The organism is Acidiferrobacterales bacterium (genome assembly GCA_028820695.1).
In the GTDB taxonomy this organism is placed as follows: domain Bacteria; phylum Pseudomonadota; class Gammaproteobacteria; order Arenicellales; family JAJDZL01; genus JAJDZL01.
The window spans coordinates 57,672-115,342 of record JAPPIB010000049.1; the positions used below are offsets into that span (position 1 = coordinate 57,672).

The following is a 57,671-nucleotide window of genomic DNA, read 5'->3' on the forward strand; positions in this document are numbered from 1 at the left end:
ATTCTTGGAAAACGGGTATTTCGATTTGTGTAACCGATGGAGCGGTGCCTTCAAATTCAACCATACAGACAACTTTTTGCTGCCCGGCTTCTCCAAACCCCATTGGCAGAGGTGAGCCGCAGTAACGAATGGTTTCTTGTTGCCCGACCCGCTGTGGGATATGAAGATGACCCAGTGCAACGTAGTCGAAGCATTTTGGGAATATCCCGCCTGACACATGAGCCAGTGAACCAACGTACAGTTCACGGACACCATCACCATCTTCGACCTTCCCGCCCGCTGCGAACAAGTGTCCCATACCGACAATGGGCACATCAACATTCAATGTACGTCGTTTTTCTTCGGCGACTTGTCCGACTCGCTGGTAGTGGCGCCGAATTCCCTCAATCAAATTTTTCCCTTTATCTTTAATGCTTTCACCAGGTATTGCAGTACGAATATCCCTGTCTCTCAAATACGGCACAGCGCATACGATCGCTTCGGGCAGATTTTGTTCATCGGAAAGAACCAGCACTTCGTCTTCCGGCGTGTCTGGTGTGATGCTGCCCACCACGTGAACATTGAGCGACTTTAGCAAGCTCTTCGGTGCATCCAGAAACGTCGGTGAATCGTGATTGCCGCCGATAATGACGATGTGGCGGCATTTCGATGCGGCCGCTTGATGCAATAAGTCGTAATAGATTTCCTGAGCTCGGTTGCTCGGCGTGGCGTTATCGAATATGTCACCCGCGACAAGCAGCACATCGATGCTGTTCTCTTTCACCGTCTCTACCAGCCAGGCAAAGAAATTCTCAAATTCTGCGAAGCGCCTTTTCCCGTATAGAGTGCGCCCAATATGCCAGTCAGAAGTATGGAGAAATTTTATGGACATATTCTTTACCTTGAATCGGGCCGCCGACCTTGAAAAACTGGCCGGCTGCCAATACACAGCGCGCACATAGTGCCGCAAATAATTTCGATTGGATATTTAGAATTCATTGTCTATTGCGTAACTTTATCCGTAATCCGTCTTGTTCTCAAACTTCCTGGCAGTCTGTGAGAGTCTGGTGCGTCACAAGATGAAAATCAGTGTTTGGTTGACACCAAAAATCGCTGAACTAACAGGTTCACCGTGCTGCATTCGTTTCAGCCAGCCAAACATGCCAGGCACCGCCTGTCTCGTAACTTGATTACCTGGCATACCCAGCAAGACTGAAATGTCACTAACCCCTGATCTGTCGAGCACCAGTATTGAGACCGCTGTCCCGTATCGCATAGTTCATATTATTTCCGTTGATCAGTCCGATAATTCTTAACAATTCCAGCAATACCGCGTCAAGCGGGAGTGGGAAAGTATAGACGGCTTCAATATTTCGGTTTTCAAGACTTTCATAAATCTGGGTTACCGCGACTTCCGACATCAGTCCCCGCAGTTTTGCCTGAAAATCGACAGATTCAAGAATACACTCCTCCCCAGATGAAGGGTGTTCAACTTGTCCATTGCCAACGTGTTCCTGTGCGTTTTCGGATCACTGTCAGCAATCCGTTTGCGGAAAACAGGTGTCAATCGACCTCTGACCGGATGAGAATCATCGAACTTTCGCTAGTCTTGCCATGAGCCTGATGTTACTGATCGGAAGCAATGCATTCCTGTGGATTGCAGAATTTGAATGACGTGCAATTGGGTGAGAGATACAAAACATTCTGTAAAATACTTCAGGGTTCTAACCAATGAGTCTTTCTGTGAACAATCGCCCTGTAAGTTCTGTCGAGTTGGCAAGTCCACCGCGTTTTGATTCGCCTCGGGACCGTTACGACTTCAACAAAATTCGCAAGAGATTACAGCGAGAAGTCGGAAACGCGATCAGGGACTTCGGCATGATCTCGGACCAGGACCGAATCATGGTCTGTCTGTCCGGCGGCAAGGATTCCTACACCCTGCTGGATATCCTGAAAGATCTTCAGCAGCGCGCACCGGTGAATTTTCAAGTTGAGGCGGTGAATCTGGATCAGAAGCAACCAGGATTTCCACCCGATGTGCTGCCTCAATATCTCGAGTCACTGAATATTCCCTATCACATCATTGAAGCGGATACGTACAGTATCGTGCGTGATGTTATTGAAGAGGGTAAGACGATGTGTGGCCTATGCTCACGTCTCCGAAGGGGAATACTCTACAATTTTGCGGATGAGCACGGATTCAACAAGATTGCGCTTGGCCATCATCGGGATGACATCGTCGAGACGTTGTTTCTGAACATGTTCCACGGTGGCAGGATCAAGGCGATGCCGCCCAAGCTGCGAAGTGACGACGGAAGGAATATCGTGATCAGACCTTTGGCCTATTGCAAGGAATCTGACATTCAGAAGTATGCCGCGAAACGACAGTTCCCGATCATCCCCTGTAACCTGTGCGGGTCGCAGGAGAAACTGGAGCGTGTGAGAATCAAGAAAATGCTCAGTGAGTGGCACAAGGAATACCCCGGTCGGGTCGAGAATATATTCCGAAGCCTGCAAAATATCTCGCCCTCACAACTGGTTGATCGGAATCTGTTTGATTTCGCATCGGTCGATTCCCTCGGGAGCCGGTCTGATGAAAAGGAGTGATATGGCAACAGTTTCGACTGCCGAGTCACCGCAGTTATACGGCGACTCAATCGCTGATTTCATCCATCGCTCACCGTCTCCTTACCATGCGTCAAGCAGTCTGGCTGATCTTCTTGAGAGTGCTGGATTCATACGCCTGTCAGAACAGGACAAGTGGAGTCTCGAATCCGGAGGTAAATACTACGTCACCAGGAACGACACCTCCCTCATCGCATTTCGTTGTGGACGGAATCCCGCTGATTCCGCAGGTATACGGGCCATCGGTGCGCATCTCGACAGCCCCTGTCTGAAACTCGCACCCGATCCGGTTCTGAAACGACATGGTTACCGACAGCTGAACGTGGAGGTCTACGGCTCGCCGCTTTTGAGGACCTGGTTTGATCGCGACCTCTCGATTGCTGGTCGTATTTTTTTCGACGATGGGGCGAGCGGAATCAGAAAGTGCCTGATTCACAAGGCCGACCCGCTCGCAGTCATACCAAGCATCGCGATTCATCTGGAACGGGATGCGAATGTCCGCCAGGAAGTCGATAGTCAAGCTCATCTGAATCCGGTTATAGCCGACGACGTCGATTCCCTAGAGGCGTTCCTTTCGGTTGGGGAAGACCTCACCGAGTCCGGATATGACAGTCAGAGATTGCTCGGTCACGACCTGAGCCTGTACGATGTGAATCCACCGGAGCGACTGGGAACGGACGGTTTGCTGATTTCCAGTGCGAGAATTGACAACCTGCTGAGTTGTCACGCAGGTGCCATTGCAATCGCCGAGGCGCAGACAGACAACTTCTGCCTGTTGGTCTGCAGCGATCACGAAGAGGTTGGAAGCATGTCTGATTCCGGGGCGGACGGACCGTTTCTGGCGTCTGTACTGCAAAGGACAGTCGGACTGGATCCGACAGTGATCGGTCGGTCACTGCTTGTATCGGCTGACGGTGCACACGGTATTCATCCGAACTATCCGCACAAGCATGATGAGCAGCACGCGCCGGCAATCGGCGGCGGACCGGTGATCAAGGTCAATGCCAACCAAAACTACGCATCGTCCGGCGAATCGATTGCCTGCATACGGAAACTGTGTGAAAGCATCAACGTTCCGCATCAGGTCTTTATCTCAAGAAACGATATCCGGTGCGGGACAACGATCGGCCCGATTGTCGCATCTGAGATTGGAATACCGACCGTGGACATCGGTGTTGCCCAGTTTGCGATGCACTCCATTCGGGAACTCGCCAGTGTCGTTGATGCGTTGGGTTTCAGGAAGTTGCTGCAAGCGGTTCTGGAATCCGAAAAAGTCAATCAAGCGCAATGGACGGGGACTTGAGCGCCACCTTACCGCGGCTTTGCATCAAGTTGACGGGCAATTTTCTTCAGTTCGATAAATCCGTCCATCAGTCGCGGTGACGGCCGGCCAAGATGTGCTTCGGAAATTCGGAATACATTCTGATTTCTGACAAAACTGGTTTCCTGCCATAGAGGATTGCGATACACCACTTTCGGTCGGTATTTGTCAAACTGCACACCGCACCAGGAGATTACGACAGCATCTGGGTTGAGATCCCTGACTTCCTCATCGGTCAGAGGCGTGCTCTTCACATCTCTTTGTGCGAGAGGGTTGATGAGCCCGGCCGCATCCATGAGATACTGTACCCAGGAATTCTTTCCCGGGGCAATGACCGGTTTGGGCCACCATTGAACGATGAGACTCGGCGCGGATTGTGCGGTCGCGTTGCCTTGGATGGTCTCACGCATATCATTGATCACATTGTCTGCGCGGGTAGGGACATCCAGCAGCTCCCCGATCGTACGAATGTTGTGATAAACGTCCTCAAGGTTCAATGGTTCAGGCGCAATAAACGGCAGTCCGGCCGATTCCAGTCCTGCAACGACCTTTTCGTGCCCTGGCACGGTCAGCGATGCCAGCACCAAGTCAGGTTTGAGGGCTGCTACTGCGTCGATATCGATATTCAGGTCAGGTCCCACCCGAGGCAGTCTCAAGACAATCTCCTCGGGATAGTCGGAGTGGTTGTCGACACCGACGATCTGGTCACCACACCCAAGAGCGCAGACGATTTCAGTATTGGAGCAGGTGAGGGAAACGAGCCGCAAGAAACTTCTCCGCTAGAGTTGGATTTGGAAGGTCCGGTCTGGAATAATAACGTAATTCCAGTTCGATACCAATAGAATAATGTGCACTGATCGCAATTACTTTCCGAAGCGGCGTAAACGCTTTCAATGGTCATGAGAAATCACTATCGAGCGGTTGTCATTGGCGGGGGCGTCGTTGGTGCCAGTGTTCTATATCATCTTGCCAAACTAGGTTGGTCCGATATCGCCCTGATCGAGCGAAAGGAGCTGACTGCAGGTTCTACCTGGCACGCTGCCGGCGGGTTTCACCCGCTGAACAACGATCTCAATATCTCAAGTCTTCAGACCTACACGATCAATCTCTACGAGGAAATTCAGCGTGAGAGTGGTCAGGATATCGGCGCGGTCAGAAGCGGCGGCATCATGCTTGCGGCAAGCGCTGCGCGCTGGGAGCATCTGAAGTATATGCGGACAATCTTTCAGACCATGGAAATTGAGCCTGAACTGATCACCCCGTCACAGATCAAGGACATGTTTCCGCTTATGGACACCTCTGATCTGCATGGCGGACTGTTGCACGAATATGAAGGACACCTTGATCCTCATAGTACCACGATGGCTTATGCCAAAGCGGCGCAGCTGCGCGGTGCCGAAATCATTGTGCGAAACCAGGTATTGGAACTGAACTATCGCCCGCAAGGCGCGTGGGATGTTATCACCGAACACGGTGCGATCGTCGCTGAACACGTCGTGAACGCCGGCGGACTATGGGCACGAAAAGTAGGAAGGATGGCCGGTGTCGATCTGCCCGTCACGCCGATGCAGCATCATTATCTTGTGACCGAAGACATACCGGAGATTGTGGCACGGGATGAGGGCCTTATATCGATACTTGATCTCGATGGATTTACCTATCTTCGACAGGAGCGCAATGGCCTGCTGATGGGGGTATATGAGTTGAATCCGAAAATCTGGAATCTTGAAGGCGCACCGTGGGACTACGGCATGGAACTCATTCCGGAGGAGATTGATCGGATCGCACCGCAACTGAGCAAGGGTTTTGCCCGCTATCCGATGCTGGAAAAAGTCGGGATCAAACGCTGGGTGAACGGTGCGTTCACCTTCACTCCGGACGGAAACCCGCTTGTCGGGCCCGTACCGGACTTGCACAACTACTGGGTCGCCTGCGGGGTCATGGCCGGCTTCAGCCAAGGCGGCGGTGTTGGCTTGTCGCTGGCACAATGGATGGTGCACGGGGAGCCGGGAGCGGATGTCTTCGGAATGGATGTCGCACGTTATGGACAATTTGCGAGCGAACCCGGATATCTGGCTGATACTGCGCGGCAGTTTTATGCCAGACGGTTTGTATTGACCTATCCGAACGAGGAACTTCCAGCAGGACGACCGCTTGTCACGTCCCCGATTTATGACAATCTCAAACAGCAAGATGCAGTTTTCGGTTGTCTGTGGGATCTCGAAGTTCCTTTATTCTTTGCTCCGGGTCAACCCGATTTTCAGGAGACGCCCACACTGAAACGGTCAAACGCCTTCGACCTGATTGGTCAGGAGGTGGCAGCAGTTCGACGTGCTGTCGGTATTGTCGACATCACAGGCTTTTCTCGCTATGAGGTCACCGGAACCGGGAGCGAGAAGTGGCTGAACAATATCCTTGCGTGCCGTCTGCCAAGTGTGGGAAGGATACGACTTGCACCGATGCTCGCGCCCAGTGGTCGTCTGATGGGTGACTTGACAGTCATGCGTCTTGGTCAAGACCGCTTCTGGCTTTTGGGTTCATACTATCTTCAGTCTTGGCACATGCGCTGGTTTCTTCATCACCTGCCAGAAAACGGCGTGAAGATCAGAAACTTGTGCCGCGAGATCAGCGGAATTTCGATCGCCGGTCCGAACTCCAGAAAGTTGCTTGAGGATTTGTTGCAAAGCAAGCTCTCGAATGCGGATTTTTCTTTTCTAAGGTGTGGAGAGTTTGAATTTGACGGAGTCAAGGCCGTAATCGGACGTATTTCGGTAACCGGGGAACTCGGCTATGAAATCAGTGTACCGGCCGAACATCAAGAGTTGCTGTATCGCAGACTGGTTGAATCAGGTGCGGATCATGACTTGAAACCGTTCGGGTTTCGCGCGATGACGAGTTTACGCTTTGAGAAAGGCTATGGTGCCTGGTCAAGGGAATTCACCTGCGCCTACACACCTGCCATGGCTGGACTGGATCGATTCGTCGACTTCGATAAACCCACCTTCATCGGGCGGCAGGCGGCGATGGATCAGCGCGAAACCAAACCCGAACAGAGGCTGGTTCTGCTGGAAGTTGACTCAACCGACGCTGACGTGACGCAGTTCGAGCCTGTTTGGGGCGAAGGTTGTCGTGTTGGATTCATTACATCTGGCTGTTACGGCCACTGGGTGAACAAGAGTCTGGGAATGGCATACATTGACATTGCGTCGCTGAATGAGACAACGCAATACTCGGTAGACGTAGTCGGAAAGCGGGTATCAGCACGAGTATTGCCGGAAGTACCGTACGATTCGTCCGGTGTTGTGTTGCGGAACTGAAAGGGCGGTCGGGTTCGATGAAAGAATATTTTGAGAAAAAGACAATTTCCTGGGCGATGTATGACTGGGCGAATTCCGCATTCGCCACTACAGTCATTGCAGGGTTTTTCCCGATATTCTTCAGGGAGTTCTGGTCAGTCGATGCCGAAAGTGTCGAGACTACATTCAGACTCGGTGTTGCGTCCTCAATTTCCAGTCTGATCATTGTCATACTTGCCCCCATTATTGGTGCGATCGCCGACCGTGCAGGTGCCAAGAAGAAATTATTGGTTGCTTTCGCGTTCGTCGGAATTCTTTCCACCTTTTGCCTGTATCTGGTCAGTTATGGATATTGGCAGCTTGCGATCGTGCTCTATGTAGTCGGTTCGCTTGGCTTTTCCGGGGCGAACGTGTTGTACGATGCCCTGTTGCTTGAAGTCGCTTCGGGTAACGACAGAATCCATTCGGTGTCGGGGTTCGGATTTGCACTTGGTTATCTCGGCGGTGGAATTCTATTCGCCATCAACGTATTCATGGTGCTTAAGCCGGAATTTTTCGGTCTCGCGGACGCCGGTGAAGCTGTGCGTTACAGCTTTGTCAGCGTCGCGGTCTGGTGGGCGATATTTTCCATTCCTCTCATTGTATTCGTTAAGGAAACTCCGTCAAAACAGTCACAAGGTGCGTTGAATTCGGTTTCAGTCGGCCTGCGACAGCTGAGAGACACTGTTCGGGATATTCGCACCAAGCGTACCATTGTGATTTTTCTTTTTGCCTACTGGTTTTACATTGATGGTGTCGATACGGTGTTCAGAATGTCGGTTGACTATGGATTGTCGATCGGACTAGATGCCAATGATCTGATCTCAGCGTTGCTGATGGTTCAATTTGTTGGGTTTCCCGCCGCCATCATATTCGGCAAACTGGGCCAGCGAGTCGGTCCGCGAACCGGTATCTATATCGGCATACTGGTCTATGTGGTTGCGACAATCTGGGCGTATTTCATCCAGAGCGGTGCGGAGTTTTTCGTGCTCGCGGCGATGATCGGAATGGTGCAGGGCGGAATTCAGGCGTTGAGCCGGTCACTATACGGACAGATGATTCCACCCGAGAGAGCTGGAGAATATTACGGATTCTATAACATGATCAGCAAATCTGCTGCGGTGATCGGGCCGTTTCTGGTGGGCTGGACCGCGGCAATGTTCGGGGCCAGAAACTCGATTCTTTCGGTGATCGTGCTTTTTGGCTTGGGCGCAATACTGTTGTATTACGTCAAGTCCCCACAAAGCGCCTCAGAATAGAATTTGCGCCGAATTCAAGTCCGGCCGGATGAAGTGTGTCACTCGCAATCCGGTTCTTCGTCGTCGGCCGCAGCAAGATCGGGGTCGGTGAGTTGAATTACAGTAGATTGTCCACTGCTTGCGTTTGCAAGTTCTGTAACCTCGTCGTTCGCGTTTTCGATAGTGCTGGCTGTTTCCTGGGCTGCGGAAACGGAAACCAGTAACGCAGACGCAAACAACGATAGGACCAATGAGTTGATCAATCTGAACATCATCAAGTCTATTCGCCTCCGTACGAATATGTTCCAATACAATAATACACCAAGTTTTGATGCTGAACCGCAGTGTTCTCACAACCATATAGACTCTGACTTCCAGTTTACAAGGTAAAACCAGGACGAAATTGCCAAAGCAAAGAAAGTCAAGACGCAGGCTGCCGACTGGTGCTGGTCAAAAAGTCGAGCAGCAGCCCCGACGGCGGGTCAGCAATAGATTTCCGCCAATCTGCGCGCTGTCGGAAGACGAAATCGAATTCATCCACGAATCCTCGCTGAAGGTGCTGGAACAGGTTGGAGTGGAAGTGATGTCTGCGGAGGGTCGCGAGTTGCTGTTGCGCGGGGGCGCGACACGAGGAAAGGCGGACGATCTGATCCTGATCGACAGGGGCCTGGTAGAGTCGTGCCTGAAGACCACACGCAGCAGTTTCAAGCTGCACGCCAGAAATCCCGACAATACGATTGAGTTCGGGACCGATCAAATCTGTTTCGCTCCGGTCGGCAGCGCACCTCACTCATCGGACCTGGACCGCGGGCGGCGGGCCGGAAATCACCGTGACTACCGTGATTTTGTGCGCCTCTCCCAGCAGCTGAATATCATTCATCTTGTCAGCGGCTATCCGGTTGAGCCGACTGACATTCATCCTTCGATTCGCCACATTGAGTGTCTGACTGATTTTGCGGTGATGACGGACAAGGTATTTCATGCTTATTCACTCGGCCGGCAAAGAAACCTGGATGCCTTCGAAATCGTCAAGATTGCCCGTGGGGTGGACGACGAGCAGCTCTGTCAGGAACCGAGTCTGCATACCATCATCAACTCAAATTCACCTTTGCGTCTGGACGCGAACATGGTCACTGGCATCATCGAGATGTCGCTGCGCAATCAAGTCGTTGTACTCACCCCGTTCACGTTGTCCGGTGCAATGGCGCCGGTGACGTTGTGTGGTGCCCTGACTCAGCAGAACGCGGAGGTTCTTTCAGGACTGGTCATTTCGCAACTGACAAAACCGGGCGCACCTTTTGTTTATGGCGGATTTACATCAAATGTGGACATGCGCTCCGGCGCGCCTGCATTCGGAACACCTGAGTACATGAAAGCGGCGTTGGCAAGCGGTCAATTAGCCCGACGCTATCAGCTGCCGTTTCGCTCTTCAAACACCAATGCGGCGAACTCGGTTGATGCACAATCAGCTTACGAATCGGTTTTCTCACTCTGGGGTGCCATCAACGGCCACGCTCACCTAATACTCCATTCAGCGGGCTGGATGGAGGGTGGACTCACCGCTTCATTCGAAAAGTTCGTACTTGACGCTGAGCTGCTGCAGATGATCTCGGAGTATCTTTTACCAATACCGATCAACGAAGCGGAAGTCGGTATCGATGCGATGGTTCAGGCCGGCCACGGTGGACATTTTTTCGGGACTGATCACACGCAGGAGCGTTATCGTGACGCGTTTCACACGCCGATGATTTCGGATTGGAGGAACTTTGAAACCTGGAGTGAAGCTGGGTCGCCACAGGCGGTGGAGCACGCGAATTCTTTGTACAAGGCTTTGCTTGCGCAATACGAGGAACCGCCGATTGATCCGGCAATACGGGAACAACTGGAAGATTTTCGGAAACGGAGAATTGAGGAAGGCGGTGTCAAGACCGACTTCTGAAAGGTCATCGCTTCAGTTGTTGGTTCTGCGGTCGGTCATTCCGGCAAGCCTTTGGCAAATTCCGTTCGAATGAGTTGTTTGCCCATGTTTTCTGAATGCAGAAGTTTGAGAAAGGCAGCGGGCATGTTTTGTATCCCATCCATGAAGTCAGTTTTGAACCTGAGTTTGCCATTACTTGCCAAATCGGCAAGTTCCCTGCGTGCTGTATCGTAGTGGGAGAGGTGATCAAACACCAAAAACCCGCTCACTTTCGCACGACTGACGAGAATCTGCCGCAAAAATCTCTCACCCATGTCGGGTGCATCGAACTTGTCTGCCAGACTGATTGTGCCGCAAACTATGATTCTTGCGCCTAAAGCGAGATTTTTCATGGCGGCGTCATGAATTGGCCCTGCCGTATTGTCAAAGAAGATGTCGATACCGTCGGGACAGGCTGCTGCAATTTCTTCTGTCAGATTGGTTGCTGAGCGATAGTTCACACCCGCGTCGTATCCGAGCTTTCGACACCAATCGAGTTTGGAGTCTGCACTCGCAACCGCGACTGCCCGACAGCCAGCTGCTTTCGCCAGTTGCCCCGCGACTTGCCCGACCGCACCGGATGCAGCTGAAATCAGGACGGTGTCGCCCTTGACCGGGTTGCCCACATTTCTCAGCGCGCACCAGGCAGTGATGCCGGGCATCCCGATATAACTGAGCCAGGCATGTGGCGGGCCGACATCCGGGTCGACGCGGGTTGCCGTCTCGGGGTCCAGGATCGAATATTCCTGCCAACCGAAGTTGAAGGATTCGATGAGGTCGCCAGTATTCCATTGTGGGTGTTTGGACTCGATGACTTCGGCAACGGCACCGCCGATCATCACGTCGCCGAGTTCGACGCCTTTCGCGTATCCGCGCTTGGAACTGATCCGACCGCGCATGTAGGGATCAACAGACAGATACAGTGCACGTGCGAGAACCTGACCGTCATCGGGAGTTGTGATTGCAGATGTTTCAAGCCGCCAGTTGCTGACATCCGGCATGCCCTCGGGATACGAGGCGAGCACCCAGCTATGATTGGTACCGATCACAGACGTTCAATCTCCTCAAAATTCTTATGATGATGTACAGGTCAAGCATTATCCGACATGTGAGGTGTAAGTTGTGACTATTGACACCTCGCAATGCGGTCTCGAAAGCCTGAATTGTATAGTGCTGGCGTCAGCTGGAGTTGAGGTAGCGATCGGGACTGCGATCATGCACACTGCGTTGACCTCACCCAACTGACAGTTTTTCGCGAAATCCAGCCCCAGCCCACCGAAGCCTTGGCACTGTGCAGTGACAACCCAGCCCTGCATGACTCCACCGTCGCTTGCCCAATATTCCGAAACTGTACCCAACCCAATGAATTTCGTTAAAATTGCACACGTTCAATGTATCGGGCCAACTACGAGTTGATAGGATGAATTACGTAATTTCTGATTTTGGTCGCGCTGAGGCAGCAGTTAAAAATTCCCAGTTTCGCTTCCCAGTCCGACGGATCTATCTGGTCGGCAGAAACTATGCCGAACACGCGCGGGAAATGGGACATGACCCGAATCGGGAAGAACCCTTTTTCTTCCAGAAGCCATCTGACGCAGTATTGCCTTCGGGAAGTGACTTTCCCTATCCCCCGGGGTCGAGCAATGTTCACCACGAAATCGAGTTGGTTGTCGCACTTCAATCCGGTGCCAGCGACATCAATCCCGAAGCCGCATTGGACCACGTCTACGGATACGCAGTCGGAATCGACATTACGCGGCGTGACCTGCAACAGAATATGAAAAAGATGGGTCGGCCGTGGGAAGCTGGCAAGTCATTTGATAAATCGGCGCCGATCAGCGAAATCGTCCCGGCGACCGAATGTGGACACCCGCAGTCCGGACGCATCTGGCTCAAGGTCGACAGCGAATTGCGCCAGCAAGGCGATCTCAATCAGCTGATCTGGTCAATTCCCGAAATCATCAGCAAATTGTCCGAGATGTTTGAGCTGTCGGCAGGCGACATAATTTTTACCGGAACGCCGGCGGGTGTTGGACCGATTGCCAGAGGAGACAGGCTGACCGGCGGTGTGGACGGCGTCTGCGACATAGATATCACAGTTGTATAGTCGGTTGTCCGGCAACGCCGCGGTCTCCATTACCGAAACGATTCCAAGCTCTTGCAGCAAGTCGTAGACGAGTTGCTGTCAGACATTTCCAACTCCAGCCCAGGCATGCAGATTATGTGTCTGCATCCCCCGCAGTCTGAGAGCCGAAAACACGGAAAATCATAATTATTGCGGCGTTATCAGAAAGTCCAACTACAAGGATTTGGTTCAATTTGTAGTCTTTGTGGTATAAATTTTGTTCATAATGGTCAGATTGACTTTGATTAGTTCTAACGTTTAGCGACTGGTTGCGCCATCAATGCTCAATTCAGGCTAAATAATTTGATGAAGTTAGACGGAGGTATCCAATTAATGAAAATTCATGAACTTAAACGGGCTTTTGAGCTCGGTAAAATCAGCAGAAGGGAGTTTCTGCAACGCACTGCAGCAATAGGTGCAGTCATCGCGGCACCTACAAGTCTGGTGTCCGCGACCGCGCACGGTATGCAAAAGCATGGCGGCGTGCTCCGACTGGGAATGGGCGGTGGATCCACCACGAATACACTTGACCCCGGGACCCATCCGGATTCAGTACCCATCAATCTGGAGCACCAGCTTCGCAACTATCTGATCGAGATTTCACCAACAGGCGAACTGATTGGGGAACTAGCGGAAAGTTGGGAAACCAAACCCGGTGCGGTGGAATGGATTATGGAACTTCGCAAAGATGTTGAGTTTCATAACGGCAAGACGATGACATCCGCCGATGTGATCCATTCGATCCAGCATCACATTCGCGAGGACTCCACCTCTGCGGTGGCCGGACAGATGGGCCAGATCGCTGAGATGAAAGCGGACGGCGATAATGTTGTGAGAATCACGCTGAAGAGCGGAAATGCTGACTTCGCATGGTTGCTGACCGACTATCACGTGTCTATCTTTCCGACAGAAGGCTGGGAATCCGGTGTAGGGACCGGCCCATTCAAATTGGTTTCGTACGAACCAGGTGTGCGATCGGTAGTCGAGCGTTTTCCCAACTACTTCAAGGAAGGACTTCCTTACTTCGACGGAGTCGAGATCACAGTGATTTCTGATGCCGCTGCACGGGACAACGCGCTCAAGACCGGTCAGGTGGATGCAACGAATCGTGTGAGTCAGCGAACAGCCAATCTGCTTGACCGCGCACAAGGCGTAAGCGTTCACAAGATTGTTGGAACCAAGCACTATACGGTTCCAATGCTGACCAACACGCCACCGTTTGATAACGTCAAGGTGCGTCAGGCACTTCGTCTCGCGGTTGATCGTGAAGCATTGCTGAAAACAATACTTGGTGGCCACGGCGAAGTCGGCAATGATCTCCCGATTGGTCGCAATCAGGAGTTTTACAACACTGAACTTCCCCAGCGCGAGTATGACCCCGACCAGGCAGCGTTCCTGCTCAAGGAAGCTGGCATGGAAGGGCTTGCTATTGAACTGTCAGCAGCCGATACCGCGTTTGATGGTGCAGTCGATGCTGCGGTTCTTTATGCGGAGCATGCAAAAGCTGCCGGTATCAACATCAACGTGATCCGCGAGTCGAATGACGGATATTGGTCCAATGTCTGGCAGCAGAAACCCTGGTGCATGTGCTATTGGTCAGGACGTCCAACCCAGGACTGGATGTGGACAATTGCGTATGAGTCTGGTGGTGCCTGGAACGACAACCACTGGGAAAATGCATCATTTCAGCAATTGCTCAAGGATGCCCGGGTAGAGGTTGATCCGGCCAAGCGCAAGGATATGTATTGGGAAATGCAACGTCTGCACTGGGAAGAGGGAGGCACGGTTGTACCGTTGTTTGCCGCTGACCTGATGGGCGTATCTGACAAGATTGTGTTACCCGAGAACATCGCGGTCAACTGGGAACTTGACGGTCACCGGTGTACCGAGCGTTGGAGCTTTTCGTAAACATAGCTAAAGGCATTAGTCCGATTGAGTCAGTACGGTAGCGCGAATCCATGGGGCTCACGAGGCTTATCGCGAAACGTATTGCTTTCGGACTGATCACCTTAATTGTAATTACGCTACTGATATCTCTTGCTCTGGAGGCGTTGCCCGGTGATTTTGCCGAGCAACGCCTTGGGCAGACAGCCACACCCGAAACCATCGCTGCAATCAGGGCGCAGCTGGGTCTCAACGAGCCCATCTTGGTCCGATACTGGCAATGGCTGAGCAAATTTCTGCAAGGCGACATGGGAGTCTCACTCTCAAACTCCCGTCCCGTCTCGGAGTTGCTTGCCACCAGACTCGGCAACACATTGTTTCTGGCGAGTTCGGCAGCCATCGTCGCAGTTCCTTTGGCTCTGTTTCTGGGAATTCTTGCGGCTCTTTATCGGGAATCCCTGCTCGACAAGATGATTTCAACATCGACCTTGGCAGCAATATCCCTTCCGGAATTCTTTGTCGGTTACATCCTGGTTGCTCTCTTTGCCGTCAACTGGCAATTCTTTCCCGCAATATCCAGCATATCGGATAGTATGACGCTGGGTGAGAAGATTTATGCGTCACTGCTGCCAATAGCAACACTGACCCTCGTGATTGTGGCGCACATGATGCGCATGACGAGAGCTGCGATTATCAATCTCATGCAGAGCCCATTTATCGAAATGGCGACATTGAAGGGGTTGAAGCGCAGTCGGATCATTGTGCACCACGCACTGCCGAATGCGCTGTCACCGATTATCAATGTGATTGTGCTCAACCTGGCCTATCTCGTTGTAGGTGTGGTGGTCGTCGAGGTTGTGTTCATCTACCCGGGGTTGGGCTTGCTGATGATCGATTCCGTCACGTCCAGGGATCTGCCAATCGTACAAGCCTGTATTCTGATCTTTGGCGCAACCTACATTTCGCTGAACATGCTAGCCGATATTCTGTCCATCATCAGCAATCCGAGATTGCGCCACCCTCGCTGAGGATCTGGTATGCGGTTTTGGATTTCGCTGAAAAGGGCAGGCTTGCCGGCGCACATCGGAATCGTTGTAATTTCGCTGTATGCCTTCGCTGCGCTGTTCGCGCCCTGGCTGGCGCCTTATGGTGAAAGTGAGGTTGTCGACGCTGTGCCATGGGCGACACCCGAAGAGAGTGGAACCCTGCTCGGTCTGGACCAGCTCGGACGCGACCTCTACACCCGGGTTCTTTACGGAGCCAGAAATACCATCGCCCTGGCGATGGGCATTACCATTTTGGCATTTTTCATGGGAATGACTGCTGGTTTTTTTGCCGCGGTCGTCGGCCGTTGGGTGGATCTTCTGCTCAGCCGGATCGTGGACATCATCATGGCGTTTCCGACCCTGTTTTTCGCGTTGATCGCATTGTCGATATTCGGCACCTCCATTCCGGTATTGGTATTCGTCATCGCCACTTTGGACTCGACTCGTGTCTATCGGATTGCACGCGCACTGGCTATGGATGTCAACGTGATGGAATACGTTGAGGTCGCCCGTCTTCGCGGAGAAGGACTGTTGTGGATCATGCGCCGCGAGATTCTTCCGAATACACTGACACCGCTGCTGGCGGAATTCGGTCTTCGGTTCTGCTTCGTTTTTCTGTTTATCAGTTCCTTGAGTTTTCTCGGAATCGGGATTCAGCCGCCTTCAGCGGATTGGGGAGCCATGGTGCGTGAGAACGGCGTTGCGATCACCTACGGTATATTCACACCGCTGGTGCCCGCCGCAGCGATCGCGGTACTTACGATTGCCGTCAATCTAGTCGTTGACTGGTTTCTCAGAAAAACCGCCGGTCTGCGTGAAGAATATTGATCGTATATCGCCTTGGTTACCAAGCCGGATGACTCGAACATGAGTGAACCAATCCTGACAATCAGAAATCTTCAGATCGAGGGATTTGCCGATGAGCAGTGGAAACCGATTGTCAACGGCATAGATCTTGACCTGAATCGGGGGGAGGTTTTGGGCCTGATCGGTGAGTCAGGCGCAGGCAAGTCCACGATTGGCATCGCGGCCATGGGCTATTGCAGACCAGGTTGTCGGATGGTCGGCGGTACGATTGATTTTGACGGCATTCAGATTCATGAATTGAAAAGTGAACAGATCCGGCAAGTGCGAGGCGTTCGGATTTCCTATGTTGCGCAAAGTGCCGCAGCATCGTTCAACCCGGCACATCGACTGATTGATCAGTATGCTGAGACACCGGTACAGCATGGCGTCCTCAAGTTTCAGCAAGCAGCGAACAATGCCCGTGCGATGTATGCCACATTGGAACTTCCCGACCCGGATAACATTGGCAAGCGATATCCCCATCAGGTATCAGGCGGTCAATTGCAACGGGCCATGGTGGCGATGGCGATGTCCTGCGAACCTGACCTGATCATTTTTGACGAGCCGACAACTGCCTTGGACGTGACAACGCAGATTGAGGTACTGGCAGCCATCAAGGACGTCGTGCGAAGATTCAATACCGCGGCAATCTATATTACGCATGATCTCGCGGTGGTCGTGCAACTGGCCGACCGAATCATGGTTCTTCGCTATGGAGACCTCGTGGAGGAGTCCGAAACACACGAGATTCTGAAAAATCCCAAAGAACGTTACACCAGGGACCTGCTTGCAGTACGGACGTTCAAGAAAAATCCAGAGGATCTTGAGAAAGACGACGTGCCACTGATCGAGATCAATGATCTGCATGCTTCGTATGGTTTGGGAGACAAGGTTTTGGAGGACATCAATCTGACCGTCGAGAAAGGCCGTACGGTTGCGATTGTCGGCGAGTCCGGAAGCGGCAAGAGTACCCTTGCGAGAGCCATGACGGGGTTGCTGCCACCGTTGCAGGGAACCGTGAAGTATTCCGGTATCGAATTGCCGAAGTCGTACAAGGAGCGTACAAAAGATCAATTGCGCCAGATGCAGATGATCTACCAGATGCCGGATGTCGCATTGAACCCGCGTCAGAAACTTCGAGAGGTCATCGGTCGTCCGCTCGGATTTTATTTTGGAATCGACGGGGCGGAGCGAGACCGCCGTGTGAAAGAGTTGCTGGAGATGATTGAATTGCCCACCAACTACATTGATCGATTCACTCCGGAACTTTCCGGTGGACAAAAGCAGCGCGTCTGTATCGCAAGAGCGCTCGCAGCGCAGCCCGTTGTGATCATTTGTGATGAGGTGACATCCGCGCTGGACCAGCTGGTGGCGGAAGAGATTCTGAAACTGCTGGATCAACTGCAAAAAGAACTGAATATGACCTATCTGTTCATTACGCACGATTTGGCAACAGTAAAGGCAATTGCCGATGAGATCGTTGTCATGCTTCAGGGACGAATCGTGGAATCAGGTCTCAAGGACGAAGTGCTCACCCCACCGCATCACGAATATACGGAACTGCTGCTTAGTTCTGTACCTGAAATGAACCCCCATTGGCTCGATCGATTGTTGGAGTCTCGCGCCGCGGCGATGAGTTGACCCGCAGATCTGTGCGCGTCGCTTCTGAGCGGAACGATCAGTGTGACAGGATCTGGCTCAGGAACAATTTGGTCCTGTCGTTTTGAGGATTGTCGAAGAATTCATCGGGGTTGTTCTGCTCAATGATTTCCCCATCATCCATGAAAATAACACGATTGGCGACAGTTTTTGCAAATCCCATCTCGTGCGTGACCACCAGCATGGTCATACCACTTTGTGCGAGCTGAATCATGACGTCGAGAACTTCCTTGATCATTTCCGGATCAAGTGCGGAGGTGGGCTCGTCAAACAGCATAATCCTCGGATTCATGCAAAGACTTCGCGCAATTGCAACCCGTTGCTGCTGCCCGCCGGATAACTGACCGGGAAATTTCGAGGCCTGTTCGGGAATTCTCACCCGCTCAAGATACTTCATCGCAATTTCTTCGGCTTCGTCTTTGGGTAACTTCCGAACCCAGATTGGGGCCAGCGTACAGTTCTCCAGTACCGTGAGGTGAGGGAAAAGATTGAACTGCTGAAACACCATTCCAACTTCCCGCCTGATCTCCGCAATGTTCTTCAAGTTGTCCGTAAGTAAAATCCCATCGACTGAGATGTCGCCGCGTTGATGTTCCTCAAGACGGTTGATACAGCGGATCAATGTTGATTTGCCGGAACCGGAGGGTCCGCAGATCACAATACGCTCACCGCGCTCGACCGTCAGGTTGATGTCCTTGAGAACATGGAACTTACCGAACCACTTGTTCATGTCAGTGATTTCAATTGCAATCGAATTGTCTCTGTCGTTGTTCATCTGAATAATCCTCTATTTATCTTTGTGGCCGGTATCCAACTTACGTTCCAAATATAACGAATAACGAGACATGGCAAAACATGAGACGAAAAAGCCAAGTGCGATAAACATGTAGAGTTCTGTGGACAGCCCCTGCCACTTCGAATCAGCGAGAGTTGCACCGCTGATCCCGAGAGGGTCAAGGAGGCCGACGATTACCACAAGTGTGGTGTCTTTATAAAGACCAATGAAAGTATTGACGATTCCTGGAATCGATATCTTCAGAGCCTGTGGGAGTATGATCAGCCGCATGCAGTTCGCATATTTGAGCCCCAGTGCGTCCGCTGCCTCAAACTGTCCGCGCGGGATTGCAGCCAGCCCACCTCTGATCACCTCTGCGATATAAGCGGCAGCAAACAGTATCACCATAATGATGACTCGCAGCAGCAGATCAAAATACGTACCCGGCGGCATGAAATAATTCAGCAGCGTCGATGCGACGAACAGCAATGTAATCAGTGGCACGCCCCGGAAAAATTCGATGTAACAGATACTGAGCAGACGGACAAGTGGCATGGACGACTGCCTGCCTAGAGACAATGCGATTCCGAGCGGCAGCGAAATCGCGATTCCGGTTACACCGATCAGAACTGTCAGCAGGAACCCGCCAAACTTGGAAGACTCGACGCTTTCCAATCCGAGCCCGCCCCACAACATGAAAAAGGCAAACACCGGAAAAAACAGGGAGAACCAGAGCAGATATTTCCGTCCTCTGACCTGATCATAGAGCAGAGGAAGCAAGGCGACAAACAGCAGTATGAAAGTCACATTGACACGCCAGCGCAGATGCACCGGATAAAATCCATACAAGAGCTGCTCAAATCTTGCCGCGATAACCGACCAGCACGCGCCCGTGGCGATTGCACGGCATTCGTTTCGATGCGTGACGTCGCTGGAAAAGACCGCATCAAAAATGACCCAATTCGCAAGTGGCGGGACCAACTTGTACAGAATATAGATTGAAACAACGGTCAGCAACACGTCGGTGGGGCTGGATAACATGTTCTGGCGTATCCACCCGGTGACACCGACCTGCATTTTTGGCGGCGGCAGTTCCTGGCGCATACCGTCTTTGTGAGCTTGCTTGTCCATCAGGTCAACGTTCCACCAGCGAAATTCGCTTGTTGTACCAGTTCATGAATCCTGAGATGGACAAGGAGATGCACAGGTACAGGGCAAGGACGATTGACATGCATTCCAGTGCCCGTCCGGTCTGGTTGAGTGAGATTCCACCGATTGTTGCAACGATATCCATGTACCCTACAGCAATCGCCAGCGATGAATTCTTGGTCAGGTTGAGATATTGACTGATCATAGGTGGCACGATCACCCGCAGTGCCTGTGGCAGAATGACCAGCCTCATCGCCAGGTTCGATTTCAGTCCCAAGGCATAAGCCGCTTCAGATTGCCCGTGACTGACAGCAAGGATGCCAGCCCTGACGATTTCCGCGATGAAGGCGCCGGTATACACACCAAGTGCGACCAGCAATGCGATAAATTCCGGACTGAGTACCAATCCGCCCTGAAAATTGAAACCCTTGAAAACAGGGTATTCAAGCTCAGCCGGGGCGCCCAGCAACCAGAACACCAGTAGTGGAACTGTCACGATCAGGCCAAAATTCACCCAGTAAACCGGATACTGCTGACCGGTCAGCTCCTGTTTCTGCTTTGCGAACCGATAGAAGACATATGAGCCTGCAAGCGCGACAAGCAAGGCTATGAACACACCCCAGAAAGCCGGCTCCAGCAAGGGTTTGGGCATGTAGATGCCGCGATTGGTCAGAAATGCGAAATCGTACGCGGTGATTGCCTGTTTCGGATGCGGCATGTTATGCACGATCATGCCGTGCCACAAAAGAATCCATAGAAGAATCGGAACGTTCCTGCTGAACTCGACGAACACATACGCGATCCGGTTGACCAGAAAGTTCGAAGACAGCCGGGAGACGCCCGCAACAAAACCGATCAGGGTTGCGAGCACAATTCCGAAAAATGCCACCAACCCGGTATTGATGATACCGACTACGGTAGCCCTGAGATGGGTGCTGCGGGAATCGTAATCAATCAGATGCTGATTGATATCGTAGTTGGATGGTGAGAATAGAAAATTGTAGCTGGCTTCCCTGCCAAGCAGCTCAAGATTATTCAGTGTGTTACGAATAAAGAATCCGAGCAGTGAGAGTACGACGATGACAACGATGATCTGGATGATTGTCTGGCGGGATTTCTTGTCGGTCCAAATATTCTGCATCGTGGACTTGGCGCGTCTCCCTACCGTCGGTGACTAATTATGACGTCGAGTGAAACGTAAACGGCGCGTGCAAGGTGCACGCGCCGTCAGTTTGATTGGAATTACCGATATGGCGGAGCGTAAATCAATCCACCGTCTGTCCAGAGCGCATTGACGCCTCTTTCCAGTCCGATATCGGTGTTTACGCCAAGATATTTCTCGAAAATCTCACCGTAGTTGCCCACAGCTGCAATGACGTTCACCACCCAGTCGGCACTTAATCCGAGCATGGCTCCATATTCGCCTTCGGTACCGAACATTCTGTTCAGTTCAGCATCCTTCTGCTGTTCGGCGGCCATCGCGCGCACGTTTTCAGAAGTAACGCCTTTCTCTTCGGCGATAATCAGCACGTTCAAAGCCCAGCGAACTATGTCGCCCCACTCATCATCACCGTGACGCACTGCTGGCCCCAGCGGCTCTTTTGAGATGATTTCCGGCAACACAACGTGGTTTTCCGGATCGTCAAGACTTGCACGTGTGGCAGCAAGACCGGATCGGTCCGTTGTGTACACATCGCATCGTCCTGCGAGATAGTTCTGACGAGCTTCCGCATTGGTCTCGATGGGAACGGGCTCATAATTCATGCCGTTGCTGCGGAAAAAATCAGCAAGGTTCAACTCTGTGGTTGTACCTGTCTGGATACATACCGAAGCGCCTTCAAGCTCGGTGGCGCTGCTCACTCCGAGTGAGGCCGGAACAATGAAGCCCTGACCATCGTAGTAGTTCACACCAAGGAACGTCAACTTGAGATCGACATCACGACTGTAAGTCCAGGTCGTGTTTCTCGACAGCATGTCAACTTCACCGGCTTTCAGCGCCTCAAAACGAGTCTTTCCGGTCAGGTTGGTGTATTTGACCTTGGATGCATCACCGAATACGGCAGCAGCCACTGCCTCGCAAAGCGCAACGTCAAATCCTTTCCAGTTGCCTGCATCATCTGTAAATGCGAAACCGGCCAACCCGGTATTGATACCGCATTGCAGATGTCCTTTGGCTCGAACGTCGTCAAGTGTACCTGCCTGACTTATTCCAGTGGTCGCAAGACCAACCAGGGCCAAGGCTAATGACAATCGTTTGATTAGTTTCATAATCACTCCCTAATTTGAATTGAAGTAAAGATGGTTAATGATAACAGTTAATCCGCACGAATTATAGTGCAAAATTGGTATTTCGGATCCGAGCGAACACAGATTCCGCTCGCCAACGGGTCAAGGGTTGGCGCATCGAAGGGACTGACCGGCGTATCTCCGAAACATCAGCCGAATACATAGATTGGACTTGACCAGGCGACATGGCCGTCTTCCAGCGTTATTCTGACATAGAGCGCATTGTCCCGGTCATTGTGCAGCCTGATCCGCCGTTCGAGTCTTTCCGAGTTGTTGGGATTGACATCAGGCAGTCGGAACACACGAATCCGACGATCGATTCCACCATTGGCAAATATCAGTTCATCGCGTCCGATTTGCGCGACTGCAATGGATTCGTTGACCAGCTGTGTGTCAATTTCAAGCTGTCCGATGCGGCCGTTTTTCAGCACTGCGTCAAAACCCCCGAAACCGCCGGTCGTCAGAGCTGTCCACTCCACCCGCGAAGGTCCCGTCTGTTCGAACTTCTTGTCGAGATTGTAACGGTTGATGGGAGTCAGCGATTCGAACTCATTTCCGATCAGTTCAGCGAATCCATCCCATACGGTCTCCCGCCCGCGCCCGCGGTATTCAGAACCTTCCCATAAAATCCGTATCCTGCGTCCAAGCTCTTCTTCGCTGTAGGGTCTGTACACCTCAAGCGTTTGAGTTCCGTTTCGAATGTCGATTCGCTCAATCGGGGACGCGGCACGAACGTCAACCCGAAAATCCACTTCATCGACACCCGATCTGACAATGTCGCCCATGATCGCAGTTTTGGTTTTTGCGGTGCAGACCCCGCCCATATCCGGATTATCGGCATACAGGTCTGCTTCACAATCGAAATCGACATTGGTTTGGAGGAAAATCCTGTTCCCGGTGGTTCCGTAATGATGTCGTCTTCTCAGGGCATCCATGATTCCGGAACGGGTGAGCTCACTTGCGAGTACGCAGGTGAGGCCGCCGAAGGCGCCGAATTTGGTCGCTCCGGGGTGTGATGCACCGGGTCTGCCTTTATGTCCATCGGAGTTTGAGACGATTCCGACCCGGTATCCCTGTTCCAGCGCATCTTCGATCAGCCACTCAAAGGTTCCCCAGGCGGAATGAACCTCGACCGACCTCTCGATTCTGCGATCATGCGCCATCTTGATGTCAGCGTAACGTCCTCCAATGTGCGCGAATACCACGCAATCCTCATCTTTGAGCGCTTCAAACAGCTCGCTGGCGCTGTTCGCGTCGGAATCAATATCGGAAAGATCGCTGACCAATGCATGGGACGATCGATGTATCGGGCGGCCTTCATTCATAAGCAGTACATTGCGGTCCCCGCCAAGTCCGGTGTTACCGGACCACTCCCAGCCTGGAAAGGTGACGAAATGATTGTCGACATTGAATTCTTCTGACAGTTCGTTCAAATGCTCCCAGAACGGGGTGGTGATCTGAAAGTCATTGCCCTGATGGACACAGATGTCGAGGAATGCACGGTCACGGGCGAATTCATAGAACTCCCTTGCCGAATTTGTACCGATCGTCTCTTCGGATTGTCCGTGAAGGTCACCCCAGTAGGGTAACAGTCCCTCTTCATGCGAGAACTGACACGGATTGGAGCGGCCGACCAAATTGCCATGGCCGTCAAGCAGGTCGATCGTCAGCACGCCCGCTTCGAGCGCCTTGAGATTCGAGATGACTTGTGAGAACTCACCCGGCCTGAGGCTGATGGATGGTTCCAACCCGTCAACGTCCAGACTCTCCCTGAGGTGGAGTTCCTCATCACAGAGGTTTGAGGGATTGCCCCAACGGTCCACGCCCTTGATGCAAAGCCGAAACGGTTGTGACAGATGTCTTGCAGTCGGTAACACAGCCGAATATTGAACCGGTGGCCCAGGCACAATGGCAATTTCAGGTTGTCGGGGCAGTTCCACATAGTCGTAGGTCGCAATGGCATCCACCAGAACGCGAAATTCAAAGGTGCTCTCACAGAATGTCTGCATCCGGATTCCGGGACTGCCATGTCTGCGGTCGCCGAATCGGACCGTGATTTGGTCACCCTCCCTGAGAAATCCCCGCACCACCTTGATGTACAGAGTCTTGTCCCACGGCCGGATATTCCGTTTCGGATCATACTCGACATGCAGGACCGCACCGTTCGACGCCTCAACTGTTGTGTAGTTCGCAGCTTGGGGAAATTCGAACTGGGGGCGCCCCATATCGGACGCAAACCGATGCACCACCTTGATGGAACCGGTATCGTCGATCCCGAAATATCCTGCTGTGTAGGTGAGCGTGAGTTCCTGATAGGACCCCGCCTCAAAGCTGCCGTCCGGCGAGATTGTCGCACTGCCCATTTTTTCAGGCAGATAGGTTGAGTGCGGCATCAGAATTCCCGCGGCAACGGTGAACTGTCAGAGCGGATTGCGCTTTGCTATTGCTCCCGGCGCATGCTGGTCAGCACGGTAGGATGAGCGCACCATCGGGCCGGACGCGACATGGGAAAATCCCAACTTCTCACCGATGAGTCTATATTGCTCAAACTCCTCAAGCGGTACATAGCGGTCTACAGGCAGGTGATGCCTGCTTGGTTGAAGGTATTGACCGATCGTCAATATATCGATGGATCTGGCGCGCATGTCCGTCATGACTTCCTCCACCTCTTGTGTGGTTTCCCCGACACCGACCATCAGACCGGACTTGGTCTCGATCTCGGGATGCTGCTGTGAGAATCGTTCCAGCAGATCCAGCGAGTGGTGGTAGTCGGCACCCGGTCGGACCTTCTTATACAGACGAGGGACAGTTTCGATGTTGTGGCTGAAGACATCCGGAGGATGTACGGCAAGACTTTCCAATGCCTTATCCATGCGCGTGCGAAAATCCGGCGTGAGAATCTCTATTGCTGTGTTCGGGCAGACCTCTCTCATTTTGCGTATGCAGTCGGTGAAGTGAGAGGCGCCCCCATCCCTGAGGTCATCGCGGTTTACCGAAGTGACCACAACATAGCGCAGCCCCATCTGACGGACGGTTTCGGCGAGATTCGCAGGTTCGTTCTCATCCGGCAGCAAGGGGCGACCGTGAGCCACGTCACAAAAAGGGCATCGACGCGTACAGATGTCTCCGAGAATCATGAAAGTGGCTGTACCATGTGCGAAACACTCACCGATGTTCGGACACGATGCCTCCTCGCATACGGTATGCAGTTTGTTTGCGCGAAGAATACTCTTGAGGCGAAGTACTTCCGGAGAGCCGGGAAACTTGGCTCGGATCCATGGCGGCTTTCTCAGTCGGCTAGCGGAATCCTGAGGCTCGAATCGAACCCTCAGACGCTCGAGTTTCTGCTCACCGCGGAGTTTTACGCCTGCTTCAACGGGTTGCGAGATTGCCACTGTTGTTTCCAAATTACTGAATTTACTGAACTGTTGTTTCTGTCAGAACAATATCAGTCCCAGCCCGTTGGGAATGATATCGAGGCCCAGACTGATGGAACATTTTACCAGCACACAGGCGCCCGGATTGAAGGAAACGATCGCCGCGCTCGCCGCGAGAATACTCGCCAGTCGGCTGAGGCATTGATCGTTGCGCGGTTTCGGTTTGCATATGGACGCAGCAGGCGGACATCAGCGTTGAGGCATAGTCAGTTGGCACCCGCAATCCAATCCGGCTCGTGCGGTCCAGACCGGATTTTGGACTGTTCAACTGGAATTCCAGACCGCCTGCTGTATAGTGAGCAAGGACCGTGTTTTGCGTGCGTATTGCATTGCAGGTACAATGCAGCATCGAAAGCTAGAAGCATAAATGGATTGATGAGGGGTAGTCGATGGTTCCAATCGATCATACATTCTCGGGTAACGCGCTGGACATAGCGAACCTTGCTCACATCGCGAGGTCGCAGCCTGGAGTGACACCGGACTCGGATTCGAAAGCGAATCTCTTCGAAGAGATTACTGATCTTCTTGCGCGAAGGGATGCCGTATTGGTAGCACACTACTATGTGGACGGTGACATTCAGGATCTTGCGGAGAACACGGGCGGATGCGTCGCGGATTCGCTTGAGATGGCACGGTTCGGATTCGATCACAAGGCATCGACCGTCATTGTAGCCGGGGTTCGTTTCATGGCGGAAACCGCCAAGATACTAAGTCCGGAAAAGACGATCTTCTCGGTCGAAACAGATGCCAATTGCTCGTTGGACCTGGGCTGTCCGGCAGACGAGTTCTCGAAGTTCTGTGATCAGCATCCGCATCGGACTGTCGTGGTCTATGCCAATACCAGTGCCGAAGTCAAGGCAAGGGCCGACTGGGTTGCCACATCATCCATAGGACTGAAACTCATTCGGGACCTCCATTCAAAAGGCGAGAAGATTCTGTGGGCCCCAGACCGGTACCTTGGCAATTACATCCAACGTGAAACCGGCGCCGACATGGTGATGTGGAACGGTGCCTGCATCGTGCATGAGGAGTTCAAGGCGATTGTGCTTGATGGGCTGATGAGAAAATACCCCGAAGCGAAAGTGTTGGTTCATCCGGAGTCGCCGGCCGGCGTGATCGAATTGGCTGATGTTGTCGGTTCAACGAGCCAGATTATCAATGCTGCAGTCAGCATGCCGGAAGACACGTTCATTGTCGCGACAGAAGAAGGCATACTGCACAGAATGAGGAATCTGGCGCCGCACAAGAAATTCATTACCGCGCCCACAGCCGGCGAAGGCGCGACCTGCGAAAGCTGCGCGCATTGCCCATGGATGAAAATGAATGATCTCGAAAAGATCCGACAGGTATTGCTGAACTTCTCGGGTGAGGTCTTGCTGGATGAGGACGTTCGAAAGCGAGCGGAAGTCTCGATTCACCGCATGGTGGAATTTGGCAGGTTGAACGCAGCCTGAGCGGTACTGACTGTTTCAGCATGCCCAAATTCATCAATCACTATACCGAACAACCAGACTCGCGCAATTTCGGTGTCATTCTTGCCAACCTGGGAACTCCCGAATCTCCAGCTGCATCTTCTGTAAGGCGCTTTCTGCGTCAGTTCCTGTCAGACCCCCGGGTCGTTGAATTGCCCAGACTGTTGTGGTGGCTGATTCTCAATGGTGTGATTCTCGTGATTCGACCATCGAGGAGTGCGGCGGCATACCGCGAAGTCTGGACCGAAGACGGCTCGCCGCTGATGGTGAACGCCAATGCCCAGGTCACCGCACTGACTGAAAGTCTCGCACATCAGGGCATCACCGACGCGCAGGTACGCTGTGCTATGCGCTACGGGGAACCATCCCTGATGCGGGTGATGCGGGAATTTGGCACGCTCGGCATCGACCGGGTTGTTGTCATACCGATGTATCCGCAGTATTCCGGTTCCACAACCGGATCAGTTCTTGACGATGTCGGCGCGTGCACAGCCCGGCTGAGGCGGGTACCCTCGCTTCGCTTCATCAATGGCTACGCCGATGATCATCAATACATTGAGAGCCTTCGGGTTTCTGTTACCGAACATTGGGGAAACCATGGCCGGGCGGATCACCTCGTAATGTCATTTCACGGCCTGCCGCAGGACTTCTGTGATAACGGTGACCCCTACGAAGATCAGTGCCGGACGACCGCGCGGTTGCTGGCCCGAAAACTCGGGCTTGAGTCGCAGCAGTGGACAATTTGCTTTCAATCCCGGGTCGGACGTCAAAAGTGGCTCGAACCCTATGTGGATGAGGTGATTTCCGATTTGCCTGCCCATGGGATCAAAAGCATTGAGATGATCTGCCCGGGTTTTTCTGTTGACTGTCTGGAAACGCTTGAAGAGGTCAATATCGGCTATCGCAAACTGTTTCTTGAGTCCGGGGGCGATCGCTTCGAATATATTCCCTGCCTCAACGATCAGCCTGCGCATATCGAAATGCTGGCGCGGTTGCTGATCCGTTCGGCCGCCGACTGGATCGGTGAGTGAGCGGCAGATTGTCAAGACTTCAGATTGACAACGTCGGTTCGCTTTCCCGCAGTACGGTCGATGAGTGTGTTGAGCGACTGCAGGAAGGCGCCACGGTCGTGGTCTCCTCCCGCCGACTGCAACACCTGATTGAGGACGGCTATAACCGCGCCCGGCTGAATCTTGGAGAGAGGTCGTGGCCCGGAGCCGAAGTCCATGTCTGGCAAATCTGGTTGTCGAACTTATGGGCTGGCCTTCAATATGACTCAGGGGACACATTGCCACAATTGCTGGCCTCCGCCCAGTCGTTGCAAGTTTGGGAAAAGGAAATCGCCGACGACATCCGACAGGAATATCACGATGAGTTCGAATATCTGTTATGGCATATAACGGCGACGGCAACCCGGGCGAGGCGCGCATATGGATTGATGCAGGAATATGGGATTGAACACACTCAATTCGGCGACAGCATCAGTCTGGATGCGACCCAATTTCTGCGCTGGCTCGAGAAATATCGCCAACATCTCAAGCAAGGGAATCTGATCGACACGGAATCATTGCCCGATGTCTTGTGTCCGCTGGCGCGGGACATCCGGGTCCTGAACCCCGGCAAGTTGGTCGTTGCAGGATTTGTTGAGTGGACGCCACAGCATCAGCGTCTGCTGGATTCACTGTCAGAGTTTGGTGAGGTTGAACGGCTGCATTATGAATCAGGCATCAAACCCAGACGGCTTGATCAGATCAGATTCGAGAAGGTGGACGACGAGATTGAGCTGTGTGCGCGTTGGACGAGATCTGTGATTGAGGCTGATCCGACAAACCATCGGGTCGGCATCGTCGCACCCCGATTGGGCAATTTGCGTGACAGGATCATAAGGCGGTTTTCCGCGCTGCTGAATCCCGATCAGGTCATGGACCGGCGCGAGTTGCAAAACCTGTCCTTCCACGTGACTTTGGGTTCCGCGCTGATTGACACGCCGGTGGTTGTTGATGCACTGAATCTGCTTGAGCTGACGCAGTCCGAAGTGAACGTCTCCGTATTGTGCTCGGTGATTCAGTCCGACCGTATACGGTGGTGGGACATGGAACGGTCCCAGCGTGCAAGATTGAAGAGTCGGATACTTGGGCTCGGTCACAGTGAGTTGTCGCTCAAGCATGTTCAAAAGCTGATTGATTCTGAAAATCTCAAATGCAGGCGGCTGAGTCGGATTCTGAAGCGGGCCGATGACAAGATTTCCGGGATGCCCAAGTCTGCCGATTACGCGTATTGGGGAAGTTTTCTTATGGATTGGATGAGAATTTTCCAATCGGAAGAGCGGGATAATCGGGAGTTTGGTGTGGCTGAGAAACAGGCGCATGAGTCTTTATCAGCGGCGATTGAAGAGCTTGCGCAGCTGGGGTTCGTGTCTTCAAAGGTGAGTCTGGCGACGGCGGTCGCGAAATTGCGTCGATCGCTTGCGCAGATTAGCGTGCAGCCCCGGGCGGCCCGGGTTCCGATTCAGATTGGCGATCTGGATACCATGGTCGGACAGTCTTTTTCCCATCTATGGATGCTCGGCATGAACAATGTGGATCTGCCCGGTACCCCCCAGCCAAACCCGTTCATACCCGTCTCATTGCAGAAACAGATGGGCATCCCCCAAAGTTCCGCATCCTTGCTCGAGCGAAGTGTGACTGAGCAGATCGACGTACTGCTGTCAGGTGCAGTCGATGTTGTCCAGAGTTACGCGGTCATTGATGGCAAATCCTTTCATCAACCCAGCAGCCATCTGAAGAACCTAAAGACAATCAGTTCAAACGATCAGCCTGACATCGGCGACTATATGGATTATCGACAGCGAGTAGCCAAAGAGCGTAATGCATGTCGAATCTTTAACGATTGGAAGGCTCCGAAAGTTGCTGATCCGCAGGACATACGCGGTGGATCATCGTTGCTCAAGAATCAGTCGCAATGTCCTTTTCGCGCATTTGCGCAGCATCGATTGCACGTCCCGCAGAGTGAGTCAGCCGGTATTGGTATTTCTGCAATCTCGCGCGGCTTGCTTGCACATCAGATGTTTGAGGGCATTTATACCGAGATCACATCAAGAACGATGACCGAAGACAGAGAGAAATATTTGCAGGTCGCACAAAAATTTGCACAGCAGGCGATGGATGAGTTAGTCGCCGGTCAGGTCAAACCCATCAATGCTGATCTATCCGCAGGTGAGGTTGACCGAATGGTTGATCTGGCAAGACAATGGTTGGCGGCTGAATATGAACGGGGCAATTTCAATGTCTTCGCTACCGAGCAGGCGGCCGAGCTCAAATTGTCAGACCTGGTGATACGCCTGAAAATTGACCGGATCGACAAAGAAGTGCTGGAAGATGACGAGGAGGGCGGTGCGATCGTAATCGACTACAAGACCGGCGAGTGTTCAATCAGGAATTTACAGGGATCACGTCCCAAGGACCCTCAACTGCTGACTTACGTGCATGCGTTGACACAACAGGATATTCCAGTTACTGAAATTGCCTACGCAAAGGTCAAAAGAGGTGGCGTCAGGTTCCAGCACTTGGAGGTGTCGATTAAGCTTGTTGAGCAAATTCGAGTGACACTCGAACAGATCGCGCGCCGTTTCCTTGATGGAGAAGCGGATGCCGACCCGCTGCCACGTGCCTGCAATTACTGTCACATAAAACCGATTTGTCGAATAGACGATCGCTCCGATCACGTTGCGCGACGCGAGTCAGACAAGGCATGAACGATCAACCGGCAAGGGAAAAGGCGCTCGACCAAGCGCAGTCGTTCATTGTCCAGGCTCCGGCAGGGTCGGGCAAGACGACGCTGCTCACCAGCAGATTTATCAGTCTGCTCGAGACGGTAGACAACCCGGAGGAGGTTCTCGCAGTTACATTCACACGAAAGGCAACTGCAGAAATGCGCGAGCGGATACTCGAAGTCCTGGACCCGAATACACCCGCGGACCTGCATCAGCACTCGGCGAATATGGCAGCCGAACGGGTGCGAAAGCGATCCGAACAACTCGATTGGAACCTTCATCAACAACCCTCACGGCTTCAGATCATGACGTTCGATGCGTTGGCCGCCGCAGTGATTCGATGCATGCCGTGGTCGTCACGTTTCGGTTCAGTACCCGGCGTTGTCGAACAGGCTGAGAAAATCTATCGTGCCGCCGCTGTCGCTGCCGTTGAGTCCGCACAGCACGCAAGCGACGACCGGCGCGCGGCACTGCGTCTGTTACACAGTCATCTGGATAACAATTCGGAAAGATTGCTGGAACTGATTGTTGCAATGCTCGCAAATCGCGATCAATGGCTCAATCGATTGTTCAATACTGATTTTTCGGATGATGTCAGGTCGGAAATGGAGAATGCCTGGAGACAATTCATCGGCTACGAACTGGATAATCTTGCGAGCCTGTTTCCACCAACTGCCCGGGCGATACTTCGTCTGGATGAAATAGACAATTATTCGGATGAGGCGGTGAAGTTCTGGAGGAAGGTGAAAGTTGTGCTGCTGACCCAGAAGGGGACGTGGCGAAAGCAATATCCTATACAAGCAACCATACCTGAGTTTATGACCCCGGCTAATTTTGGTTCGGTTATCAGCGATTGCAGCAAAGTTGAGTTCTTGCAGGAAAAATTGGCAAGGATTGGAAACAACTTACCGAATCTGGCCTATACCGATGAGCAATGGGAGGTTCTGCGGGCAGCGTCGACCGTACTTAAGTATTCGGTTGCATATCTTCAGCTGGAATTCAGAAAGCGCGGTGAGGTTGACTTCATCGAGATCGCACAGAAAGCGCTGAAGGCATTGGGCACTGAAGACAATCCCACGGACCTGTCATTGGTACTCGACTATCGATATCGTCATATTCTGGTCGACGAATTTCAGGATTCTTCGATCAGCCAGAAGCAACTGCTTGAGTCGCTGACTGCGGGCTGGCAGGATGGAGACGGCAGGACGCTGTTTCTTGTAGGTGACCCCATGCAGTCAATCTATCGTTTTCGTGAAGCTGAGGTGGGAATCTATCTTGACGTTGTCAAACGCGGACTTGGAAACCTTAATCCGACGCCGCTCTCGCTCAACCAGAACTTCCGGTCCAGCAAAATACTGGTTGATTGGTTCAACAGCACTTTCAAAAAGTCTTTTCCCGACGAATCTGACGTAATGGGAAGTCGGGTAGCGTACTCACCCTGTGAATCGACCATTCCGGGAGGAAAACACGATTCGGTGAATATCTGGGTTCAAAAAACCGGTCGCAAAAAAGACGGGACACAAGATACGGCGATATTTGACCTCCGGCAAGCAGAGAAAGTTTACGATGACATCCTGGATTATCTTGCGCGAAATGAAGGACGCGATGTACGGCTGGCTGTGCTTGTCTCGAGTCGAAAACATGTTCGTGACCTGATCCCCTTGCTCGATGCGGGTGGCATACGCTACTACGCAGCGGACATGTTTCCGCTGGCAGAAAGACCGGTGGTACAGGACCTTCTCTCGCTTACTCGAGCATTGTTGAATCCAACCGATCGCGTGTCCTGGCTTGCTATCTTGAGAGCTCCCTGGTGTGGTCTTACACTGGAGGATCTGCTTGTGATCGCCAGTCAATCGAGTGCGACGATCTGGGATCGAATCAACAGTCCGGAAGTGACTGAGGATTTGAGTGACGATGGGCGTATGCGGGTAGCTCGCACACGCGAGGTGTTGGCTCAAGCACTGTCGATACGCGGACGTCAGGGAGTCCGGCAGTGGATCGAGGATGCGTGGATATTGCTTGGAGGTCCGGCATGTGTCAGTACAAATGACGATGAGAACGCACGTTTGTTTCTGGATTTTCTGGAAAGATTCGCGCAAGGTGCGCAGGTTGATGATCTTGAACAGTTCGAGGATCAGATGCAGAATCTATTTGCTGTTCCAGACTGTGCGCCGGACGAGGCGGCTGTGCACCTTATGACCATTCATAGCGCAAAGGGGCTTGAGTTTGATGCGGTATTTGTACCTTCAACCGCAAAACGGGTCGGTATGTCAAGGTCACCATTAATGATATGGTCGGAAGTCCTGCTGAAAGATATCGGTACCCGACTGTTGATTTCAACAATACCGGACACTGCGCTGAACGAAGGCGACTTGATGTACAGTTTCCTCAAGCAGTGGAATAAGCAGAAGGATCTGATGGAAATGACGCGACTTGTCTACGTCGGGTGCACCAGGGCGAAATCAGAATTGCATCTTTATGCATCACTCGCTACGCAGTCACCTCCCGAAGCCACATTGCTCGACAGATTGTGGCCGGGAATCCGCCGTGACAATGACAGTGAGAATGACATGCCTTCGGTTATACGCAGCTTTACGGACCACACGCCGTATGCAGCCATGAAACCAGTGAAATTGAAATACGGACCGGGGCCGTCGAAAACACCGATTGTTTCGCGTCTCCCGGCAGATTGGAAATTGCCGATGCCGCCGGCTTCGATCGAAATTCCCGTTCAGGGCATGGAGTCACCGGGAGGTCAGGACAAGATCGATTTCGATTGGGCGGGAAGTGTCGCGGTGTGGACTGGAACGATTGTTCACCAGTGGCTGTATCGGATGACCATGAGTGGGGCGGACAACTGGGACGCAAAGCGGGTCAGGGCGGAAAAACCGAAATGGCAGACCGCCTTGCGCGCAATGGGTATGAGTTCAGACAGCGGGGAATTTGCCGAGGCAGTCAGAAGAATTGAAACCGCCTTGGTCAACGTGCTCAATGACGAGACCGGCCGCTGGTTGCTTGACAGCAAACACGAGGACGCCAAAGCCGAATACCGATTGACCGGGTACGTCAATGGCATCTTCAGGAATGTGGTTCTTGACCGCACTTTCGTCGATGAGGATGGAGTCAGATGGATTGTCGACTACAAGACCGGCACCACCGACAGTAACATCGATGACTTCCTTGACAACGAAGTTCAGCGTTACCGCGATCAGCTGATCGAATACAGAACTATCTTGTCCGGCTGCGACGACCGGCCAATCAGGATGGGGTTGTACTTTCCCCTGTTTGCACGATGGAGAGAGGTTGAGTAGCGACACGGCCGATCCGGGCTGGCAGCGTTGCGGTCTGTCCGGCTGCAAACCGGGAGTTTCCGAACAGTCGCCAGCTGTTGCGCAAGTATCACAAGTTCGGGTTCAAGCGTTTTGCCAGATGTGCATTGAGTTGCGTGATTGAGTATCGCGGCGTGATGCGTCGCGTCCTTTCGAAAGTGAGAATCGGCATCCGCAGCATAGTTTCCCCGGGAACAAGGTTGTCCTGACTCGCTCCTGTGAAACAGTATAGTGTTACCATGAAAAATGAATATATCCCGTTCGTATATCGTGGCAGTTGTCGGTGATAGACAGAATCCGGCACGAAAAGCGCTTATGTGATCATTTGGGTGAGTATCCGGTTGTAGGACTGATTGGGACGCGCCAGGTTGGGAAAACCACACTCGCTCGCAATATCGTCCGGCAGTGGGCTGATCAGACCCATTATTTTGATCTTGAGTCCAGTGCCGATGTTGCACGGCTTTCGGATGCAATGTTTGCACTATCGCCGTTGCGGGGATTGGTTGTTTTAGACGAAGTGCATCGACTGCCGGATTTATTCCCGGCCATTCGGGTACTGGCGGATCGGGAATCAGAGCCAGCGAAGTTTCTCATCTTGAGCGGTGCGTCACCATCGTTGCTCAGGCAAGGCGGCGAATCGCTGGCCGGACGTATTGCCTACTATGAACTTCCGGGTCTCAATCTGTCAGAGACCGGTGCTGACAGCAGTGACGAGATTTGGTTGCGGGGAGGGTTCCCAAAGTCTTTTACCGCTTCGACTCAGCTGACGAGTTACAAGTGGAGGAGAACCTTTATCCGAACATTTCTTGACAGGGATCTTCCACAGTTTGGAGTCACCATCCCGGGCATTGCGATGGAACGATTCTGGATGATGTTGGCTCATTGCCACGGTCAGGTATGGAACGGCTCGGAGATTGGACGGGCGTTCGGCGTGTCTCACACAGCCACCCGCCGATATCTTGAAATGCTCCAGTCAACATTTGTGGCTCGTTGCTTGCAGCCTTGGCATGCCAACATCAGAAAACGTCAGATCAAGGCTCCAAAAGCATATATACGCGACAGTGGCATTCTTCATGGTTTACTGGGCATCAGAAACCTTGAGGAGTTGCATTCTCACCCAAAGGTTGGTGCATCATGGGAGGGTTTTGTCGTTGACAACCTGATTCAGGCGCTAGATGTGGCAGAACGCGACTGTTTGTTTTGGGCAACCCACACGGGTGCTGAAATTGACATGATTGTAAACGTCGGCGGGCGGTTGCGGGGATACGAGATCAAGCGAACCGCATCGCCTGCAATCACCCCGTCCATCCGCTCAGCACTCGAGGATCTTGATCTTGACAGAGTTGACATCATTTATCCTGGCGAAGCGAGTTTCGCACTGTCGGATCGCGTCAATGCAGTTCCGGCAGCAAGCATTTTGAGCGGTTCGGAGCTTCAGGCGTAAGCTGGATGGCGGATCAAGCATGTGCGAACCGAATTTGTCCGGCAATGAGTGTTACAGACGGTGCGAAGTATCCGAAAAACCCCTGAATGCCGGCAATGTTCCTTGTAAAATTGTGAAAGTGCCGTCCGCAAGACTTTAATTCTGACCTATTGATATGAACGTCAGGTTCATCAGTTCATACGCAATTCCGGTTGTGGCCTTTCTGCTTGGAATAGCCTCTGTGCAGGCGCAGGGTTTGCCGACCGAAGTGGAAGGTCGAGAGTTGCCCACACTGGCCAATGTTGTTTCGCAGGTTGAGGCCGGCATTGTGAACATCTCCACTTTGGGCCCGAGATCAGGTTATGCCAATAGGTTCTCAGGTCCGTTGGAGCAGTTCTTTGAAGACGATTCTTTTTTCAGTCAGTTTTTCCGGTTTGAGGACCCCGCTCAGGTCGCGCCTCATCGAATCAATCACGGCTCGGGTGTCATTCTGGATGCGGAGATGGGTTATGTGCTCACGAACCACCACATTCTGGCAGGTGCCGACCAGATGAGAATCACCCTGTCGGACGGCCGGACAGTCAGTGCTGAACCAGTCGGTTCAGACCCGGATATGGATCTCGCACTTTTGAGAGTTGACGCCGATAATCTGACCGATGTCACGCTCGGCGATTCTGATGAGTTACGGGTGGGAGATTTCGTGCTCGCAATCGGCAACAACTATGGACTGTCGGCCACGGTTACTTCAGGAATTGTCAGCGCGCTCAGTCGCAGTGGATTGTCAATGGATCAGTATCAGGACTTCATCCAGACGGATGCCGCTATCAATCCGGGCAGTTCCGGCGGTGCCTTGGTCAACCTTCGGGGAGAGGTGGTCGGTATCAATACCGCGATTCTGTCGCCGGCCGGCGGCAATATCGGAATCGGGTTTGCGATTCCCATTAACACGGCCGCCAGTATTGCCGAACAGTTGCGGGTTTACGGACGGGTCAAACGCGGCATGCTGGGCATTCACTTCCAGGAAATAACCGACGAGATTGCCCGAGGATTTGAACTCAAGCAACGGCAAGGAGTCCTGATCAATCGAGTCCTGGCTGAGTCGGCGGCTGACGAAGCCGGTTTGCGGGAAGGCGATATCCTTACGCACGTCAACGGCAAAAGGGTCGCAGGAGGATCCAGTCTGAGAACAAAGATCGCACTGATCAGGGTTGGTGAGACATTGAATGTCACCTACCTGCGCGATGGCGAGACTTTGGAAGGAACGGGGACTATCCGGGACACGTCTGTGCAGGTTGTCAGTGGATCTGACCTGATGAATCTGCTTGAAGGCGCGGAATTTCAAGCGGATATGAAAATATTTGCGCATGGTCCCGAGCGTGTCATTGTCGTTTCATCCGTGAATGAGGGAAGTGCGGCGTGGAGCTCAGGTGTTCGCGAGGGGGATATCATCATCAGGGTGAATCGTCAGCCGGTCAACAGTATTGAGACGTTCAAGGCAGTGTTCCAGGAACGCGATGATTCGCTGGTACTGGAGATTATGCGCAACAACCAATACCGGTTCGTAGTCGTTGGATAATCCCGAGCAGCCAGGGTTATGGATGCTGTCATAGCGCCATCCATACTTGCAGCAGACTTCGCACGTCTTGGTGAGGAAGTCGATGCGGTGCTGTCCGCCGGCGCGGACTGGATTCACTTTGACGTGATGGACAATCAGTTTGTGCCGAACCTGACTGTGGGTCCGCTGGTTTGCAAGGCGCTTCGCGATCATGGGGTGACCGCCCCCTTGGATGTGCATCTGATGGTACGTCCGGTTGATCGACTGGTGGGCGAGTTTGCCCAGGCCGGTGCGACGTCAATAACGTTTCACCCCGAAGCTTCGGATCATGTAGACCGAACACTGAACCTGATCCGGGAAAACGGCTGTCAGGCGGGAATCGCGCTGAGTCCCGCCACGCCATTGTCGTGGCTGGATCATGTACTGGATGGTATCGACATGCTATTGCTGATGTCGGTCAATCCAGGATTCGGCGGGCAGAAGTTCATTCCCTATGTTATGGACAAGATCGCAAAGTCCAGACAATGGCTGTCACGTCACCCGCGGCAGATCCGCCTGGAAGTTGATGGCGGAATCAATGCGGAAAATATCGGTCAGGTGGCGAAAGCAGGTGCGGACACATTTGTTGCCGGCTCCGCAGTATTCGGTTCGGATGACTACGCCGCTACGATCGAATCCATGAGACAGCGAATCAGTCGGCAAGCCTGACGTCCTGGGACCGGGACATTGATATTGCACCGGCTCGGATTCCGGTTGTATTCGATTGTCAGCGAGAACAAGTTCAGCGAGTTTTGGTAATCTTTTTTCTGGAAAACACTTCATAAATGCTCACGAAAGAACAATTTGATGACCTGGCCCGACAGGAGTTTACGCATGTACCGCTCAAACGGGAGCTTCTGGCGGACTTTGATACACCGCTCAGTACCTACTATCGACTTGCGCGGGAACCCTATACCTACCTCTATGAGTCAGTCCAGGGCGGGGAGAAGTGGGGCCGTTATTCCATCATCGGCCTGCCGACAAAAACTCGTGTGGAGGTACATGCTCATACCGTCACCTTGCTGGAAGCCGACCAGATTGTCGACCAATGGGAAAGCGACGATCCGTTGGAGGACATCAAGAATTTTCATGAACGGTTCAAGACACCGCAGGTTGAAGGCCTGCCCAAATTTACGGGTGGACTGGTCGGATTTTTCGGCTACGATACGGTTCGCTATATTGAGCCTACTTTGGCATCAGGCTACAAGGACAGCGATCTGGATATTCCGGACATCTGTCTGATGGTGTCCGATGAGGTTGTGGTATTCGACAATCTTGCAGGACGTCTGTTCATAGTGGTTTATGTCGATGTGGCAAATGGCGGTACCTGGGAGTCCGGTATCGAGCGGCTCGATGGGATTACCCGGAAACTGCGTTCTCCGATCGCGACAAGGCCATCGATACTGCTGCAGCACCAACCGAATGAGGCAAAGTTCGAGTCGATGTTTGGACAGCAAGCCTACGAGGAGGCGGTTGAGAAGTCGCGAGAATACATACTCGCGGGTGATGTGTTTCAGGTTGTCATCTCGCAGAGGTTGTCCGCCACATTCACCGGCAATCCGATCGACCTTTACCGCGCCCTGCGCACACTCAATCCCTCACCATACATGTATTACCTCAATTTTGATTCGTACCATATTGTCGGCGCATCACCTGAAATCCTGGTTCGTTCGGAAGAGGGACATGTCACGGTTCGGCCGTTGGCGGGCACGCGCCCCCGAGGAGCCAGCGAGGAGGAGGATCAAGAGTTGATCGATGATCTTCTGGCCGACGAGAAAGAGCGCGCTGAACATGTGATGCTGGTCGATCTCGGTCGGAATGACGTGGGCCGTGTATCCAAGCTGGCAACGGTCAAGGTAAGCGACATCATGCAGATTGAGCGCTATTCCCATGTCATGCACATCGTTTCCAATGTGGAAGGGGAGTTGGACGAAGGAATGCATGCGATTGATGTCCTGCGTGCGACGTTGCCCGCGGGCACTGTTTCTGGCGCCCCCAAGGTTCGGGCGATGGAAATTATCGACGAGCTCGAACCGCATAAGCGCGGAATCTACGCGGGTGCGGTCGGGTACATCAGCTGGGATGGAAATCTTGACACAGCCATCGCGATCAGAACCGCAGTCCTGGTCGGCGACCAGGTTTATGTGCAGGCGGGGGCAGGTCTCGTGGTTGACTCTGTTCCGCAGACAGAATGGCACGAAACCATGCACAAAGCCCGCGCCATCTTGCGCGCGGTGGCGATTGCCGAAGTTCCGAGGTAGCCCCATGATCAGAATCTGCAGACGAATTGTGGAATGGCCGTGGTTTGATCGAGGAATTATTGCGCTGATCATCCTCAACGCGATTGTTCTCGGTCTCGAAACCTATCCGGTCATAGCGGTTCCTTATGAATCGCTGCTTTTGGGGTTCAATAAGTTTGTACTGATTGTGTTCGCGGCCGAGGCGGCGTTGAAGATCACAGCGTCAGCCCCGGTATTCAAACGATACTTCGGTGACGGCTGGAACCTATTTGACTTTTGCGTTGTGGTTTTCTCGTTGATTCCACAGACCGGCGAGCTTGCACTCATTGCACGCACGATCAGACTGCTCAGAATTCTGCGATTGGTGACTGTCGTTCCGGAGTTGCGCCTGATCATATCCACCCTCATCAAGTCACTGCCAGGTCTGGGCAACGTGATTCTGTTGCTCTCGATTGTGTTTTACGTCTACGCGATTGCCGGCTATCACATGTTCCATGAGCATGACCCATTCCACTGGAATTCGCTCGGCATCTCGCTGATCACATTGTTCAGGATCCTGACACTTGAGGACTGGACTGATGTGATGTATGCGGCGATGGAGCTGTATCCCCTCGCATGGATGTATTTTGTCAGTTTTGTGGTCGTAGCCGCCTTCATTGTGATCAATATGTTCATTGCGGTGGTGATCAACAATCTGCACAAGGCGCAACAGGAGGCGGAAATCTCCACAGGTGAGAACCTGTATGGTGAAATACTATATGAACTCGCGGAGTCAAGACGGGTGCTTGAGAAGGTGGAACGGGCCTTGAATTCGCAGCGCGGAGACAACCCGAAACCCGGATCGTCTGATGGCTGATATTTTCGATTGCCAGCGTGGGTTATTCGTCCCGGAATTGACTGTTCGGACAAGATGAAGATCTTGGGGATAGAAACCTCCTGCGACGATACCGGGGTCGCCGTCTACGACTCAGAGCAGGGGCTGCTGATCAACCGATTCGCCTCCCAGGTTGACATCCATAGCATATATGGCGGTGTAGTGCCCGAACTTGCGGCCCGTGATCATATTCGCAAGGTGATCCCGCTGGTTGAGGACGCCTTGGGAGAGTCCGGAGTCGGGCGCAGGCAACTTGACGCGATTGCCTACACTGCCGGTCCCGGGCTTATCGGCGCGCTTTTGGTTGGCGCGACGGTCGGCCGCAGTCTCGCTTTCGCATTGGATATCCCAGCCATCGGAGTTCACCATATGGAAGGACATCTGCTGTCGCCCATGTTGGAGAGCGAAGCGCCACAGTTTCCGTTTCTCTCTTTGCTGGTCTCCGGTGGACACACCATGTTGGTTGATGTTCATTCGATCGGTGAATACAGGATTCTCGGACAAACGCGGGATGATGCGGTTGGAGAGGCATTTGACAAGTTTGCCAAGGTGCTCGGTCTGCCGTATCCGGGTGGTCCGAGTATCGAGAAGTCTGCAACCCAGGGTGATCCGGATCGGTTCAGGTTCCCAAGACCGATGGCGGGACATCGGACACTGGAGTTCAGTTTTTCCGGGCTTAAGACTCACGCCATGCTTGAAGCTTCCAGACACAAACTTAACCGCCAGACGCGGCATGACCTGGCGTATGCGTTCCAGGAGGCTGCAGTGGAAGCCCTGGTCACCAAGTGTGAGCACGCGCTTGGCGCGACGGGCTACACCAGTCTGATAGTTGCCGGCGGCGTTGGTGCGAATCGGTTTCTCAGGGATCGTCTGGCAGCAGTGTGCAGTTCGCGCGGTGTTGACGTTTTCTTCCCGTCAATGGCATTGTGCACTGACAACGGTGCGATGATTGCCTATGCGGGGCACATCAGATTGCTGTCGGGGGAGAAGGAATCCTTAAGCTATTCCGTCCAGCCGAGGTGGTCGCTGGAAGACCTCCCATCGGTCACGATCGGCGAAGTTTGATCTTGCTTTCCCCGCCGGCGCGAAGCCGCTGGATGTTTGATCTGTGCCTGACTGCGACGAATACAAAAATGACCGCGGAAGCGGCGGTGATCAGCGGATTGCCGATCAGGATCCAGACGAATGCAGGTGCTGAGAGCATCGCGAGTATGGACGAAACCGAGGAGTATCGACAAATTGCGGCGACCACAAGCCAAACGCCACCAACGCCGATGATGACAGGAGCGCCCAAGCCCAGATAAGCGCCCATTGCGGTGGCGACACCCTTGCCGCCTTTGAATCCAAAATACAATGGGTAAAGGTGTCCCAGGAAGGCACCCAGCATCGCCGCACCGACCGCGGCCGGCTCATGCAAGACGATTTGCGCGGCGACAACCGGGACTGTCCCTTTCGCAATATCTCCAGACAACGTCAGCGCCGCCGCACCCTTGCCCCCCAGTCGCAGAACATTGGTTGCTCCGGGATTATTCGAACCGGATCGTCTCGGGTCGGGAAGTCTTAGGAGTTTGCAGACAACGATCGCACTTGAAATAGAACCGACAAGATACGCGGTCAATAAGGATAGAAATACTTGCATCGATCAGTTTGGATTCAGCAAATAAAAAGTCGATGTCTTTGCAAACTCAGGAATTCCGCGTCAGACTGATCTGTAAATCCGTTCAGGTCAGATTCGGTATGCAATATGTTTATACATCATTCGGGGAACAGGTTCACCGATCCGGGAATTCAGACGTTCGTAAGTCTGATGCCAGGTCGCTCCATTGAGGTGTCGCCAGTCGGAGTGTGGATGGGACATCCATAGGGTCGCTGACTGGCGATATAATCCACTCTCGATGCATCAGCCGTGATGCCGCCTTGTTGATTTTGCATATTTTCGCTGAGTTTGGCCTCGCGGACGTGAGCGATACTCAAGCTGTCTCGAAAAGGCTTGTATAACAGTTGCCGGCCTGGGAAGATGCAAAAGCGCGTTTTGTTCATTTGCTTGCGAAACGGCAATTTCGCGATTCACGATTGGACCGCTCTTTGTTGAAGGGGTGCAATCGCAACCGAGTGAGCTGGATTCATGGATATTGTCTTCATTGAGAGCCTGAATATTTCTACCACCATCGGGGTCTGGGAATGGGAGCGTCGCATCAAGCAGAAATTGATTGTCGACCTGGAGTTGGGGACCGACATCCGGGAGGCTGCGGCAACCGATGACATTGGGCGCGCAGTAAGCTACAAGGACGTCGCACTTCGTGTAGTTGACTATGTGTCGAATTCTGAGCATCGATTGATCGAAACTGTTGCCGAGAACATTTCAGACATCATTCTTTCAGAGTTTCCGGTGCGATGGTGCAGGGTAAAGGTGAGCAAGCCCCGCGCAGTCGAAATGGCCCGAAACGTAGGAATTGTCATCGAGCGCGGCCAGCGAGACGACTGACGGGTTGAATTCAGGATTCCCTTGTGATCAAGGCGATGCGACGAGTCGTCCGCCGTCGACGGTCACAACCTGGCCAGTGGTGAATGTTGCCTCAAATACCAGGTAGCTGACCGCATCGGCAATCTCATCAACTGTTCCCAGTCGTCCAAGTGGCGTGTTGTCCAGTATCGACTCTTCCGGGGCAGCGTTCTTCAGCCAAAGTATCGCACCGGGTGCGATTGCGTTGACGCGGACATCGGGTGCCAGTTCCAGTGCGAAAGACTTGGTCAGGGATTCAAGTCCCGCCTTCGAGGCACTGTAAAGCGCCATGGAAGTTTTCGGTCGCTGAGCGTAGATGTCAGTAATGTTGACGATGCATCCTGTTGACTCCTTCAACGCGGGCGCGACAGCCGAAGTCAGGTAATACGGCGCGCCGACGTGGATATCAAGCAGCGCGCGGTACTGATTCGTCGACAATGCGGCATTGGATTCACAGTCAATGACTGAGGCATTGTTAACCAGGACATCCAGTCGGCCAAATTGCTGGATAACGCGATTGGCGAAACCCTGAATCGCGCCGAGATCGCTTAAGTCTGCACGGAACGTACACGCTGAGTCCGGCCGTTGTCCGTTCAGCTCGTCACACAGCTGATCGGCTTGAGACCCTGACCTGTGATAGTGGATCGCGATGTCCATTCCCCTGGAGTGCAGACGGCGGACAATTGCGGCACCGATCCTTCGACTGCCTCCGGTAACCAAAGCGACCTTTCTTTCTGACTTCATAAGCTCGGCTCTCAGTGCAGGTCAATCAGCGGTCATCGTAAGTCCGCGCGGAAGTTAAGCGGTGTCAGGTCTACCGCATTTTCGAGGGGCGGCTTCAATTTGAATGCCCGGGGAACCGTTGGCAGATCAAATACCCGGAAAATTCTGGAATGTTCCGGATTTTCATCCGAGAACTCCTTTTCGTTCTTACTGAGAAAAAATGGCGCTCGCTCGTTGCCTGCGGTGGTCTTGACCTCCAGAAATCGTTCGACTCCGGCTGAGGTGAACGACCGAATGTCGTAACCGGCACCGTCGCCATCTTCCTGCGAGACCCAGCGGACTTTTCTGGCGAGATCATTTCGTCCTTCATTCCGAAGTCTCACCTGTTCGGAATGGAACACGCGTTGCTCCCCGAGAAGACCGATGTTTCTTGCCAGTTCATTCCCTGTATCCGGGTCGAATTTACGGACCAGCCGGGTAACTTCCTTGTCCATTGGATGCTTGCGCGAAATCGGCTCCGGCTTCCTGATGATCTCGATCTCATCTGCGTAGTCGCCCGCCGACGCCCTTTGCAAGCTGTCTAATGGTGAAGTGTCAACCCATGAATGCGCATATTGATCCAGATGTCGCTCGACTCCCGGAAGCAGGGCCTTTTGGATATTCTTGGCCGGAAGATATCCTTTGATTTGAGGACATCCAATAATCTCGAGGACCGCGCTGACATTTCGATATTTGAACTCAACTGACCCCTTGGTTCGACCAGTCAGCGATTGAATCTTTCGATTGTGGTCGACTTTGCGAAATGCAATCCCTTGCAACTCCTTGTTCAGCATGTCGAAGTAATCCTCGACGATGAGATCTATTTCCCAGCCGCTCCAATCTGTCCCCGATGGGTTTGTAAGTTGTTGGTTCATGCCAAGTCGGGTATTGCACCGAAAATATTATCGCGTTCGGCCACTGCGAACAGCCAATTGACCTGTCCGGGTCACGACGATTGCCTAACCGGCAGTTGATTCATCCAGCACTTTCCCCAGGACTGCTTGCGGATAATCATCGCAAATCATGGCGTCGCCGATCGTCCTCAGCAGAATCAGTCGAACCTTGCCGTCCCGAACCTTCTTGTCCAGTTTCATCAGTTCAAGAAAGTCCTCCGTACACATTCCATCAGGTGGCCGGGTGGGAAGGCCGGCATCTGCAATCAACTGCTTGATCCGAGTTGAATCTGATTGGTTCAACCATTCAAGTTCAGCGGAAAAATCCGATGCCAGGACCATGCCGGCTGCCACTGCCTCGCCGTGCAACCATGATTCATAACCGAGCCAGGTTTCGATTGCATGTCCGAAAGTATGTCCGAAGTTCAGTATCGCCCGAATACCGGATTCACGTTCGTCCTCCAACACCACTTCCGACTTGATCTGACACGACCTTTCAATGGCATGGGCGAGACTCTCCGGATTGCGATTGAGCAGTGATTCGATCTCGGCTTCCAACCAAGTGAAGAAAGCTGCATCGCGAATTGCCCCGTACTTGAGCACCTCCGCCAGCCCTGCCTTGAACTCCCGATCAGGCAGTGTTTGCAAGGCATTGGTATCGGCGAGTACACACTGGGGTTGATAGAAGGCACCGATCATGTTCTTGCCGCGTTCGTGATTGACGCCGGTCTTGCCACCGACCGAAGAGTCAACTTGAGCTAAAAGTGTTGTCGGTATCTGAATGAACGGCACACCGCGCTGATAGCAGGCGGCCGCAAATCCTGTAATATCTCCGACGACACCTCCACCCAGCGCAATGACGGTGGTGGTTCTGTCACACATGGTTTCGATCATATGATCGAATATCCGATTGATGGTATTGAGGTTCTTGTGAATTTCTCCGTCTGGCAGAACAAATGTATCCACCTGACCCAGAGGACGGATTGCGTCAACCACTGTTGGTGCGTAAAGAGGTTCAATCGTGGAATTTGTTACGACCAGTACTTTGCTGCCATGAATGTGAGGCTCATAGAGCCTAGTGTTTCCAAGAAGTTCAGTGCCGATATAGATCGGATACGACCGGTCCGGGAGGTCTACATTGATGATATTCACTGGTGGAGCAACCCGTATTCGATTTCCTTGACAATCACATTGATCGGCCGACCATCTGTGCGAACAATAATGTCGGCTTCGGACCTGTAGAGCGGGTCTCGTACCTGCATCAAATCCGCAAGTCCTGCCAGTGGTTGTTTCGAATCGATTTTCGGCCGTCGATGACTGCGATGCCTGATTCGCTCGTACTGCTGGTTGGGTGTAGCGTGAAGGTAAACGACGAATCCATTGCGCATCATCACCCGGTTTTTCTCGGAAAGAATTACGCCCCCGCCGGTGGAAATGACCGTGCCATTGGTACAGCAATGCCGATCCAGCATTTCGGTTTCCCGTTGTCGAAATCCTGCCTCCCCCTCAGTACCGAAAATCTCTGTGATCGTCATTTTGGCGTCCTTTTCGATCTCACTGTCGAGGTCTACAAATCCCAGATTCAAATGGCGCGATAACGCCCTGCCGACAGTGGTCTTACCGGCACCCATAGGCCCCACCAGCACGATCATCGGGTCTGCAGCCCGATAGCTTGACTTGATCTGAACCATGGATCCAAATTTGCATAATTCGAATGAGAAACCGAATACCGGGGTGAATTTAAACTATATCGCATTCGATTTGATCGACCGAAGGAATTCAAGCCGCCAAGCCGCCATTTTGAATTCGATATACGCATATAATTGCGGAAAACAGATATTGCCGGGTAATCCTCTTGAAAGCCGCCATTTTCATTCACTTCATTCGGATTTTCTGCACTCTGGCTGTTGCGGCTTTTGCATCCATCGTTATTGCTGTCGGCTTGCTGATACCGGAACTGCCCGATATCAATACAATCCGGACCCTTGAACTCAAGATTCCGCTTCGAGTCTATTCGAACGACGGATTGCTCATGAGTGAATACGGTTCTGAACGCCGGGTTCCACAAAAGATCGACGATGCCCCGCCGGAAATGATCGCGGCCATATTGGCGGCCGAAGATGACCGTTACTATGAGCACGTGGGGATCGATTACCGGGGCATCGTGCGCGCCGCGTACATGAACATCCAGGCCGATGCAAGAGCTCAGGGTGCCAGCACCATCACCATGCAAGTTGCCCGGAATTATTTTCTGAGCAGCGAGAGGACTTACATCCGCAAGGCCAAAGAGGCGCTGCTGGCCCTGAAGATTGAGCAACTGCTGACAAAAGATGAGATTCTTGAGCTTTATCTGAACAAGGTATTTCTAGGACACCGTACCTATGGGTTCGCGGCCGCAGCCATGACGTACTATGGAAAGGCTCTTGATGAGTTGGACATAGCCCAATACGCCATGCTGGCTGCCTTGCCGAAAGCGCCCTCAAGAATCAACCCGATCATCAATCCCGAAGGTGCGCTGACCCGTCGCGACTACGTCCTGCGGCGAATGAATTCACTCGGCTACATCAGCCAATCGGAATTTGACACTGCGGTCGCAAGCCCCGTGACGGCGGAATTGCATATCGCTGAGGTCGAACTCAAGGCACCCTATGTCGCGGAGACGATTCGCCAGCAGCTGCTTGATCAATTTGGTGAATCTGTATACGAAGACGGCTACAGCGTATATTCAACCATCAACTCCCGCGATCAGAATGCTGCAGTCCAGGCTCTGCGCAAAGGTCTGGTCGACTATGACCGTCGACATGGATATCGTGGCGCCCTGACCAATCAGGACCTGACGAATCTGGAAACCGACGTACAGAAACTCGCAGTACTTGAACCGATGGAAGCCAGTCAGGACATCGTTCCGGCGCTGATTACGGGGGTTGCGGACGACCACGTGACCGCGTTTACCAAGTCAGCACAGCAGATTGTCATACCATGGGAGCACTTGAAATGGGCTCGACGATACAAGACTTCGCGCTCGATGGGAGCGAAACCGAAGTTGCCCGGTGATGTCGTCCAACCCGGTGATGTCGTTTTCACACGCCAGACAAAAGACGGGGCGTGGGCACTTTCACAGATTCCAAATGTTGAAGGCGCCCTGATCTCGATGAGCACCCAGGATGGTGCGATCAAGGCGATGGTCGGCGGCTTCGATTACTATCTTGGAAAATTCAACCGCGCCACGCAAGCCAAACGTCAGATGGGCTCGAATATCAAGCCGTTTGTCTATTCGGCGGCCCTGGAATACGGCTTTACGCCGGCAAGTCTCGTAAGCGGCGCACCTGTTGTCATCGAGGACCAATCCACAAAGGTCGTCTGGCGTCCCGAGAACTACAGCGGCAAGTTCTACGGACATGTGCCGCTTCGCAAAGCGCTTGGCCTGTCACTCAACCTCGTGTCGGTTCGTCTGATCAGGGGAATCGGCCCGGAATTTGCAATCCGCCATATCAGCCGTTTCGGCTTCGACCGCGAGATCTTGCCCGAGGGGCTTTCGCTTGCCTTGGGTGCGGCTGAAGCCACGCCGATGGAGGTTGCCGCGGGGTACGCAGTATTCGCCAACGGCGGATTCCAGATTGAACCCTATCTGATCGACACAATCAAGGACCGGGATGGCAACGTTGTGATGCGGGGAAAGATATCCGAGGTCTGTGATACCTGCCTGTTCGATGATTCCGAATCGAGTGAGCAGGAATATTCTGACATGCCGGGACTGATTCGTCCTGCTCCCAGGGCGATTTCGACTGCCAATGCCTTCGTCATGCACGATATGCTGCGGGGCGTCGTTCAGACGGGAACAGCGAGAAAAGCCAAATCATTGAATCGTTCCGATCTGGCAGGAAAGACGGGAACAACCAACGACTTCGAAGACGCATGGTTTTCCGGGTTCAATCCCGAGTTGGTGACCACAGTCTGGGTGGGATTTGATGATCCATCCGATCTCGGCCGACACGAGGCGGGATCGAAAGCGGCACTGCCGATTTGGATCGACTATATGGCTGAGGCGCTTGTGGATATTCCTGACACGGAGTTGGAAATGCCTGACAATGTCGTCGCTGTGCAAGTCGATGCCGAAACTGGCAAAGCGGTCACGCCCGAAGAGTCCAATGGGTTCAGAGAGGTGTTCATTGTGGGTTCGGAACCGTCACCACCCGAGGTGGCTGCCATTTCAGATCTGGAGTTTGCAGGACAGCGGTCCCTGGATAATCAGACTTCGCCTGATGACCTGTTCTGAAACTCGTCGGTAAGGCTGTTCAATGGGTAAAACACCCAGCCGGCTTCGGCGTTCGATCCGCTACGAGGCAGCGCGCATCATGGCTGAGGATGGAATTCGCGATTTCCGAAAGGCCAAGCGGAAAGCCTGCGGACGTCTGGGCGTGGCCACAAACCGTTCAATACCCACCAATCTTGAGATAGAAGACTCGCTGGAAGAGCATCTCGCCATCTTCAATGGCGATGAACTGCCCGATCGGCAACAGTTATATATTCGTGCCGCCTTCACCGTGATGCAGTGGTTCAGACACTGCTCACCGCGTCTGGTCGGCGCAGCTGTGTCGGGGACGATCACTCCTTCCCGTCCGGTTGAGTTGCAATTGTTTCCCGATACATTTGAGGAAATCGGCATCGCGCTGGAAGATCAGGGTATTGGTTTTCGTATATCGGAGAAGCGATTGCGATTCCAGCGTGAGGGGTTTCGCAATATGTCGGGATTCGAATTCCAGATGGATGGAGTCGACATTGAAGTCATGGTATTCCTGCCCGGTGACCCCTACCCGCCATTGAGTCGGGTAACCGGTAAGACTATCCAATGGATTTCAATGAAAAAAGTCAGCCGATTGCTGGGCGGGTAGGCTGACGGTATCTTTGGCGATTGCGCAGCCGCCCGAGTCAGTTTTCGGCTCGCGGTCGGCGGGTCGGTGATTTTCTCTTTCGCTTGGCAGGCTTCCTTGCGGCTTTTTTGGCAATCAGTTCCTGACAGAATTCAAGCCCGAGTTCACTTGGTTCCATGCCTTTGGGGACTGTAGCGTTGACTTTTCCGTCGGTCGCGTAGGGTCCGTAGCGACCATCAAGAATCTGAATGGACGAGTTCTCGAATTGTCGGATCACCTTTCGTCGGTTGGAAAATCTATCTTTTGCCCCTTCAATCAGTTGCTGCGAGCGTTCCAGCGTGATTGACATCGGATCGTCAGTTTTCGGTATGCTGACATTGGATTTTGTCCCATCTTTTGAGACCACGGAAAGATAGGGCCCGAACCGCCCGCTTCGGGCGACAACCTCGCTGCCTTCCGGTGTGAGTCCGATCGTTCTCGGCAGCCGTGGTTGAGCCAGGAACAAAATCGCTTCCTCCAGGGTGATCGCATATGGATCGAGACTCTTGTCCAGACTGGTTCTCTCAGTCTGCCCGTCTGCAGTCTTGATCGAGAAATACGGTCCGAACCTGCCAGTGGACACTTCGATTTCGCGGCCGTCTTCAGCCGTGCCCAAGGTTCTCGGCAACGGCGGTTTTCTCAGCAGCTCGAGTGCTGTGTCCAGCGTCACTGTTCCAGGATCAACACCCGCGGGGAGCGAGAAAAACCTCGGCTTGCCTTGCTCATCAGACATTCGTCCCAACTGGATGAAGGAACCCCCTTTCTTGATGCGCACCAGCAAGTCACGGTTGCTTTCAGCATCGGTGCCGAGCAGTATTTCGAAGCGCTGTGCCGATTGGTTTTCCTGGACATGCGCGTGAAACTCCCGCCAGAAACTACCGAGCAGTTGTGTTCGTTTTGTCTCACCGCGGGCGACTGCGTCCAGACCGTCCTCCAGATTGCTGGTGAATTCGTAGTCTACATACTGATTGAAGTGCTGCATCAGGTAGTCTACCACCACGCATCCAAGACTGCTGGCGATGAAACTCTGCTTGGACATCTCGACATAGTTTCTCTCGAGCAACTTGCTGATGATTGTCGGCCAGGTGGATGGACGTCCAATGCCGTACTCTTCCAGCTGCCCGATAAGACTTGCGGTGTTGTAACGGGCCGGTGGCTGGGTGAAGTGTTGCTGGGGAACAATATTCTGTACGTGCACGCGATCGCCCTGCGTCAGCGGCGGCAATCTTTTATCTGTTTCATCGCTTCGCTGAACGTCATCCCTTGAGTAGACTGCAAGCCAACCCGCAACCCGCAACTTCGAACCCGACGCGCGGAATTTGTTTTGCTCGGTCCCCAAGACGACGTTGACATTGTCGTAGATTGCGTCGTTCATCTGACTGGCAACAGTTCGGTTCCATATGATCCGGTAGAGTCGAAGCTGATCCGCGTTCAAAGATGATGCGACCTTATCCGGGGTAAGGAAAATGTTCGTAGGACGAATCGCTTCATGCGCTTCCTGCGCATTTTTGGATTTAGTCTTGTACAGGCGTGGGTTGCCCGGCAATTGGTTGTCTCCGAACCGTTCCTTGACGTAGTTTCGAATCTGATTGGTCGCCTGACGGGACAGTGTGACTGAATCCGTTCGGGTGTAAGTGATCAGGCCGGTCTGTGTGCCATTGACGGTGAGTCCTTCATACAGCTTCTGTGCGGTTGATGCTGTAATCCTCGCACTCATCCCAAGTTTACGCGCCGCTTCCTGCACCAGTGTCGAAGTGGTGAAAGGCGGCGATGGTCTGCTGGCGCGCTTCTTGCTTTCAACTGAAAGCACAGCCATCTCCTGTTGGCCGCTTGTGCGGGGGAGATCTGAGTTGATGGTTGCGATCGCATCTTTCACAGAGCCTTCATCCGGGATATCGAGCTTTCCGAGCTTTTTGCCGTCAAGGTGGGTGAGTCCGGCTTCGAATGTTTCGACATTCGATTCGTTGTCGAGTGCTGGCAGGTGCAAAATCGCCTTGATCGTCCAGTACTCCTGAGGTTGAAACGCCTGGATTTCTCGTTGTCGTTCGACAATGAGCCTTAGCGCCGGGCTTTGTACGCGACCCGCAGAAAGATGAGGCGTATTCAGTTTTCGTATCAGCAGTGGTGACAGATTGAACCCAACCAGATAGTCGAGTGCATCACGCGATTTCTGAGCTTGGACGAGTTCGTTCGACACCTTGCCCGGATCGGCAATCGCATTGCGTACCGCGTCTTTGGTCACCTCATGGAAAACCACACGGTAAACCGGTTTGTTTTTAAGTGCGCCGCGTTTTCTGAGGATGTCCTCGACATGTGCCGCGATTGCCTCACCTTCCCGGTCGGGGTCGGTCGCCAGGTAGAGACTTTGCGCGTTGCGCATCGCTGTTACCATTCCATCGACATTTTTTTTCTTTTCCGGAATCAGTTCGTACCGCAGTTCGAAGTCGTTATCCACATCGACATAATCAGATTGGTAGATGTGGCCACCGGTGGCGAGAATTTGATACTCTTGCGCATCAGGCAATGAGGTTTCCCGCCCTGTTCCTTTCAGAAAGCGCGCAACGGTCTTCGATTTGGCAGGGGATTCAACGACTACAAGGTGTTGCATTATCGGGTCAGAAGTGGTCAAAGGTTGAACTGTGATGAATCGGTCTGAACAGGAGCGTCTTTTTCCGACAAGTCCCGATTATGTAAAAAATGGTTGCGTTTGTCAGATAAATGTGCGCGTTCATTGTCCATGGACTCCTCCTTGAGCCAACTTTGGTCTGATTCGGAAGGACATACCGGGTACGCGCCTGGGGTAAGTTGTCATCGGTGGGTTTCCCCGCAGGTGTGTGACTCCAATCCTGATCCACTCACTTCATGGCTCCATTGCCGCCGGAATTTGGCATAATGACCAATACAGTCCGGTTTTTGCAATGTAATATACCGTTTTCGCTCTACGCTCTCCACTGATATGGCTGTTCTCAGAATTCTCATCTATCCCGATCCAAGACTTCGCAATGTCGCGCAGCCGGTATTGCAGTTCGATGACGAGATTCGTCAGCATGTTCAGGACATGGCGCAGACCATGTATGAAGCGCCGGGCGTCGGGCTCGCATCGATTCAGGTGGGAATTCCTCACAGCATTGTGGTAATCGATACTTCGCACGAAAAAGACGACCTCAAGGTTCTGATTAATCCGGAGATTATCGATCGGAAGGGCGAGCAAGTTATCGAGGAGGGCTGTTTGTCGTTTCCCGGCTATTTCACTGAAATCAAGCGGAGCGAATGGATTCGTTTCCACGCACAGGATGAGTATGGCACTCACTATGAAATGGAAGCCGACGGCCTGTTTGCGGTGTGTGTACAACACGAAATTGATCATCTGACCGGAAAGCTTTTCACCGACTATCTGTCGCGATTGAAAAATCAGAGAATCAGGAAACAATTCGAGAAAGCAGCCAGATTACGTCGACGCGAAAGTCCTGTCCGGGTCTGACAGGTCTCAGGCAGTTGCTTTACACGTAGATCAAATTAACAAACCCCCAAGGGGACCATCGATGGGAACGATTGAAGAAGGTTTTAATTTTGCCTTGGGAGAGGTTCTCCCACAAGTTAATCCGAAGTGGTCTCCAAGCACATCAATTTATATTGAAAAGACTGGTCTTATAGAAGGAACGAATTTAAGGCCAGATATTTTGATTAGCGATTCGACCACTCCACCTGTGGTCATTGAGAACTCTTACGACCCGAAAGACGCAAACAAAGATGCTCTTTCTCGCTTGGGGTGTAAGCTACGTCGAACCGGGGGAACCATTGAAACATCAATTGCTGTACATATTCCTAAACGGTTTAGAAGTTTAGATTCATTCGAAGCGCGGGAAGCATTGCTTGAAGGCGAAGCGATTTGTTACGCAGTTTATCAACGTCTGCATAAAGAAGAAGGTCACAAAAACTATCGTCGTTGGGTTGAGGAGGGGTTCGTTGAAGGCACCGCCTGTGATTTAGCACGATTTGTCTATTCTGCATCTCTCCCTAAGGAAACTTTAGCTCATATTGCTGACGATGTAGCAAAACATTTGGAACAGGCAGCTTCGATTCTTGAAGAAAACTTGACGCTAGAGCAGCAAGCGCATGTTACAGACGTAGTCCGTCAAGTCACCAATCTGAAAGGGTTAAGGACCGCTTCGGTATTGTGGCTAAACGCGTTTGTGGTTCAACGACGATTGGCCAATCTCGGTGTACCTCAAAGTGAATTTATTCCCGTTGTAAATAAGCGACCTATGCCTTCAGAAATTCTTTCTATTTGGACGAGAATCTTGGAACAAAATTGGCATTCGATATTTTATCCAGCTGTGGAATCAATGAAAGTTGTTGCGACATTAAATCCAAAAGCCGCATCAGACGCAGCTTTACATGTCATACTTGGTGTCGAGCGAATATTCACATGCAATTGGGAAGTGCTCTTTAATGTTGGGGCTGAGTTATTTCCGCGTCTAAGCGATGATCGTAAACAAGCGGCAGCGTTCTATACACAACCCGCCACCGCGGAACTGCTTGCTTCACTCGCAATTCAAAAGGATGATTTCGAGTCCGATATATGGGCGAGCGAGTCCTTTCCCATTGAACATACCATCGCAGATCTTGCATGTGGTACAGGGACTTTGCTAAGGGCAGGTTACCAGCGGATAAGGAGGTTTCATGAAGAGTGTTCCGACTCGGCGGATTCATCACGAAGTTTCCACAGGAATGCGACGGAGCATGGGCTTATCGGAATCGATGTAAGTCCAATTGCTGCTCACTTAGCGTCATCGACGCTAGCCATTCAAGGCTACGGGGACGCTTACTCACAAACCCAGATTGGCTGGTGCGAAGTGGGAGGCGTACGAAGTGCTACAGGTTCAATTGAACTTTTCGAGGAGAGCAAAATCAAAGATTTGTTTGATCAACTGGGACATTCGATTCATGGCCGACAGACACCGTCTGCGATGGAGGATCCAATAAGCGTTGCAGATAACTCTGTCGGATATATTTTGATGAACCCTCCATATTCCCGGACGCGAGGCGGACAGAGCGCATTTGATATTGCTGGGTTGAGTGATATTGAACGTAAGGAATGTCAAAACAAATGGGGAAAACTAATAGCAAATGAACCTGCAAACAAAAAGGCAGGCATGGCAGCTACCTTTCTCGCTCTAGCCAAGAAGAAGCTTGAGATTGGTGGCCGTATGGGGTTTGTGTTGCCATTAACTGCAGCATTTGCCGAATCCTGGCAAGAAACGCGAGCAATGATTGAAAATGATTTTGAAGATATTGTTGTAATTGCTGTTTCCGGTGGGAAAGCATTGGGGGATGAAGCTTTCTCTGCTGATACCGGGATGGAGGAGATGTTGTTGGTATGTCGACGAAAGTCACATCAGCAAGTTCTTTTTGATAGGCATTATCAAAGGGGATTGATCGAAAAAAAATCCGAGTCAACACGCTCAACGAAAGAAGTGCCATCAATATTTTGTGTGACGCTACGAGATCCCCCACAAAGGCTAGGAGAATCTGGTGAAGTAGCAAAAGCGATCCTTCGGTCATACGAGTCCATGAGAGTATCGTTACAAACTCACCAGCGACCAATCCGATTGGGCAAGTCAGAAATCGGTCATATTATTCGGTTTGAAACCAAAGGCGAAGGGGATCCATGGGATGCTATAGGACTCAAATCACCTGAATTGGCTTTTACATGTAGATCATTGCAAAGAGGTATAGTTGAATTCGCAAATGAGCAATATCCCTTTGAAATTCCAATGTGCACTGTAGATGAGTTGTTTGAAGTTGGACCTACGCATGATTTGATCGGATCGACACCAGACTCCAGTTCGCCCCGCGGCGTTTTCGATATTTTTCCAATTATTGACGACTCAGATGCGATTGGGAGGGATAGATTAATGTGGAGTGTTGACGCAAAGAAACAAGATAGTCTGTTGTCAATTGCTACACATAAAGGAGTACCAAAGAATAGTGCTTCAATCAAGGAGGTCGAATCAGTTCGAAAAACATGTAGTACGCTTTTCTACAACAAGAATATGCGATGGACTTCCCAGAAACTACTTTCTACCATTACACAACAAAGTTATGGGGGGGGGCAACTTGGTTGTCACTAAAAGAAAACGACCAGAGGATTCAACATGCTTTTTGTTTGTGGGCCAATTCAACACTGGGAATGATTTGTCATTGGTCAAAAGGACAAAGAACACACAATGGCCGATCTAGAACCCAAGTAAATGCTGTTAAATCGATTCATTGTCCGAATTTCGGGGAATTGTCCGACGACAAACTAAATGTAGCGAGTAAATTCTTCACGCTAGTACAATCAATACCTCTGCGTCCAGCTTGTCAAGCACATGTAGATGAAATGAGAAAACGATTCGACGACTTAATTTTTGAAATTCTAGAATTGCCAGATGAAGCGAAGCTGGCAGTTGATCAACTGCGTAATCTTTGGTGCAACGAGCCGTCAGTACATGGCAACAACCGACAAGCGTTGAAGTTACTGAGCAATAACTGACTATCTGTCGCGATTGAAAAATCAGAGAATCAGGAAACAATTCGAGAAAGCAGCCAGATTACGTCGACGCGAAAGTCCTGTCCGGGTCTGACAGACCCGCGGCATTCGGCTCGCCGAAACCGGTTGAATGCGCCGTTGCAGCCCTGAATCGACAATGACGCTTCGAGTTATATTTGCCGGCACGCCGACGTTCGCCATTCCGTGTCTTGAGCGGTTGGTGAATTCGGACATTCATGTGGCCGCCGTCGTGACCCAGCCAGATCGCAGGCGAGGCCGCGGACAAAAACTGTCACCGCCGCCCGTCAAGTCATTTGCGACAGAACACGCCATACCGGTTATTCAAGCGGATCGGCTCGACCGCGATACGGTGGGGAAGTTGCTATCCTACCGACCCGATCTGATCATTGTCGCTGCCTATGGTTTGATGATTCCGGCAGCATTGCTGTCAGGACCTGCGCTGGGCTGTGTGAACGTTCATGCGTCGCTGTTACCGCGTTGGCGCGGTGCCGCACCGGTCGCCCGTGCAATTGAGGCGGGAGATACTGAGACCGGTGTGACAATCATGCAGATGGATCGCGGTCTCGATACCGGTGGCATCCTGTCACAGTCCAAAGTCGAAATCAAAGCCGAAGATACCACAGCCACACTTGAAGACCGGATCGCTCGCGAAGGCGCAACGGAGCTGATCAGAGTGCTGCCGATGATTTCGGAGAGCCAACTGCGGTCGATTCCGCAAAACGAGGATGAAGCGACCTATGCGGCGAAAATGACCAAGGCGGACGCGGTGATCGACTGGGACAGTTCCGCCGCGTCAATTGTCCGCAAGGTCCGTGCGTGCAATCCATGGCCGGTGGCGCATAGCTGGTTGCAGGGCAGCCGAGTCCGCATCTGGGAGGCGCAGGTTTGCGAACCTGGTCATGTCGGCGAACAACCCGGCAGCGTGATCCATTCGAACACCGAACAGGTGGTGGTATTGACGGGACAGGGTGCGGTCAGACTCGAGACTGTGCAGAAAGATGGCAGGAATCGAATGAAGATCCGAGATTTTCTTGCCGGAAATCCGATTGCGGAAGGGTTGAGATTCACACCGCGTGAGGCGCTTGACCGCAATTGACAGGAAAGTTCAGCAAAAATCCTCGACTGGCCGCCACAGTGGCGATCGAGCGGGTGGTGCACCGCGGACAGCAGTTGAACCGGACGCTTGATACCGCGCTGGCGGGCCATAAGGACGCCGACAGGCAGTTGATTGCGGAAATCGTAAACGGCGTCACCCGATGGTTCTGGCGGCTGGATGGGTACGCCAGCTCTCTTGTGGCAAGACCGCTGAGACGCAAAGATCGCGACGTTCACTATTTGCTGCTCACCGGCCTGTACCAGCTGGAATTCACCCGGGTGCCGGCACATGCCTGTGTCAACGAGACTGTTCAGGCGGTCAAGGAACTTGGTAAGTCCTGGGCGGGTCCCTTTATCAATGCGGTGATGCGGGAATTCCTGCTCAACCGGGAGGAACACTGCGCTCAGGCGCAGTCAGATGACACTGTCAGATATTCGCACCCGGCGTGGATGATTGAGGTGCTGAAGCGACAGTGGCCCGAGCACTGGAGTAAAATACTGCAAGCGAATAATTCCAAACCGGAAATGTTTCTTCGTGTGAATACCAGCGAGTGCAACGTAGAGGAATATCTGGACATTCTTGCAG

44 protein-coding genes (2 of these 44 cut by a window edge) are annotated in these 57,671 nt (G+C 52.6%); 27 read left to right on the forward strand and 17 right to left on the reverse strand.

The window, feature by feature from the left end:
- Together OXI60_07980 and OXI60_07985 are read right to left on the reverse strand one after the other, a co-directional pair.
- On the reverse strand, window positions 1–871 hold the 5' portion of the coding sequence (locus OXI60_07980; protein MDE0309750.1) for an exonuclease SbcCD subunit D C-terminal domain-containing protein. The gene continues 368 nt to the left of window position 1, outside the view; the window shows 871 of its 1,239 coding nt (coding positions 1–871); the start codon lies at window positions 869–871; its stop codon lies beyond the left edge, outside the window.
- A 331-nt stretch (window positions 872–1,202) separates the two neighbouring features.
- Window positions 1,203–1,442 (reverse strand): VIT domain-containing protein, encoded by a 240-nt coding sequence (locus tag OXI60_07985; protein MDE0309751.1) that lies wholly within the window; start codon window positions 1,440–1,442, stop codon window positions 1,203–1,205.
- Window positions 1,443–1,710: 268 nt separating this feature from the next.
- Here OXI60_07985 and ttcA point away from each other — a divergent pair, with 268 nt between their 5' ends.
- Complete coding sequence (gene ttcA, locus OXI60_07990; GenBank protein ID MDE0309752.1) at window positions 1,711–2,586, forward strand: tRNA 2-thiocytidine(32) synthetase TtcA; 876 nt, start codon at window positions 1,711–1,713, stop codon at window positions 2,584–2,586.
- Complete coding sequence (locus tag OXI60_07995) at window positions 2,573–3,907, forward strand: M18 family aminopeptidase (protein MDE0309753.1); 1,335 nt, start codon at window positions 2,573–2,575, stop codon at window positions 3,905–3,907. The genes ttcA and OXI60_07995 overlap by 14 nt, the downstream gene beginning before the upstream one ends.
- An 8-nt stretch (window positions 3,908–3,915) precedes the next feature.
- Here the strand turns inward: OXI60_07995 and OXI60_08000 are convergent, their stop codons facing one another.
- A complete protein-coding gene (locus OXI60_08000; protein MDE0309754.1) occupies window positions 3,916–4,692 on the reverse strand; it encodes a helical backbone metal receptor in 777 nt (258 codons plus the stop codon).
- 132 nt (window positions 4,693–4,824) lie between these two features.
- Between OXI60_08000 and OXI60_08005 the strand changes: the two genes are divergently transcribed.
- Both OXI60_08005 and OXI60_08010 read left to right on the forward strand, forming a co-directional pair.
- Window positions 4,825–7,242, forward strand: a complete 2,418-nt coding sequence (locus tag OXI60_08005; GenBank protein ID MDE0309755.1) for an FAD-dependent oxidoreductase — start codon at window positions 4,825–4,827, stop codon at window positions 7,240–7,242.
- 17 nt (window positions 7,243–7,259) lie between these two features.
- The gene (locus tag OXI60_08010) at window positions 7,260–8,519 is read left to right on the forward strand and encodes an MFS transporter (protein MDE0309756.1); all 1,260 of its coding nucleotides are present in this window, start codon (window positions 7,260–7,262) and stop codon (window positions 8,517–8,519) included.
- Between the two features lie 38 nt (window positions 8,520–8,557).
- On the opposite strand, the gene OXI60_08015 is transcribed toward OXI60_08010, so the two are convergent.
- The gene (locus tag OXI60_08015; protein MDE0309757.1) at window positions 8,558–8,773 is read right to left on the reverse strand and encodes a hypothetical protein; all 216 of its coding nucleotides are present in this window, start codon (window positions 8,771–8,773) and stop codon (window positions 8,558–8,560) included.
- A gap of 128 nt (window positions 8,774–8,901) precedes the next feature.
- Between OXI60_08015 and OXI60_08020 the strand changes: the two genes are divergently transcribed.
- The gene (locus OXI60_08020; protein ID MDE0309758.1) at window positions 8,902–10,437 is read left to right on the forward strand and encodes a trimethylamine methyltransferase family protein; all 1,536 of its coding nucleotides are present in this window, start codon (window positions 8,902–8,904) and stop codon (window positions 10,435–10,437) included.
- A 35-nt stretch (window positions 10,438–10,472) separates the two neighbouring features.
- Here OXI60_08020 and OXI60_08025 read toward each other — a convergent pair whose 3' ends face one another.
- The gene (locus OXI60_08025) at window positions 10,473–11,504 is read right to left on the reverse strand and encodes an NADP-dependent oxidoreductase (GenBank protein MDE0309759.1); all 1,032 of its coding nucleotides are present in this window, start codon (window positions 11,502–11,504) and stop codon (window positions 10,473–10,475) included.
- 371 nt (window positions 11,505–11,875) lie between these two features.
- Here OXI60_08025 and OXI60_08030 point away from each other — a divergent pair, with 371 nt between their 5' ends.
- From OXI60_08030 to OXI60_08050, 5 genes are all read left to right on the forward strand, one after another.
- Window positions 11,876–12,562 (forward strand): fumarylacetoacetate hydrolase family protein, encoded by a 687-nt coding sequence (locus tag OXI60_08030; GenBank protein ID MDE0309760.1) that lies wholly within the window; start codon window positions 11,876–11,878, stop codon window positions 12,560–12,562.
- Window positions 12,563–12,913: 351 nt separating this feature from the next.
- On the forward strand, window positions 12,914–14,488 hold the full coding sequence (locus OXI60_08035; GenBank protein MDE0309761.1) for an ABC transporter substrate-binding protein: 1,575 nt from the start codon (window positions 12,914–12,916) through the stop codon (window positions 14,486–14,488).
- 50 nt (window positions 14,489–14,538) lie between these two features.
- Window positions 14,539–15,492, forward strand: a complete 954-nt coding sequence (locus tag OXI60_08040; GenBank protein MDE0309762.1) for an ABC transporter permease — start codon at window positions 14,539–14,541, stop codon at window positions 15,490–15,492.
- Between the two features lie 9 nt (window positions 15,493–15,501).
- Complete coding sequence (locus OXI60_08045; GenBank protein MDE0309763.1) at window positions 15,502–16,338, forward strand: ABC transporter permease; 837 nt, start codon at window positions 15,502–15,504, stop codon at window positions 16,336–16,338.
- Between the two features lie 39 nt (window positions 16,339–16,377).
- Window positions 16,378–17,997: an ABC transporter ATP-binding protein gene (locus tag OXI60_08050; GenBank protein MDE0309764.1), complete on the forward strand. Its 1,620-nt coding sequence runs from the start codon at window positions 16,378–16,380 to the stop codon at window positions 17,995–17,997.
- 37 nt (window positions 17,998–18,034) lie between these two features.
- Here the strand turns inward: OXI60_08050 and OXI60_08055 are convergent, their stop codons facing one another.
- The 6 genes from OXI60_08055 to lipA all read right to left on the reverse strand — a co-directional run bounded on the left by OXI60_08055 (window position 18,035) and on the right by lipA (window position 25,614).
- Complete coding sequence (locus OXI60_08055) at window positions 18,035–18,790, reverse strand: amino acid ABC transporter ATP-binding protein (GenBank protein MDE0309765.1); 756 nt, start codon at window positions 18,788–18,790, stop codon at window positions 18,035–18,037.
- A 12-nt stretch (window positions 18,791–18,802) separates the two neighbouring features.
- Window positions 18,803–19,921 (reverse strand): amino acid ABC transporter permease, encoded by a 1,119-nt coding sequence (locus OXI60_08060; protein ID MDE0309766.1) that lies wholly within the window; start codon window positions 19,919–19,921, stop codon window positions 18,803–18,805.
- A gap of 4 nt (window positions 19,922–19,925) precedes the next feature.
- Window positions 19,926–21,080 carry an ABC transporter permease subunit gene (locus OXI60_08065; protein MDE0309767.1) on the reverse strand — a complete coding sequence of 385 codons (1,155 nt, stop codon included), beginning with the start codon at window positions 21,078–21,080 and terminating at the stop codon, window positions 19,926–19,928.
- A 101-nt stretch (window positions 21,081–21,181) separates the two neighbouring features.
- Window positions 21,182–22,207: an amino acid ABC transporter substrate-binding protein gene (locus OXI60_08070; GenBank protein ID MDE0309768.1), complete on the reverse strand. Its 1,026-nt coding sequence runs from the start codon at window positions 22,205–22,207 to the stop codon at window positions 21,182–21,184.
- Between the two features lie 167 nt (window positions 22,208–22,374).
- Entirely contained in the window at window positions 22,375–24,618 is a 2,244-nt protein-coding gene (locus tag OXI60_08075; GenBank protein ID MDE0309769.1) for a DUF3604 domain-containing protein, read from the reverse strand.
- A gap of 27 nt (window positions 24,619–24,645) precedes the next feature.
- Window positions 24,646–25,614: a lipoyl synthase gene (gene lipA, locus OXI60_08080; GenBank protein MDE0309770.1), complete on the reverse strand. Its 969-nt coding sequence runs from the start codon at window positions 25,612–25,614 to the stop codon at window positions 24,646–24,648.
- Window positions 25,615–26,051: 437 nt separating this feature from the next.
- On the opposite strand from lipA, the gene nadA reads away from it, so the two are divergent.
- From nadA to tsaD, 10 genes are all read left to right on the forward strand, one after another.
- Window positions 26,052–27,116 carry a quinolinate synthase NadA gene (gene nadA, locus OXI60_08085; protein MDE0309771.1) on the forward strand — a complete coding sequence of 355 codons (1,065 nt, stop codon included), beginning with the start codon at window positions 26,052–26,054 and terminating at the stop codon, window positions 27,114–27,116.
- Between the two features lie 20 nt (window positions 27,117–27,136).
- Window positions 27,137–28,165, forward strand: a complete 1,029-nt coding sequence (gene hemH / locus OXI60_08090) for a ferrochelatase (protein MDE0309772.1) — start codon at window positions 27,137–27,139, stop codon at window positions 28,163–28,165.
- Window positions 28,162–30,888, forward strand: coding sequence for an exodeoxyribonuclease V subunit gamma (locus OXI60_08095; GenBank protein ID MDE0309773.1), 2,727 nt, complete (start codon window positions 28,162–28,164; stop codon window positions 30,886–30,888). Before hemH ends, OXI60_08095 begins: the two co-directional genes overlap by 4 nt.
- Window positions 30,885–34,217, forward strand: coding sequence for a UvrD-helicase domain-containing protein (locus OXI60_08100; protein ID MDE0309774.1), 3,333 nt, complete (start codon window positions 30,885–30,887; stop codon window positions 34,215–34,217). The genes OXI60_08095 and OXI60_08100 overlap by 4 nt, the downstream gene beginning before the upstream one ends.
- Before the next feature lie 301 nt (window positions 34,218–34,518).
- A complete protein-coding gene (locus tag OXI60_08105; GenBank protein ID MDE0309775.1) occupies window positions 34,519–35,679 on the forward strand; it encodes an ATP-binding protein in 1,161 nt (386 codons plus the stop codon).
- A 154-nt stretch (window positions 35,680–35,833) separates the two neighbouring features.
- Window positions 35,834–37,234 carry a Do family serine endopeptidase gene (locus OXI60_08110; GenBank protein ID MDE0309776.1) on the forward strand — a complete coding sequence of 467 codons (1,401 nt, stop codon included), beginning with the start codon at window positions 35,834–35,836 and terminating at the stop codon, window positions 37,232–37,234.
- Window positions 37,235–37,252: 18 nt separating this feature from the next.
- Window positions 37,253–37,921 (forward strand): ribulose-phosphate 3-epimerase, encoded by a 669-nt coding sequence (rpe, locus tag OXI60_08115; GenBank protein ID MDE0309777.1) that lies wholly within the window; start codon window positions 37,253–37,255, stop codon window positions 37,919–37,921.
- Between the two features lie 116 nt (window positions 37,922–38,037).
- On the forward strand, window positions 38,038–39,513 hold the full coding sequence (gene trpE / locus OXI60_08120; protein ID MDE0309778.1) for an anthranilate synthase component I: 1,476 nt from the start codon (window positions 38,038–38,040) through the stop codon (window positions 39,511–39,513).
- 4 nt (window positions 39,514–39,517) lie between these two features.
- A complete protein-coding gene (locus OXI60_08125) occupies window positions 39,518–40,348 on the forward strand; it encodes an ion transporter (GenBank protein ID MDE0309779.1) in 831 nt (276 codons plus the stop codon).
- A 9-nt stretch (window positions 40,349–40,357) separates the two neighbouring features.
- Window positions 40,358–41,431 (forward strand): tRNA (adenosine(37)-N6)-threonylcarbamoyltransferase complex transferase subunit TsaD, encoded by a 1,074-nt coding sequence (tsaD, locus tag OXI60_08130; GenBank protein MDE0309780.1) that lies wholly within the window; start codon window positions 40,358–40,360, stop codon window positions 41,429–41,431.
- Here tsaD and plsY read toward each other — a convergent pair.
- Window positions 41,412–42,005 (reverse strand): glycerol-3-phosphate 1-O-acyltransferase PlsY, encoded by a 594-nt coding sequence (gene plsY, locus OXI60_08135; protein MDE0309781.1) that lies wholly within the window; start codon window positions 42,003–42,005, stop codon window positions 41,412–41,414. The two genes, tsaD and plsY, sit on opposite strands and share 20 nt — an antisense overlap.
- 486 nt (window positions 42,006–42,491) lie before the next feature.
- Between plsY and folB the strand changes: the two genes are divergently transcribed.
- Window positions 42,492–42,851: a dihydroneopterin aldolase gene (gene folB, locus OXI60_08140; protein ID MDE0309782.1), complete on the forward strand. Its 360-nt coding sequence runs from the start codon at window positions 42,492–42,494 to the stop codon at window positions 42,849–42,851.
- A gap of 27 nt (window positions 42,852–42,878) precedes the next feature.
- Here folB and OXI60_08145 read toward each other — a convergent pair whose 3' ends face one another.
- The 4 genes from OXI60_08145 to OXI60_08160 form a co-directional block, all read right to left on the reverse strand.
- Window positions 42,879–43,613, reverse strand: coding sequence for a pteridine reductase (locus OXI60_08145; GenBank protein MDE0309783.1), 735 nt, complete (start codon window positions 43,611–43,613; stop codon window positions 42,879–42,881).
- A 32-nt stretch (window positions 43,614–43,645) separates the two neighbouring features.
- Entirely contained in the window at window positions 43,646–44,506 is an 861-nt protein-coding gene (locus tag OXI60_08150) for a DUF3883 domain-containing protein (protein ID MDE0309784.1), read from the reverse strand.
- An 84-nt stretch (window positions 44,507–44,590) separates the two neighbouring features.
- Window positions 44,591–45,676: a 3-dehydroquinate synthase gene (gene aroB, locus OXI60_08155; protein MDE0309785.1), complete on the reverse strand. Its 1,086-nt coding sequence runs from the start codon at window positions 45,674–45,676 to the stop codon at window positions 44,591–44,593.
- Window positions 45,673–46,215 (reverse strand): shikimate kinase, encoded by a 543-nt coding sequence (locus OXI60_08160; protein MDE0309786.1) that lies wholly within the window; start codon window positions 46,213–46,215, stop codon window positions 45,673–45,675. Before OXI60_08160 ends, aroB begins: the two co-directional genes overlap by 4 nt.
- Before the next feature lie 164 nt (window positions 46,216–46,379).
- Here OXI60_08160 and OXI60_08165 point away from each other — a divergent pair, with 164 nt between their 5' ends.
- A complete protein-coding gene (locus tag OXI60_08165) occupies window positions 46,380–48,800 on the forward strand; it encodes a penicillin-binding protein 1A (GenBank protein ID MDE0309787.1) in 2,421 nt (806 codons plus the stop codon).
- A 22-nt stretch (window positions 48,801–48,822) separates the two neighbouring features.
- On the forward strand, window positions 48,823–49,416 hold the full coding sequence (locus OXI60_08170; GenBank protein ID MDE0309788.1) for a hypothetical protein: 594 nt from the start codon (window positions 48,823–48,825) through the stop codon (window positions 49,414–49,416).
- Window positions 49,417–49,453: 37 nt separating this feature from the next.
- Here OXI60_08170 and topA read toward each other — a convergent pair whose 3' ends face one another.
- Window positions 49,454–52,042 carry a type I DNA topoisomerase gene (topA, locus tag OXI60_08175; GenBank protein MDE0309789.1) on the reverse strand — a complete coding sequence of 863 codons (2,589 nt, stop codon included), beginning with the start codon at window positions 52,040–52,042 and terminating at the stop codon, window positions 49,454–49,456.
- Window positions 52,043–52,390: 348 nt separating this feature from the next.
- Here topA and def point away from each other — a divergent pair, with 348 nt between their 5' ends.
- The 4 genes from def to rsmB all read left to right on the forward strand — a co-directional run.
- Window positions 52,391–52,915 carry a peptide deformylase gene (gene def, locus OXI60_08180; GenBank protein ID MDE0309790.1) on the forward strand — a complete coding sequence of 175 codons (525 nt, stop codon included), beginning with the start codon at window positions 52,391–52,393 and terminating at the stop codon, window positions 52,913–52,915.
- Window positions 52,916–52,976: 61 nt separating this feature from the next.
- The gene (locus tag OXI60_08185; protein MDE0309791.1) at window positions 52,977–55,568 is read left to right on the forward strand and encodes a hypothetical protein; all 2,592 of its coding nucleotides are present in this window, start codon (window positions 52,977–52,979) and stop codon (window positions 55,566–55,568) included.
- A 558-nt stretch (window positions 55,569–56,126) separates the two neighbouring features.
- Window positions 56,127–57,086 carry a methionyl-tRNA formyltransferase gene (gene fmt, locus OXI60_08190; protein MDE0309792.1) on the forward strand — a complete coding sequence of 320 codons (960 nt, stop codon included), beginning with the start codon at window positions 56,127–56,129 and terminating at the stop codon, window positions 57,084–57,086.
- A protein-coding gene (rsmB, locus tag OXI60_08195; protein MDE0309793.1) for a 16S rRNA (cytosine(967)-C(5))-methyltransferase RsmB crosses the window boundary here: on the forward strand, window positions 57,083–57,671 show its start. It continues 731 nt past the right edge of the window; 589 of the gene's 1,320 nt are visible here — the first part of the coding sequence; the start codon lies at window positions 57,083–57,085; the stop codon falls past the right edge of the window. The genes fmt and rsmB overlap by 4 nt, the downstream gene beginning before the upstream one ends.

What these genes read in the sequence shown, in the direction of transcription:
- ttcA (MDE0309752.1), top strand. Translation starts at nt 1,711, where the DNA reads ATGAGTCTTTCTGTGAACAATCGCCCTGTAAGTTCTGTCGAGTTGGCA.
- OXI60_08065 (MDE0309767.1), bottom strand. Translation starts at nt 21,080, where the DNA reads ATGCAGAATATTTGGACCGACAAGAAATCCCGCCAGACAATCATCCAG.
- OXI60_08185 (MDE0309791.1), top strand. Translation starts at nt 52,977, where the DNA reads ATGGGAACGATTGAAGAAGGTTTTAATTTTGCCTTGGGAGAGGTTCTC.
- OXI60_08005 (MDE0309755.1), top strand. Translation starts at nt 4,825, where the DNA reads ATGAGAAATCACTATCGAGCGGTTGTCATTGGCGGGGGCGTCGTTGGT.
- OXI60_08040 (MDE0309762.1), top strand. Translation starts at nt 14,539, where the DNA reads ATGGGGCTCACGAGGCTTATCGCGAAACGTATTGCTTTCGGACTGATC.
- trpE (MDE0309778.1), top strand. Translation starts at nt 38,038, where the DNA reads ATGCTCACGAAAGAACAATTTGATGACCTGGCCCGACAGGAGTTTACG.
- OXI60_08170 (MDE0309788.1), top strand. Translation starts at nt 48,823, where the DNA reads ATGGGTAAAACACCCAGCCGGCTTCGGCGTTCGATCCGCTACGAGGCA.
- OXI60_07995 (MDE0309753.1), top strand. Translation starts at nt 2,573, where the DNA reads ATGAAAAGGAGTGATATGGCAACAGTTTCGACTGCCGAGTCACCGCAG.
- OXI60_08110 (MDE0309776.1), top strand. Translation starts at nt 35,834, where the DNA reads ATGAACGTCAGGTTCATCAGTTCATACGCAATTCCGGTTGTGGCCTTT.
- OXI60_08035 (MDE0309761.1), top strand. Translation starts at nt 12,914, where the DNA reads ATGAAAATTCATGAACTTAAACGGGCTTTTGAGCTCGGTAAAATCAGC.
- OXI60_08125 (MDE0309779.1), top strand. Translation starts at nt 39,518, where the DNA reads ATGATCAGAATCTGCAGACGAATTGTGGAATGGCCGTGGTTTGATCGA.
- OXI60_08015 (MDE0309757.1), bottom strand. Translation starts at nt 8,773, where the DNA reads ATGATGTTCAGATTGATCAACTCATTGGTCCTATCGTTGTTTGCGTCT.
- OXI60_08145 (MDE0309783.1), bottom strand. Translation starts at nt 43,613, where the DNA reads ATGAAGTCAGAAAGAAAGGTCGCTTTGGTTACCGGAGGCAGTCGAAGG.
- OXI60_08050 (MDE0309764.1), top strand. Translation starts at nt 16,378, where the DNA reads ATGAGTGAACCAATCCTGACAATCAGAAATCTTCAGATCGAGGGATTT.
- OXI60_08045 (MDE0309763.1), top strand. Translation starts at nt 15,502, where the DNA reads ATGCGGTTTTGGATTTCGCTGAAAAGGGCAGGCTTGCCGGCGCACATC.
- OXI60_08075 (MDE0309769.1), bottom strand. Translation starts at nt 24,618, where the DNA reads ATGCCGCACTCAACCTATCTGCCTGAAAAAATGGGCAGTGCGACAATC.
- OXI60_08070 (MDE0309768.1), bottom strand. Translation starts at nt 22,207, where the DNA reads ATGAAACTAATCAAACGATTGTCATTAGCCTTGGCCCTGGTTGGTCTT.
- topA (MDE0309789.1), bottom strand. Translation starts at nt 52,042, where the DNA reads ATGCAACACCTTGTAGTCGTTGAATCCCCTGCCAAATCGAAGACCGTT.
- folB (MDE0309782.1), top strand. Translation starts at nt 42,492, where the DNA reads ATGGATATTGTCTTCATTGAGAGCCTGAATATTTCTACCACCATCGGG.
- OXI60_08010 (MDE0309756.1), top strand. Translation starts at nt 7,260, where the DNA reads ATGAAAGAATATTTTGAGAAAAAGACAATTTCCTGGGCGATGTATGAC.
- OXI60_08030 (MDE0309760.1), top strand. Translation starts at nt 11,876, where the DNA reads ATGAATTACGTAATTTCTGATTTTGGTCGCGCTGAGGCAGCAGTTAAA.
- OXI60_08055 (MDE0309765.1), bottom strand. Translation starts at nt 18,790, where the DNA reads ATGAACAACGACAGAGACAATTCGATTGCAATTGAAATCACTGACATG.
- hemH (MDE0309772.1), top strand. Translation starts at nt 27,137, where the DNA reads ATGCCCAAATTCATCAATCACTATACCGAACAACCAGACTCGCGCAAT.
- rpe (MDE0309777.1), top strand. Translation starts at nt 37,253, where the DNA reads ATGGATGCTGTCATAGCGCCATCCATACTTGCAGCAGACTTCGCACGT.
- fmt (MDE0309792.1), top strand. Translation starts at nt 56,127, where the DNA reads ATGACGCTTCGAGTTATATTTGCCGGCACGCCGACGTTCGCCATTCCG.
- nadA (MDE0309771.1), top strand. Translation starts at nt 26,052, where the DNA reads ATGGTTCCAATCGATCATACATTCTCGGGTAACGCGCTGGACATAGCG.
- plsY (MDE0309781.1), bottom strand. Translation starts at nt 42,005, where the DNA reads ATGCAAGTATTTCTATCCTTATTGACCGCGTATCTTGTCGGTTCTATT.
- def (MDE0309790.1), top strand. Translation starts at nt 52,391, where the DNA reads ATGGCTGTTCTCAGAATTCTCATCTATCCCGATCCAAGACTTCGCAAT.
- OXI60_08150 (MDE0309784.1), bottom strand. Translation starts at nt 44,506, where the DNA reads ATGAACCAACAACTTACAAACCCATCGGGGACAGATTGGAGCGGCTGG.
- OXI60_08100 (MDE0309774.1), top strand. Translation starts at nt 30,885, where the DNA reads ATGAACGATCAACCGGCAAGGGAAAAGGCGCTCGACCAAGCGCAGTCG.
- OXI60_08160 (MDE0309786.1), bottom strand. Translation starts at nt 46,215, where the DNA reads ATGGTTCAGATCAAGTCAAGCTATCGGGCTGCAGACCCGATGATCGTG.
- OXI60_08060 (MDE0309766.1), bottom strand. Translation starts at nt 19,921, where the DNA reads ATGGACAAGCAAGCTCACAAAGACGGTATGCGCCAGGAACTGCCGCCG.